The sequence below is a fragment of the Bradyrhizobium sp. 195 genome, from assembly GCF_023101665.1.
Classification (GTDB): domain Bacteria; phylum Pseudomonadota; class Alphaproteobacteria; order Rhizobiales; family Xanthobacteraceae; genus Bradyrhizobium.
The window spans coordinates 2,508,430-2,563,276 of sequence record NZ_CP082161.1 but is presented as its reverse complement, the minus strand read 5'-3'; the positions used below and the strand labels follow the sequence as shown (position 1 = coordinate 2,563,276).

Below are 54,847 nucleotides of genomic sequence, written 5' to 3'. Positions count from 1 at the left end.
CTCGGCCAGCAGCGCGCTCGCCGCCCGGAAAAAGCCGAGGATGACGATCCGGCGGGCCTCGCCATGGCCGCCCTCGTGCCCCTCCTCGGCATGGCCATTGCCATGGTCGAGGTCGCGCAGGCCGATCCGCTTCAAGGGGCCGATCGCCCAGCGGGTGATCTCGTCGCTGCGGCTCATCGCGAAGGTCGAGAGCACGGCGAGCACCACGAAGGCGAAGGAGGCCGCGTTCGCCGTCTGCGCCCCGATATGGTGATCGGCGACGCCGGTCTGGATCACCACCAGCGAGAACTCGGAAATCTGCGCGAGGTTCAGCGCCGGCAACAGGCTGGCGCGCAGGCCCTGCTTCATCAGATAGAGCGGCGTGAAGGTGGTGACGAGGCGGCTCACGACCGTGAAGGCCGCGATCATCAGCGCCAGCCCGATCACGGAGAGGCCGGGAATGGGAATGGTCATGCCGAGCGCGACGAAGAACAGGGTAATGAAGAAGTCGCGGAGCGTTGTGACCTTGGCGGTGACGTCGAGCGCGTAGGGAAAGGTCGAGAGCGAGACGCCGGCGATCAGGGCGCCCATCTCGCGCGACAGCGACAGCCGCTCGGCGGTCTCGGCGACGAGGAAACACCAGGCCAGCGCCCCGAGCAGAATCAGCTCGGGCCGCCGGGCGATCTGATGGAACAGCCGCGGCAGCACGTAGCGGCTGACCAGCAGCGCGGCGGTGACCAGCACCGCGACGCGGCCGATCGAGAGCAGGATGACGCTGGCCTGCAGATTGGCAAGGCTCGGCTGCACCGCCAGGAACAGGATGGCGAAGATGTCCTGAAGCACCAGCACGCCGAGCGTGATGCGCCCCGGCAGCGTGTCGAGCTCGCGCTTCTCGTAGAGCACCTTGACGATGATCACGGTGCTCGACAGCGCGCAGGCGACGCAGAGATAGACCGCATCGAAGTGACCCCCGCCGAGCGACAGGCCGATGCCGACGAAGAACAACACCCCGAGCAGGCAGCCGCCGAGCAGCTGGCCGCCCGCCGCGAACAGGATCACCTTTCCCGCCCGTACGATCTTCTTCAGGTCGATCTCCAGACCGATCATGAACAGCATGAAGATCAGGCCGAGCTCGGAGATGACGCTGATCGATTCCTGCGAGTGGACCCAGCCGGCGCCGAATGGACCTATGCAAAAGCCGGCGATAAGATAGGCCAGGATCAGCGGCTGCCGGGAGAAATGGGCGAGCAGGCCCAGCATCCAGGCAAACAGAATACAGAGAGTGATGTCGCGAATGAGCTCGTGCATGCCAAATTGGTCCGTTTTGCCGCACCCTAGAGACGGGTTGCAGCGCGGCAAGCGAGCAATTCGTCACATGCGAAAAGGGCTGTTCGCAGCAACGCTGCTATGCCCCCTCGCCTTAGCCGTGCCCGCCGCCGCACAATCCAAGGTCAATATCGAACAGAACTTTGCCGATTCCCTCACCCCAATGCCGAAGGAAGAACTCGCCGTCTCCGGCGGGTTCTACGTGCCCGCCTATTCGAGCGTCGCGATGAGCCAGGGCAAGCTGCGCGTCGACTTCTCGGTGACCTTGAGTGTTCACAACGCCTCCGAGACTCAGCCGCTGGTGATCAAACGCATCGCCTATTTCGACACCGCAGGCAAGCAGGTCGAGACCTACCTGAAGGGTCAGGTGGCCCTGAAGCCGCTGGCCACGATTTCGATCTTCATTCCGACCGACGACGTGCGCGGCGGCACCGGGGCCAATTTCCTGGTCGACTGGGCCGCCACCGGCGAGATCGCCGAGCCCGTGATCGAGGCCCTGATGGTTGGCGGCGTCGCCAATGCGCATTACGCTTTCATCAGCCAGGGCCGTCCGACCCGGACGGCCACAAAGAAGTAAGGCCGTCCGACCTGGACGGGCGGCAAGAAAGTAAGGCGGCCCGGTGCAAGGCCGGCCGCTCAACAAGAACAAAACGAGGAACGCTCCCATGACGTCCAGCTTCGATTTCGCGCCCCTGTTTCCCGCAGGGCTGCCGGCCCCTTCTGCGCGCTGGACGGGCCTTGCCAAATACAGCTTTGTCGGCGGCAACAACGATTCCGAGCAACTGCCGCTCGACGGCCTGATCGAGGCGACCAATTCGGCCCTGCAAAAGGAAGGCCGGTCGCTGGCGACCTACGGGCTGGCGCACGGTCCGCAGGGCCATTTGCCCCTGCGCGATTTCCTGGTGACGAAGCTGAAGCGCGATGCCGGCATCAACTGCACGGTCGATGATCTCATGATCGTCTCCGGCTCGCTGCAGGCACTCGACCTCGTCAACGCGACGCTGCTGACGCGCGGCGACACCGTGATCTTTGAGCAGGAGAGCTATCAGGGCTCGCTGACCCGCCTCGCCCGGCTCGGCGTCAACGTGGTCGGCATCCCGCTCGATGCGGACGGCATGCGCATGGACGTGCTGGCGGCAACGCTGGCCGACCTGAAGAGCCGTGGCATCCGTCCAAAATACATCTACACCATTCCGACGGTGCAAAACCCGACCGGCAGCATCATGCCGGAGAGCCGCCGCGCCGAACTGGTTCGGCTCGCGACCGAGTATGGCGTGCCTATCTTCGAGGACGATTGCTATGCCGACCTCGTCTGGTCAGGGCAGCGGCCGCCGGCGATCTACGCGATGAGCCCGACCGGCGGCGTGATCCATATCGGCTCGTTCTCCAAATCGATCGCGCCGGCGCTGCGGGTCGGCTTCATCGTGGCGCCCTGGGATGTGATGTCGCGGATGCTCGCGCTGAAGACGGATGCGGGCTCCGGTGCGCTGGAGCAGATGGTGCTCGCCGCCTATTGCAAGCCGCATTTCGCAAGCCACGTGCCGGCCCTGACCAAGGCGCTGCGCACCAAGCTCGACACGCTGATGGAAGCCCTCAACGAGCAGTTCGGGACCGCGGCGGAGTTCGAGGAGCCCAAGGGCGGCATCTTCCTCTGGGTGAAGCTGCCCGATCAGGTCGATACGCTGAAACTCTATCAGGCCGCGCTCGCCGCCGGCGTCTCGATCAATCCGGGGCCGGAATGGTCGACCAACAAGGGACATTCCCGTTCGCGGCTGCGGCTGTGCTTTGCGAGCCCCACGCATCAGCAGATCCGCGAGGGTGTCGCCGTGCTGGCCGAGGTCTGCCGCAAGGAATTCGGGGTGCCGGCCCGGAGTGCCAATGTGGAGAAGCGGGCCTGATACTCAGGCCGCCCGTGGCTGGCTGCCGTGGATCGCGGAGGCCAGCCGTAGCAATAGAACGATCGAGACATTGCCCTTGCCGGCCTCGATCTGGGCGATGTAGCGCTCGGAAATCCCGGAACGGCGGGCGAGCTCGCGGCGCGACAGGTCGCAGCGCATGCGCGAGGACCGCAGGCGATCGCCGAGCTCGGTCAGAAACGCGGTCTCGGAGTATGGCGGCACGGCACAGCTCCCCGGCAGCACTTCGCCCGCAAAATCCATGACTTGATTCAGCATTGCTCTATCCAGGTTCGCCTTCGGGAAGCGCCATCCTACCCCCGAAAAGACTGGCCTCATTGACGCGGATCAAATTCGCGAGCGATCGGCGGCTGCCATGGACGAAAGCGGGCGGGATGCTAAATTGCGGAATTCTTCGAGGCGGGGTTCTCCAGGACATGACGCGTTGTTTGAGCCGCTGGATCGCGGCTGCTCTGCTGTGGGCGGCGATCACCCCCACGGCGGGTGCCGAGACGCTGGCGGCGACGGTGGAGCAATGGGGCCTGCTCGGCTCATGGGCGGTCGACTGCGCGGCCCGGCCCGACCGTGACAAGGGTGCGCTGCTGGCCTACGAGATCCGGAAGGACGGCCGGGTGACGTACCGGCGCAATTTCGGCGAGGCCAAGGACGAGAACGAGGTGGTGTCGGCCACAGTCAACGCCGAGGGCCTGCTCAATGTGATGGTGTACTTCCCCTCGCTGCACCAGGCCCGTGAGTTCGGCTTGCTGCTGGCAAAGGACGGCAGCCTGCGTGCGATCTACAATCGCAGCGAGCGCGGCGAGTACACGATCAGGGACGGCAAATACGTTGCGACAGGCGCGCCGACACCCGTGCAGCAACGCTGCGATTAACCACCTGAACAGCTGTTCAGAATTCTCTTCTCGTTCCGCCGGAACGTTCGCATGCATGCGCGGTTTAATTGTGCATTCGATTGGAGGAGGACATCATGAAGAAGCTTGGTTATGTGGTTGCGGCTCTGGGTGCGCTCGTGATCGCGGCGCCGACGCTGGCAAGTGCGGAGACTGTGGTGATCAAGCGCGGCGGCTATCACCATCATCACGCCCCGTATGGCGCCCGCGCCGAATTCCGCGAGCATCGTGATCATGGCTGGCATCGTGGCTGGCGTCACCACAACGACAGGGTCGTGGTGATCAAGCGCAGCCATCGCCATCACTGGGACTAATGCGCAACGCAAAATGGAAATGGCCCCTCACGGGGCCATTTCCTTTGCGCAGCCTTGTAGGGTGGGCAAAGCGAAGCGTGCCCACCGCTTCGACAGTGATTTAGGAGAGGTGGTGGGCACGGCGCAAAGTGCGCCTTTGCCCACCCTACAATTGTTTCGTTAGCAGGATATGGACGAAGCTAGTCCCATGCCGGCGCGAAGCCGGGATTGACGCAGCGCTTGTCCTTGGGCAGCGCGGCGATCTTGTTGCGGTCGGCATCGTCGAGCGTGATCTTCAGCGCATCGAGATTGGCCTGCTGGCTCTCGCGGCGCGAGGCCTTCGGGATGGCGGCGACGCCGTCATGGTCGAGCAGCCATTTCAGCGCCACTTGCGCGGCGGTCACGTTGTGCCTGGCACCGATCTCGGCCAGCACCGGATCCGAGGCGGCGCGCCCTTGCGCGAGCGGGCAATAGGCGACGAGCGGGATCGACTTTGCCGCGAGATAGGCCAGCACCTTCGATTGATCGAGCATCGCGTGATATTCGATCTGGTTGCAGGCGATCGGCGCCCTGATGTCCTCCACCGCCATCTTGAGCAGCGCCGTGGTGAAATTGGCGACGCCGATGGCCCGCGTGCGCCCCTCCTCCCTGAGCTTCATCAAGGTCTCGAACACCGCACCCCAGTCCGCTGCCTTCGACGGCCAGTGCACGAGGTAGAGATCGACATGGTCGAGCCGAAGCTTGTTCAGGCTGGCATCGAAGGCACGCCGCATCGCATCGGGGGTGAGGTTCTCGTGCCAGACCTTTGTGGTGACGTGCAACTCGCCGCGCGGCAGACGGGACGCGGCGATGGCTGATCCGATCGGCTCCTCATTGGCATACATCTCGGCGGTGTCGATGTGGCGATAGCCGATCGCCAGCGCGCTCTCGACCGCTGCGCGGCAGGCATCGCCCTGCATGCGAAAGGTACCGAGGCCGAGCTTGGGCATGCTGATGCCCTGGGTCTTCAGATTGTCCATGAGCTAACTCCTGACGTATTGCATCCCGCCGGACGCGCCGCGAGGCCGCGGGGACAGACTCTTCGGTGATGGAAAAGAGGTGGCGGGGCGGTGAGTATAGCGATGGCGACCGGAGGCGGCCAATCAAGATCGGGTTAGGTCGGATCAGGTCGTCGCCGCGGACGAAGTGGGCTCCCTCTCCCGCTTGCGGGAGAGGGCTGGGGAGAGGGTGCATCCGCAACGGGACAATCCCCAAGAGGAGAAAGCCCTCACCCGGCGCTTCGCGCCGACCTCTCCCGCAAGCGGGAGAGGTTAAACGAGCCGCCCGCCCCTCACGAATGCTGCGCGACCACAGCGGGACGCAACTGTGGCTGCGGCGCGATGTCGACCGACCAGAGGCTGCGATTGTCCACGTCCTTCAAGGTGACGGTCATGACGCCGCTGCGGCCATCGATGTCGACGCGGCCAAAGAACTGCAATCCGAAACAGGGCGCCAAATTCTCGCCCTGCGCAGCACTACAGCCGTTCTGATACATCGCGACCGGACCAAAGGTGTCATCGAGCTCGCCCGGGCCCCAGCTGCCGGCGTGGAGCGGGCCGGAGACGAACTCCCAGAACGGCTCGAAATCCCTAAATTGCGCCTTGCCGGGATCGTAATAGTGCGCGGCGGTGTAGTGCATGTCCGCGGTGAGCCAGACGATGTTGCGGATTCCGGCGCGCTTGATGGAGCTGAGAAGACCGGCGATCTCGTGCTCGCGCCGGTCGGGCGCCCCATTGCCGAGCGCAACAGCATCGAGACTGATGAGGCCGATCGGCAAATCAGCGGCGATGATCTTCCACGTTGCCCGCGAGGCCGCGACCTCCCGCTTCAGCCAGGCGAGCTGCTCGGCACCGAGGATCCAGCCGCGGTGATCGCCGCCCTTGTTCCAGCTGTCATCGCGATAGCTGCGCATGTCGATCATGAAGACGTCGAGCAGCGGACCGTAGCCGATGCGGCGGTAGACCCGGCCCTGCTGCGCGCCGATATCGCGGATCGGCATGAAGTCAAAGAAGGCGCGGCGGGCGCGCGCGACCAGGCGCGGGGTGCCGTCGTCTTCGTAACCGGCATTATCGTAGCTTCCGGTCGGCGACCAGTCGTTGGTGACCTCGTGGTCGTCCCACTGCGCGAACATCGGCACCTCCGCATGGAAGGCGCGAAAGTGTTCGTCGAGATGGTTGTATTTGTAGTTGCCGCGGAACTGCGCCAGCGTGTGCGCGACTTCGGACTTCTCCTCGGTCACGAGGTTGCGCCAGGTCTCGCCGTTGGGCAGCTTCTGTTCGGAAGGAATCGTGCAGTCGGCGTAAATGTGATCGCCGGAATGGATGAAGAAATCCGGGTGGTTGTCGAGCATGGTGCGATAGCTGCGATAGCCGCCGCGCGAAATGTCGATGCCCCAGCCCTGCCCCGCGACATCGCCGGACCACACGAATGAGATCGACTGGCTGGCTGCCGGCGGGGTGCGGAAATGCCCGAGACGGCTCTCTCCGCGAAGGCCGGTGGCGATGTCATCGAAGCGGACGCGATAGAAGACGTCCTGCCCGGGCGGCAGGTCGTCGAGCTGCAGCTTTGCGGTGCAGTCCGCGTCCGGCAACGCATCGCACGAGGCCGACGCTATGACGCTCCTGAAGCTCTCGACAGTCGAGTACTCCACGTGCATCCGTGCGGCCCGGTCCGCGCGCGCCCAGATCACGGCAGAGCCATCCGACACATCGCCGGACTGAATCCCGCCGGCGATCTGTGGACGGTCGGCGGCCCGGCTGAGGTACGGTCTCGCGAGCGTGCCGAGCGAGGCAACCGCCAGGCTTGAAGTCGAACGGACCAGGAATTGCCGCCGGGTCCATGCGCGCGACGCGCGGAGCGTTGCCATTCAGGAAACCTTCGTCGAATCGCGACGGAAGGTGCCTGCGCTCCTTGACTCCCGGCTTACGGTTTCTTGACTCCGCGCCTACGGTTTTGCGACGCGCGGATGACGGCTCCAGCCTCGTCTAACGCTTCCAGTTGCAGATGCCGCCGGAGCGGCACGGCCAGGTCTGGATGCGGGTATCCATCGCCTGCGCATCCAGCGGGTTGCCGTGACGATGCGCAAGCTTCGCGCGGGCCGCCCCGCGCGGCTGGGCGGGCTTGGCGTGCGCGACCTTGGGCGCGGCCACACGCACGCGTTCAGCGGCAACTTTCTTCGGCACGTCGATCGGCTCGGCGCGGGCCTGCGCCTCGTTGCCGCCGCGCGCCTCCAAAGCCACCGGCGCGAACTGCGTTTCCGGGCCCAGCCGCTTCGGCGACAGCACGGCCTTGGAGAGATCGAGGCCGAGATATTCGTCGGGCTTGTAGTCGTCAGCGCGTGCGATGCCGCCGCCAGCGAGCACGAGGGCAAGGGCAACTGCAAAATGAACGCTCTTCAGGACCACGGACGCCTCCTGAAATTGATTTTGAAAGGGGTAATTTATCCCTATTTAGGAGGCGTCGCGCGCAATTCCAGCGGTCAAGTGCCGCCGTGGTTAAGAAGTTTGGCGGTGTCACGCGACTTTTCGCGTCGCCCCCGTCCCATCCAGGAACCCGATCAGACGGCTGCGGATGATCTATTCCGCGTCATCCATGATCCGATCGATGAGTTCCTTGCAGGAGGGGATGTCATTGCGACCATGCCGCAGCTCCAAGCGTCCATCTGGCCTTCCAAGAGCCCCACGGCCATTCGTGAACGCGATCGTCAAGAAAGCAGCGCGCGTCATCAACGCCGCGCTTCATCTCGTTCTCCCACGGAAGCACTCGTGTCAGTGCGTCTTCGTCTCGTGCCATTTCTCCAGATCGGGCTTCACCTTGTCCGATCCTTGTTCCTTCTCCGGATTGCCCTTCCAGGGCTTGTCCGTCTGTCTGTGCGATCCCCAGTCATTCTGATCCCGGGGATCGTCGGTCGGCCGTTCCTTGCTCATCGAACTCCCTTTCCATGCAACGTCTATGCGAAGGGAACACCGTAATAGGAGTTGATGCCACGGACGGCGGCTTCATCACCCCAGTTCCAATCGCTTCGCTCGCCGTATTTCGGCGCGCTTTGCAGATCCTTGGCTGTGATCGCGGTGACATAACCGCCCAGCTCCGTATCGTATTTCAGCGATTGCCACGGTAACGGGTAGTGATCGTTCCCGAGCCCAAGGAAGCCGCCGAACCCAAGCACGGCGTAGGACACCTTGCCGCTGATCTTGTCGATCATCACACGCTCGATCGATCCGATCCGGTTGCGGTCGGCACCATAGACGGATGTTCCTTCGACCTTGTCGCTGCCAATCAAACGGCCAATCTCGGCGCGGTCCAGCTCTGCTTGATTCAACATCTCAGTGCTCCACTCAGACAGTGCATGAATCAACCGGACAGGCGAGCGATCGTTCCGCTACTGTTCCGCACGCCGCTGTCAGCACTCGGGCAGGAACATCGCTGCGGGCGAGCGGTTCTCTGAGCTTCAAAACAGCTCTCGGAATCGAGGCCGCGCATGGTGTCCCAGACCGTCTCCGACTTCATCGTCCAGCGTCTGCATCAATGGGGCGTGCGTCATATCTTCGGCTATCCCGGCGACGGCATCAACGGCGTGTTCGGCGCGATGAACCGGGCCGACGGCAAGATCGGCTTCGTGCAGGCGCGGCACGAGGAGATGGCGGCATTCATGGCGACCGCTTACGCAAAATTCTCAGGCCAGCTCGGCGTCTGCATCGCGACCTCCGGGCCCGGCGCTTCGCATCTCGTCACCGGGCTCTACGACGCGCTGCTCGACCACCAGCCGGTGCTGGCGATCGTCGGCCAGCAGGCGCGGAACGCGCTCGGCGGGAGCTATCAGCAGGAGCTCGATCTCGTCTCGATGTTCAAGGATGTTGCCGGCGCCTATGTCATGCAGGCCTCCTCGCCTGCGCAAGTGCGACACCTGATCGATCGTGCGGTGCGGATCGCGCTGGCGCGGCGGACCCCGACCGTGATCATCCTGCCCAATGACTTGCAGGAAGAGCCTTACGAGGACCCACCCCGTGCACACGGCACGCTGCATTCCGGCATCGGCTACAGCGCACCCAGCATCATGCCGCGTGAGGCCGATCTCGATCGCGCTGCGGAGGTGCTCAATGCCGGCAAGAAGGTTGCGATGCTCGTCGGCGCCGGCGCGCTTGGCGCCACCGACGAGGTGATCGCCGTCGCTGATCGGCTGTCGGCCGGCTGCGCCAAGGCGCTGCTCGGGAAAGCCGCGCTGCCCGACGATCTGCCGTGGGTCACCGGCTCGATCGGCCTGCTCGGCACCGAGCCCAGCTACGACATGATGATGGAATGCGACACGCTGCTGATGGTCGGCTCCGCCTTCCCCTACGCCGAATTCCTCCCCAAGGAAGGCAGCGCACGCGGCGTGCAGATCGACATCGACGCCAGCATGATGTCGATCCGCTTTCCCATGGAGGTCGGCCTCGTGGGCGACGCCGCCGAGACCCTGCGCGCATTGCTGCCGCGTCTGAAATCAAAGGGCGACGGCGCCTGGCGCCAAAGCATCGAAGAGGACGTTGCGGCATGGTGGAAGACGCTGGATGACCGCGCGCATCAGCCCGCCGCGCCGGTCAATCCGCAACTCGTCGCCTGGGAATTGTCCCCGCGTCTGCCGGACCGCGCCATCGTCACCAGCGATTCCGGCTCTTGTGCCAACTGGTTCGCGCGCGACCTGAAGATGCGGCGCGGCATGACCGCCTCGCTCTCGGGCGGCCTCGCCTCGATGGGCGCCGCGGTGCCCTATGCCCTCGCCGCCAAATACGCTCATTCCGACCGCCCCGTGATCGCCCTCGTCGGTGACGGCGCCATGCAGATGAACAACATGGCCGAGCTGATTACCGCCGCCAAGTACTGGCGCTCCTGGCGCGATCCGCGCTTCATCGTCTGCGTCTTCAACAACGAGGATCTCAATCAGGTGACCTGGGAGCAGCGCATCATCAACGGTGATCCCAAATTCGAGGCCTCGCAGCGCATTCCCGACGTCTCCTATTCCCGCTTCGCCGAGCTCATCGGCCTGCGCGGCATTTTCGTCGATAGCCCACAGCTGCTCGGCTCGGCCTGGGAGCAGGCGCTGGCGAGCGAGCTGCCCGTCGTGCTGGAGGTGAAGACCGATCCCGAAGTGCCGCCGCTGCCGCCGCATATCACGCTTCAACAGGCAAAGAACTTCTCGCTCGCCCTGATGAAGGGCGATCCGAACGAAAGCGGGATGATCAAGGGAGCAGCGCGGCAGGTGCTCGAAACGATCCTGCCGGGAAAGGAATGAGGTGAACCATGAGCGATTTCCGCGATATCCAGCATGGCGTCAATGACCCCGTCGATGGCGTCGACGTGAAATACCACTTCAATGACAACAAGACGCCGCACGAGCGCGCGCAGCGCCATGCCGACGTGCGTGCCGAGGCCACGGCCGCCGCCACTGAGCCGTTTCTGCCCGAGCGGCTTCGACGCAAGCCGACCGATCCCATCAATCCGCGCACCGGACGGAATCCCGCGGATTAGTCGTTAGGAACCGCGGCCCCTGCGGCGTGTTGATCGGCGCAACATCGCGCGGCAAGAGGCTGCGCGCCCAATCGAAGGGACCAGACATGAAACGGACCGTCATCGCCCTTGCCTGCGTGCTTCTCGCAGGCCCCGCGCTCGCCCAGTCGCTGGGCGAGAAGACCGGCGTCAACTCGGTGCTCGGCGTCGCACCTGCTACCGCCGACTTCGTCAAGGAGGTCGCGATCAGCGACATGTTCGAGATCGAGTCGAGCAAGCTCGCCCAGCAGAAGGGCAACGCGCAGGAGAAGAGCTTCGCACAGCAGATGGTGACCGACCACACCAAGACCAGCACCGAGCTCAAGGGTCTCGTCGGTGACGGCAAGGTGCAAGCGACCCTGCCGACGGCGCTCGACAGCTCGCACCAGAGCAAGCTCGACAAGCTCAAGAACGCCGCGGGCAAGGATTTCAGCTCGGACTACAATTCCTACCAGGTCAGCGCCCACGAAGATGCGGTGTCGCTGTTCGAACGCTATGCCAAGGGCGGTGACAATTCCGCGCTGAAGGACTGGGCCGGCAAGACGCTGCCGGCACTCAAGCACCATCTCGACATGGCCAAGGAGCTCGGCAAGGCGCCGAGCGTCGGACAGTCCAAGTAACGGCTTCGGACGAGGAGGCCGCCGCTCGGCGTCCTCCTCGTCGCGGCATTTCTCTGCGTACGCCGAATCGCAAGCGATGGCGCCGCCTGGCCGTCCGGAGCAGCCTGTCGCACGCGCTCCGATCTGTCGGCAGCTTGTGGCAACGAGAGCTACGCGGTACGGCGCGACCCAGGAACCTTCATTGTCATACAGAATTTGCAAGACAGTCATCTAGGATATCTCGCCGGACCGATGGCACTCGTAAAAGTAAAACCCACCCGGATCGACCAGGCGCTCGCAAGCGAAATTGCGCACGACACCAATTCAGGCCTCGAGCAAGTCGCCCAGACTTTGACGTGGGCTGCAGACGAGCACGTGCTGCTTGCTCTCGCTGCGGCTGGATGGCTTTACGCCCAGCTTCGGCGACCCGATGCGCGTCCTGCCGCAAATCACGTGTTGGCGGTCTCCCTGGCGACTGCGGTGCTGCCGCACCTGCTGAAGTCGCTGTTTGACCAGACGAGGCCCGACCGACTGACAGTCCTTGGTCATGCACACGGTGTTCCCATCTCGGGACGATCCCACGATGCGTTTCCTTCCGGCCATGCTCTGCACATGGGCGCGCTGGCCTCAGCGGCCGGGCTGCTGAACCCCATCCCACGCCGGCTGGTGCGCTCGCTTGCCGTGGCTCTGTCGTTGACGCGCGTCGTCGTGCTTGCACACTGGGCCAGCGACGTCGTGGCGGGCTTCACCCTCGGCGTCGTCGTCGAGCGACTGTTCCGGCCGCTCACGCTCGGAAAGCTACGGCAGCGGCCTCCTGCCTCGCAGGTGCGGTCATGACGGAATATCTCGTGCGCTTCATCGCGGGCGGGGTCATCGTCTCCGCCTTCGCGATCCTGGGAGACATGCTCAAACCGAAGAGCTTTGCCGGGCTGCTCGGCGCGGCTCCGTCGGTCGCGCTGGCCACTCTCAGCATCGCCGTCGTCCAGCACGGCCCACAATATGTCGCCGCCGAAAGCTGGACGATGATCTATGGCGCCATCGCACTCGCCTGCTACAGCCTCGTCGTCTGCCATCTCCTGATGAGGTTTCATCTCGGCGCACTGCCAGCCACCATCGCCGCTTTTGCCGTATGGCTCGTCGTCGCCTTCGGTCTGCTCGTGGGCTTTGGAGGTGCCGCCTGATGCTGGTTAAGCTGTCTCCATCGGCGCTAAAACAGACACGGTGGTACGAGTACGGTGTCCGCTTCCTGCTTGGCGGGCTGGCAACGGTCATCGCGGGGATCGTGGGCGCGCGTTTCGGAGTCTCCGTCGGCGGGCTCTTCCTCGCGCTTCCCGCCATCTTCTGCGCCAGCGCAACGCTGATCGAAAGCCACGAGCGCCGCGCCAAGGAAAAAGCCGGCCTCAGCGGGCGGAGGCGCGGACAGCAGGCCGCAGCGCTCGATGCTGCGGGTGCGGGCCTGGGAAGCATCGGTCTTGCAGCATTCGCCTCAGTTTTTTACGTCGTGGTTGCGACAACCACGATTGGCGCGTTCGTGGCTGCCATTCTGGTATGGGCGACCGTGTCGGTATTGGCGTGGTGGCTGAGGCGAAAGTTTCGCATCACCTCGCGCGCGGTGCAGACCGAGCGCATCGGGCAATCAGCGAGGGGCCGCGGCATCGTCCCGTAGCATCAGGAAGCCATACATCTCGGCAGCGGTCTGCAGCTGATCGATGCGCGCGACAACAACGTCGCGCTGGCGCCCATTCGGCAGGCCCGACAGCTCGTGCTCAAGCCGCAGCTTCTGCGCCGCGAGACGTTGTTCGAACGTATGTGGCTCAGATCGTCTTCGCATCTTCCGTCCTCGGTGGCTGAAGGCCCGGGCTGTTGGCCCAGCGCTCGACTTGCTCGATGACCTTCTGGTGGCTTGGGCGCATCGGCTTAGGGGCTTCCGGCTCTTCGGAAAGCTTACGGGGCAACCTGACTTCGTCCGTCATGGTCTCTCTCCCTGTCCAGGAGGAAATGCGCGACCGCGAAAGTCGTTTCAATAATAACTTATTGATTTTATTGTATATTTTTACTCATTTGGAGGCCTTGTCGTCTCTTGTGGAACTCCCGCCAAGTTGGCTCGTTGAGTAATCTACTCAACCTACTCAATTTGCGTGATCGACCATGAAAGACCTACGTGCCGAGCGCCTTCAGGTCATGCTCTCGCCGGAAGAGTTGGCCGCTGTTGACGATTTCCGGTTCAAGCATCGCATGCCGACGCGGGCGGCGGCGGTCCGCGAGCTCCTCAAGTTCGGACTGGCTGCCGTAGGCGTCGACGCAGGCGCCGGTGTGAAGTCGAGCAGCTTCGGCGTGTTCGGCCGCGGAGTTGAGGGACATACCCAGAAAGATCCCGAGAACGGTACCGACGACTGAGCCGTAGTCGCCTTCCACAAGCGAACGGCCCCGGCACGGTGAGTGCCGGAGCCGTCCTTGGAAATTGCTTCCGGCGCACCGGGGGCATGACAACCGGAAGCAACCTGTCGACTCCGCGCACGAGGATTCGTTCCTCGCGCGAAAACTACCGTTCTGTCTAACCGCTCGGCGCGTCGCCGGAATCATCCGGCGTCATGCCGGAGCCCGGCGTCTTGCTCTTGTCGTTCAGTCTGGGGTCGCGCGTCGCCTCCCGCGAGGGCGAGCCTTTCGGATCAGTTCTCTCCGGATCCGTCTTGTGCACGGATTGCGCGCGCTGCTTGTCGCGGGGCTGCTCTTCCGCCCGCTTGTCCTTGACGATGCCGTGGTCGGAATGGGCCATGATGTCCCTTCGCCTCTTCTGATGGGTCGAATCGCTTACGCACTGCGGCGCCGAATGTTCCGACGTCGTCCTAACTGTGCGTTGCGTGGACGGCAGCCGATGCGTTTTCCAGATGCACCTGACGAACCGTCGTCACTGTCGCGAACGCGACCGAGACGCCGAAGGCGAGAATGAGTGAAAGAAGAGCCAGACGTGGGGCCATCGCAAAAACCTCCTGCTGGAATCGAAATCCAACGCGATTGACTGTTCCCTGATCATCCTGGATTGGTCGCTTGCACTCCGTGAGCGGTCTCACACGCGGATTCACGAAAAGGCGAGCGCTCAGGCGTCCTGCTTCTGTGGGAAACGAACGGCAACGGGCGCGATCTCGCCGTCGAGCCAATCCTGCTCATGAGCGAGCGCCGTCCAGGCGTCCGCCATGCGCGAATAGCGCTTGTGGGCGGGTTGTCCCTCGGCGCGCTCGGCGAGCTGGAGACAGTTGTCGGCGTTATCCCTGAAGATGTCAGACTGTTTCATGGAGAAGACGTGGGGACGGAACTCTGGCGTCGCAACCCGCTTGCCGGATCGTAATGTTGAGGGAACTTTACACGCGACCCGCAATTGACATGGATGCGAGTTCTCGCCGCGATCATCCTGGCATTCATCAGCACAGCGGCGCTTGCCGACAGCACCGGTGAACGAAAGCCCGGCGACCGCCCGCCGAGCGCAACCGACGTCATCAGCGGTCTCTACAATTTCAGTCGCTTCCAGCAGGGCCTTCTGGAGAATACTGATCTGAAGGGCAACGCCGAGGTCAAGAACCTCGCCGCCTTGCGTGCCGAGGAGGCAGCGAAGCGCGACAAGGCGCTGAAGCAGATACAGCAGGCGATCGGCGCGGAGCCGCGCGTCGACAAAACGTCGTCCGTCGGCGCCAGCCTGGTCGAGCCCGAAGCTTCGGACGGACCGACTTACGTCCGCAGCTTCTATGCCTCGCAAATTCCCGAGTATGAATCGGCCATCGACCTGCTCGAACGCTATCTGAGGGCGCCCGATAACGCGGCGCTCGCAGCGTTCGCGCGCGAGCAGCTCCCGATGCTGCGCGCACAGGTCAAGGACGCCGAGCGCACCATGGCAGACAAGTAGCCAGCTTTATTTGTCGTTCGGATGATGTTGCTGGCTCTGCGGCCGCACGGTGCGGTCGCTCTCCGGCATCTTGTCCCGGCCTGCATCGCCATTGTCATCCTTGCCGCCCGAAGATGAGGTGCCGCTTCCGCTCGGGTTCGACCGGGTCGCCGCCCCCGTGGTCGGGGTATCGGCCTGCGGGCTGGCGGAGTTCGCGGCGGGATCGCCGGTCACCGCCCCGCGCCCGCTGGGCGCACCGCCCTGCGCCAAGGCCGACCCGGCAAACAGCATGACGACGATCGCGGCAAGTCCTGCTTTCATGTCCATTCTCCCTCTTTGCCGGCTAACCACGAGGCTCGGCGCTCCGTTCCGAACGGATGCCGGTGACGGCCGAATGAGACGCCGGGGACCGCCCGACGCAATTCTTTCCGAATCACATGGAACCAATTCGGCGGATCGCCGTTATTTACTTCGGGCTGAGCAAAGCAGGTTCCGGTTTCACGCGCCGCGCCTTGGCGCTTGATTTCGAATTAGGCTGACGCTCTATTTCGACCAGATGCGTCACGCGTTGGATTCGGCCGGCGCCTGCGGGGGAATCAGTATGAGCGACCTCGATCCCGGAACTTCACGCTCCGGTCGTCGCGTCCCAAAGCCAAAAGCCAACGGTATGTCGGATCCGGACTCCCGGGCGGAATTGCTGCTCGCCTTGCAGGCGATGCGGAGCGGCGACTTCTCCGTGCGGATGAGCGGCGATTATCTCGGCATCGACGGCAAGATCGCCGACACTTTTAATGAAATCATCGCCGCCAACCAGCGCATGGCGCAGCAGCTCGAACTGGTCGGCCAGGTGGTGGGCCGCGAAGGCAAGACGCGCCAGCGCGTGAAATTCGGCCTCGCCTCCGGCTCCTGGGCCGACATGGAAGGCTCCGTCAACACGCTGATCGACGATTTGTTGTGGCCGACGCGCGAGGTGACGCGCGCCGTCGCGGCGGTCGCGCAAGGCGATCTGCTCGAGACCGTCAAGCTCGACGTCGACGGCCGGCCGCTGCGGGGCGAATTCCTGCAATCGGCCAACATCGTCAACACCATGATCAAGCAGCTCGGCGTCTTCACCTCCGAGGTGACGCGCGTGGCGCGCGAGGTCGGCACCGAAGGCAAGCTCGGCGGACAGGCCCAGGTGCCGGAGGTGACCGGCGTCTGGAAGGACCTCACCGAGAGCGTCAACTCGATGGCGAACAACCTGACCAACCAGGTTCGCAACATCGCCGAGGTGACGATCGCGGTCGCGAACGGCGACCTCTCCAAGAAGATCACCGTCGACGTCCGCGGCGAGATCCTTCAGCTCAAGGAAGCCATCAACACGATGGTGGACCAGCTCCGCTCCTTCGCCTCCGAAGTGACGCGCGTGGCCCGAGAGGTCGGCACCGACGGCAAGCTCGGCGGCCAGGCGATCGTGCCCGGCGTCGCCGGCACCTGGAAGGACCTCACCGATTCCGTCAACGCGATGTGCGGCAACCTGACCGCACAGGTGCGCAACATCGCGAACGTCACCACCGCCGTGGCGCGCGGCGACCTCTCGCGCAAGATCACCGTGGACGTGCGCGGCGAGATCCTGGAGCTGAAGGACACCATCAACACCATGGTGGACCAGCTCAACTCCTTCGCCTCGGAAGTGACGCGCGTGGCGCGCGAGGTCGGCACCGAAGGCAAGCTCGGCGGCCAGGCCCAGGTGCCTGGTGTGGCCGGCACCTGGAAGGACCTCACCGACAACGTCAACTTCATGGCCTCGAACCTGACCGCGCAGGTCCGCAACATCGCCGACGTCGCCACGGCCATCGCGAGCGGCGACCTCTCGAAGAAGATCACGGTGAACGTCTCGGGCGAAATCCTTCAGCTGAAGGAGACGCTCAACACCATGGTCGACCAGCTCAACGCCTTCGCCGGCGAAGTGACGCGCGTGGCGCGCGAGGTCGGCACCGAGGGGCGGCTCGGCGGCCAGGCCAACGTGCTCGGCGTCGCCGGCACCTGGAAGGACCTCACCGAGAGCGTCAACTCGATGGCGTCGAATCTGACCGCACAGGTCCGCAACATCGCTGAGGTGACGACGGCGGTCGCCGGCGGCGACCTGTCGAAGAAGATCACCGTGGACGTGCGCGGCGAGATCCTGGAGCTGAAGGACACCATCAACACCATGGTGGACCAGCTCAACGCCTTCGCCGGCGAGGTCACCCGCGTCGCCCGCGAGGTCGGCACCGAAGGCAAGCTCGGCGGCCAGGCGGTCGTGCGCGGCGTCGGCGGCACCTGGAAGGATCTCACCGACAGCGTCAACTCGATGGCCTCGAACCTCACCGGTCAGGTCCGCAACATCGCCGAAGTCGCGACCGCGGTGGCGAAGGGCGACTTGTCGAAGAAGATCACGGTGAACGTGTCGGGCGAAATCCTTCAGCTGAAGGAAACGCTCAACACGATGGTGGACCAGCTCAACGCCTTCGCCGGCGAGGTCACCCGCGTCGCCCGCGAGGTCGGCACCGACGGCAAGCTCGGTGGCCAGGCCGGCGTGCCGGGCGTCGCCGGCACCTGGAAGGACTTGACCGATTCCGTGAACTCGATGGCGGGCAATCTCACCGCCCAGGTCCGCAACATCGCCGAAGTGGCGACCGCCATCGCCGGCGGCGACCTCTCGCGCAAGATCACCGTGGACGTGCGCGGCGAGATCCTTCAGCTCAAGGACACCCTGAACACGATGGTCGACCAGCTCAACCGCTTCGCGGGCGAGGTGACGCGCGTGGCGCGCGAGGTCGGCACCGAAGGCCGCCTCGGCGGTCAGGCCAACGTGCCCGGCGTCGCCGGCACCTGGAAGGACCTCACCGACAGCGTGAACTCGATGGCGGGCAACCTCACGGCCCAAGTCCGCAACATCGCCGAAGTGACCACTGCCGTGGCGCGCGGCGACCTCTCCCGCAAGATCACCGTCGATGTGAAGGGCGAAATCCTCGAGCTCAAGAACACCATCAATACGATGGTGGACCAGCTCAACGGCTTTGCCGGCGAAGTGACGCGCGTGGCGCGCGAGGTCGGCACCGAAGGCAAGCTCGGCGGACAGGCGGAAGTGCCCGGCGTCGCTGGCACCTGGAAGGATCTCACCGACAACGTCAACTTCATGGCCTCGAACCTGACGGCCCAGGTCCGCAACATCGCCGAGGTCGCGACCGCGATCGCCGGCGGCGACCTGTCGAAGAAGATCACGGTGGACGTGCGCGGCGAGATCCTGCTGCTCAAGGACACCTTGAACACCATGGTCGAGCAGCTCCGCTCCTTCGCCGCCGAAGTGACGCGCGTCGCGCGCGAGGTCGGCACCGAAGGCCGCCTCGGCGGTCAAGCCGTCGTGCCCGGCGTCGGCGGCACGTGGAAGGACTTGACCGACAACGTCAACCTGCTGGCGGCGAACCTCACCACCCAGGTCCGCAACATCGCCGAGGTGACCACGGCCGTGGCCCGCGGCGACCTCTCCCGCAAGATCACCGTCGACGTGAAGGGCGAAATCCTCGAGCTCAAGAACACCATCAACACCATGGTGGACCAGCTCAACGCCTTCGCCGGCGAAGTGACGCGCGTCGCGCGCGAAGTCGGCACCGAGGGCAAGCTCGGCGGCCAGGCGCAGGTGCCCGGCGTCGCCGGCACCTGGAAGGACCTCACCGACACCGTCAACCTGATGGCTGCGAACCTGACCGAGCAGGTGCGCGGCATCGTCAAGGTGGTGACCGCGGTCGCCAACGGCGATCTCAAGCAGAACCTGACGATGAAATCGCGCGGCGAAGTCGCCGCTCTCGCCGACACCATCAACAACATGACCGAGACGCTCGCGACCTTCGCCGACCAGGTGACGTCGGTGGCGCGCGAGGTCGGCGTCGAGGGCCGCCTCGGCGGTCAGGCCAACGTGCCCGGCGCTGCCGGCACCTGGAAGGACCTCACCGGCAACGTCAACCTGCTCGCTGCCAACCTCACCTCGCAGGTGCGCGCGATCGCCGAGGTCGCGACCGCCGTGACCAAGGGCGACCTGACGCGATCGATCCAGGTCGACGCCCGCGGCGAGGTGGCCGAACTGAAAGACAACATCAACACGATGATCACGAATCTCCGTCTCACGACGGACGTGAACACCGAGCAGGACTGGCTGAAGACCAACCTCGCCAAATTCACCAACATGCTCCAGGGCCAGCGCGACCTCACCACCGTCGGCCGGCTGCTGCTCACCGAGCTGTCGCCACTGGTGAACGCCCATACCGGCGTGATCTACCAGATCGAGAGCGAGGACAATCCGCAGCTCCTGCTGCTGGCCTCCTATGCCAGCGACGGCATCTATCCGTATCAGCGCGTATTGCAGTTCGGCGACGGACTGATCGGCCAGTGCGCCCTCGACAGGCGGCCGCGCGTGGTCGCCGACATTCCATCCGACGTGGTGCCGATCAACTCGGCGCTGTTCCGCGTCGCGCCGAAGAACCTCGTCGTGCTGCCTGTGCTGTTCGAGGGCCAGGTCAAGGCCGTGATCGAGCTTGCCTCGCTCGTCTCCTTCACGACCTCGCAGATGACGTTCCTGGAGCAGCTCACCGACTCCATCGGCATCGTGCTCAATTCGATCGAAGCGACGATGCAGACCGAAGGCCTGCTCAAGCAGTCGCAGCAGCTCGCCGGCGAGCTTCAGACCCAGCAGCGCGAATTGCAGCAGACCAACGACCAGCTCGAGCAGAAGGCGCAGCAGCTCGCCGAGCGCAACGTCGAGGTCGAACGCAAGAACCAGGAGATCGAGCAGGCCCGCCGCGCCCTGGAGGAAAAGGCGACCGAGCTCGCGCTGACCTCGAAGTACAAGTCCGAATTCCTCGCCAATATGAGCCACGAGCTGCGCACGCCGCTGAACTCGATCCTGATCCTGGGACAGCAGCTCACCGACAATCCGGACGGCAACCTCTCGGCCAAGCAGGTCGAATTCGCCCGTACCATCCACGGCGCCGGCACCGACCTGCTCAATCTGATCAGCGACATTCTGGATCTGTCCAAGATCGAATCCGGCACGGTGACGGTCGACGCCGAGGAAATCCTGACCGCGAACCTGCTCGAGACCGTCGGGCGGCCGTTCCGGCACGAGGCGGACAACCGCAATCTGTCGTTCAAGATCGACGTCGATCCGAGCCTTCCGCGCAGCATCGTCACCGACTCCAAGCGCCTGCAACAGGTCCTGAAGAACCTGCTCTCCAACGCCTTCAAGTTCACGGCCGAAGGCGAGGTGCGCCTCAAGGTCGCCGGCGCCGTCGGCGGCTGGGGTACGGATCACCCGGTCCTGAACTCCGCGCCGGCCGTGATCGCCTTCGAAGTGTCCGACACCGGCATCGGCATTCCCGTGGAGAAGCAGAAGCTGATCTTCGAGGCGTTCCAGCAGGCCGATGCCGGCACCAGCCGGAAATATGGCGGCACCGGCCTTGGACTTGCGATCAGCCGCGAGCTGGCAAGCCTGCTCGGCGGCGAAATTCATCTGCGCAGCTCGCCGGGCAAGGGTTCGTCCTTCACGCTTTATCTGCCGCTCAAATATTCCGGCCCGACGCTCGCCCCCCGCGCGGCGCCCGCGCCACAGCCACACAACCAGCCGCCGGCGCTGCAGCCGGCCGCGCCGGAGCAGCAGCGCGTCATCGAGCAGCTTCCCGACGACCGGCTCAACCTCGAGCCCGGCGACAGCATCCTCCTGATCGTCGAGGACGACCCGCATTATGCGCGCGTGCTGGTCGATCTCGCTCGCGACAAGGGATTCAAGGTGCTGGTCGCCGCCCGCGGCGCGGAGGCGCTGGAGCTTGCCAAGCAATATCAGCCGCGAGCAGTCTCGCTCGACGTGTTCCTGCCTGACATGCTCGGCTGGACCGTGCTGAGCCAGCTCAAGCACAACCCGCTGACCCGTCACATCCCCGTACAGATCATCACGCTCGACGAGGACCGCCAGCATGCGCTGGCGCGTGGTGCGTTCTCCTTCGTCAACAAGCCGACGACGACCGAAGGCGTCTCGGCCGCGCTGACGCAGATCAAGGAATATGCACGTCCCAGGCGCAAGCGGCTCCTGATCGTCGAGGACAACGAGGCCGAGCAGCTCTCGATCCGCGAGCTGCTGCACCACGACGACATCGAGATCGTAACGACCGACACCGGCGCAGGCGCGCTCTCCACGCTGCGCGAAGAGCCATGCGACTGCGTGGTGCTCGACCTGCGGCTGCCCGACATGAGCGGCTTCGAGGTACTGGACCAGATCCGCAGCGACGAGGCGCTGTCGAACATTCCGGTCGTGGTGTTCACCGGCCGCGAACTCTCGGCGGAAGAGGATGCGGAACTGCACACCATGGCGCGCAGCATCGTGGTCAAGGGCGTGGAATCGCCCGAGCGCCTGCTCGACGAGACGGCGCTGTTCCTGCACCGTGTCATCACGGAACTTCCGATCGAGAAGCAACGCATGCTGGAGAAGCTGAACAGTTCCGACGAGGACCTGATCGGCAAGACCGCACTGCTCGTCGACGACGATGCCCGCAACATCTTCGCGCTGTCGAGCGTGCTGGAACGGCGCGGCATGAAAGTGCTGACGGCGACAACCGGCAACGAAGCGGTGACCCTGGTCGAATCCAACCCGGAGATCGCCATCGTGCTGATGGACATCATGATGCCGCAGATGGATGGCTATCAGACCATCGGCGTCATTCGCGAAAATCCGGCCTTCGCCCGCCTTCCGATCATCGCGCTGACCGCCAAGGCGATGAAGGGTGATCGGGAGAAATGCCTCGAAGCCGGCGCGTCCGACTACCTCGCCAAACCCGTCAACACCGATCAATTGCTGCTTGCGATCCGCATGTGGCTGCACCGCTGAGTTGGGCCCGCGAATGGACCACGAAAAGGTCAACATCCTGCTCGTCGACGACCAGCCGGCCAAGCTGCTCGCCTATGAGGTGATCCTGAAGGAGCTCGGCGAGAACCTCGTGATCGCCTCGTCCGGACGCGAGGCGCTGGAGCTGCTGCTCAAGACCGAGATCGCGGTGATCCTGGTCGACGTCTGCATGCCCGAGCTCGACGGCTTCGAGCTCGCCGCAATGATCCGCGAGCATCCCCGCTTCCAGAAGACCGCGATGATCTTCATCTCCGCCATCCAGGTCAGCGACATCGACCGGTTGCGCGGCTACGAGATGGGCGCGGTCGACTACGTGCCGGTACCGGTCGTGCCGGAGGTGCTGCGCGCCAAGATCAAGGTGTTTGCCGAGCTCTACCGCAAGACCCGCGAGCTCGAACGTCTGAACCAGGAGCTCGAGGATCGCGTCCGCGCGCGCACCGCGGAATTGGAGAACTCAACCGCGAGGCTGCGCGAGAGCGAGCAGCGGCGCAGCATGGCGATCGCCGCCGGCAAGATGGGTTCCTGGGATTGGGACTGGATCAGCGGCGACTGGATGTGGGACGATGGGCAGTATCGCATCTTTGGCGTCAGCCCCGAGAGCTTCGAGGTCAACCCGGCCAACGTTCAGGCGCTGTTACATCCCGACGACGTCGATCAGTTGCGCAAGGCGATCGCCGAATTCAACAAGGGCGCGCGCGCCTACGAGACCGAGTTCCGCATTATCAGGCCCGACGGCGAAGTGCGCTGGTGCGTCGGCACGGCGGCAGCAACCGTGGACGATAGCAGTCGCGTCGTGCGCGTGAGCGGCGTCACCGTGGACATCACCGAACGCAAACGTGCCGAGGAACGGCAGAATCTGCTGGCGCGGGAAGTCGATCATCGCGCCAAGAATGCGTTGGCGCTGGCGCAGTCGATCGTGCGCCTCACCCGTGCCGACGAGGTCAAGGACTATGTCAACGCCGTCGAGGGACGGATCAATGCGCTGGCGCGCGTGCACACCATCCTGTCGCTGTCGAGCTGGCAGGGCGCCGAGCTCTCCAGGCTGATCGACGAGGAGCTTGCGCCCTATTCGCTCGGTGGCCAGATCATATTGGCGGGTCCGGAGGTCCAGTTGGTGCCGGCGACGGCCCAGACGCTGGCGCTCGCGCTGCACGAGCTCTTCACCAACTCAGCCAAGTATGGCGCCCTCTCGACCAGATCGGGACGGCTCACGATCGGCTGGCAGGTCGAGGATCAAGTGCTTACGCTGAGCTGGGAGGAATCCGGCGGTCCGCTCGTCATGACTCCGAAATCTCGCGGCTTCGGCACCCGAAGCCTGCTCGCGAGCGTCGAGTCCCAGCTCGGTGGACAGGCGCTGTTCGATTGGCGAGCCGAGGGCCTTTTGTGCCGTCTGGAGGTGCCGTTGACACGCAAGACGGCGGCGACAACCGCATCCAGCAAATTCGACGAGGCCAGCTCCGCCGAATTGCAGCGCGCATCCGGTTAGAGCGTTTTGCAGCGAAGTGAAGACTGTTTCGCGTCGAGAAAACGCGTCAAGACGAGAATCGAGAGCTTCCGTTTCGATTCAATCTGGATGACAAAGGCTCTAGCCGGACGCCGCGCTCGTCATACGCTGCGCCATCCGCGGTTCGCGCGCGACCCGGCCTTCGAGCCAGGCCTCCGTTCGGGCGAGATCGCGTAGCGCCCTGGCATAGCGGCGAGCCGCGCTTCGCTCCGCGCCCCGCGGCAGCTTGCGCGCTTTGCGCAGAATGTCCGCGGCGGCGTTGCGATAGGCCAGTGAGCGGTAAAGAAAGACTACCTTACCCATATCGAATGTCCCGTTTTGATGGCGCTCATCCTCGCAAGGCCGGCATGAACGTCGGATGAAGCCGGTGATGACAATTCCTTCATTTATTTGGAACCGGCGACTATGGCCCGCGTTTGCATGCCAAATCGGGATGCAGTCCCATGCGCGCAAAAAAGTCGTCGGACCTGGTCTCTCCTGCCGGCCTCATCAAGCTGATGACGCATGCGATGATGGGCGCGGCCCTCGGCCTCACCTTCAGTCTCGCGCTGATCCTGTGCAATCCCGCCGTCGCCAACCTGCTCAATCACGGTGGAAGCCAGGCCGCGATCGTTTTTGCCTTTACATTGGTGACGACGTTCGCGATCGGCGCGACCCTCACCGGCGTGGTGTTCATCCTCGCAGAGGACAAGCAATCTTGAAGCGTGCGTCAAGCGGGGCAGATGCTTTGTTGGGAACTCCTGCGATAAATGGCGGTTGGCTGCCTGCGTCAATTTAACTCAGGGAGTTCCTCACATGACAACGACCAAGCTCGCTCTCACCGTGATGTTGGCAACCGGTCTCGCCGCTGCACCGCTCGCCGCGCAGGCCAAATCGCACAAGGCGAAACACGGATCCTCGATGTCGTCATCGCAGACCACCGGCGCCAACACCAAGTCATCGAAGGGCGCGGATCCTTCCGGCCAGGGTGGCTCCGGTCCCGGATCGGACCAGGGCGGCACCATGACGAACAAGAGCAGCAAGGGCATGAGCAACACCAAGTAAGCTCGGGCGCCCATCTCAGACAAAAGCCCCGCGGCGGCGCGGGGCTTTTTTCGTCTCGATGATCGATCGGCAAATCGCGCGCCGTATCGGCGAGCGCCCGCGTCAGCTCATTGCGGCCGGCGCGCTTGGAGGTTGAGCCCGGGGCTCACAGAATTCGCCTTCACGAGATGCTCGAGCTGCGCGCGCTTGCGTCCGATCAGAAGTTGGGCCGCAGCATCATCGAGACCCGCGCGCTGCAATTGCCGGATGGCAGAGCCCAATTCGAGAATCTCGGCGCGCAACCTCAAGATCCGGTAAGTGTCCGGGTCTTCCTCCATGGCGCCCCCTCAAAGATTTCAGCGCCGCGTGTTCGTGCGCGCGGGATTGCCGACTGTCTTTAGCGAACGACGGCGCATCCGGTCGCGAACGTCAGGCAGCACGTCACTGCCTCCGGCAGCCTTCCATTCGCCGACCAGCAGATTGATCCTCCGGCGCAAATCCATTTGCGCCAGGGCCTGCTGGCTGCAATCGCGATCACCGTTGATGCGATCGCGCACGGCGGCCTCGACGTCGGCCATTTCCAGCCTCAAGATGCTGATTTTAGGCCGAATTTCATTAATTCTGTTGTCCATGGCTTGTTAGAACAAAATAAGAACATATAGTCAAGTCAGGATTTCAGGACGGAGAAGCCAGATGCAGGTTCAAGGTAAATACGACGCCAGGGTCTTCCTCACCGAGCAGATGACCCGGGCGCAGGGGCTAAGGCTGAAACGGCTAAGCGATGAGGCTTGTCAGCCCGCACAATTTGCGCGCGATCTGTCCTTCACCGAGGCCGCACGTCGCATCCAGGTGCTGGAAGCGGAGATCGACCTGGCGAATTCCTTCTAGGCTGCGTCGCGCATCTGGAACGTCAGATGCTCGCTTTCGGAACCATGCCTGGGTCGAATGGTTCTCCTCGGCCAAGGGAGAACATGCATGGCACGCAAGGCAAAGAAACGTCGCTACTCACGCAGCTCCGGCAGCGATGTCGAAAGCGAGATGCGACGCTACAAGAAGGGCACGGCAAAGAGCGGTCGCAAGGGCCGTGGCGGACGCGTGAAGAGTCGCAAGCAGGCGATCGCGATCGGACTGTCGAAGGCGCGCAAGAAGGGCAAGAAGGTCCCGAAGAAGGCATCGAAGAAGAAAGCGTCCAAGAAGAGGACGACGAAGAAGACCACCAAGAAGACAACCAAGAAATCGTCGAAGCGCAAATCCAGCAAGCGTTGACGCCGACCTGTCTCAGATCATGCTGCCCGGCATGAAGCAGCGGATCGAGACCCCAAAGGCTGTCTTCACCGGCCACACCATGGTGCGGCCGGCGCGGTTCGGCTCGGTGATGACGGCTTCATCAGGCACTTCGATCCACTCCCCGTCGAGACGCACGCGATAATGCCCGTTGTGCGACTCCCAATCGGGATCGGCGACGGCAAAACCATCTGCGTCCGAGCAGCACGGGCCGAGGTGGCTGCGCAGGCTGTCGAACCATGGCTTGAGGGGTGAGTCCGCGTAGCGGCCGTCATCACGACCGAGCGCGTTTCCGCCCCAAAGCACGAACGGCGCCGCGAGCAGCGCCCCCCTCAGCGAGAGCTTCAATCGATCCATGTCGGCACCGATCAAATGCGAACCACCGGCCAGTTCCACAAAACGGCGGCAAGTTCGAAGTTCCACGCTTGCAACCCGTGTTGGCGGCGTCGTTGCCGCGGCAGACCCGAGCTACTCCGACTGTGATGAGCGAACACGGCTTTTTCGGACGAACCCGGTCATCATCCCTGCCGTTAACGAGAATGTTATCGATGACCCCCTCCCGGGACTCTGAAGGCAAACGGACAAGGCGGCCCGAGGGCCGCCTTGTTTGAGTTTTGGCTGATCGATATTCGCCTCAGGCGAGCGGCACCGCCACGAACCTCGTCGCCTCCGCGCTTCTGACCTGCAACAGCACGCTGCGCTTGCCGGACGATTTGGCCTGCGCCAGCTCGGAGCGGACGTCGCCGACATTGGCGACCGCCTTGCCGCCGACATTGAGGATGACGTCGCCGGTCTGGATGCCGCGCTGCGCCGCCGGCCCTTGCGGATCGACTTCGGTGACGACAACGCCCTTCTGGCCAGCGCCCTGGACGTCACCGGCCGGAGCCAGGCCGAGCCCGAGACGCGGTGTGCCGTCGTTCGGCTGCCCCTTGCCCTCGTCAGCGCTGCCATTTCCTTTGGCCTGCCGCTCGTTCGGCAGCTCGCCGAGTGCGAGCGTCAGCGTCTTGGTGGCGCCCTTGTGGAAGACGTCGAGCTTCACCGAGCTGCCCGGCGCCAGGGTGGCGATGGTACGGGCGAGGTCGCGGGAGTCCTTGATCGCGGTGCCGTTGACGGCGGTGATGACGTCACTCGCCTCGATGCCGGCCTTGGCCGCCGGGCTGCCGTCCTGCGGGCTGTCGACGATGGCGCCGCGCGCCTCCTTCAGCCCGAGGCTGTCGGCGATCTCGGCGGTGACCGGCTGCACCTGCACGCCGAGCCAGCCGCGGGTGACCGCGCCCTTGTCCTTCAGCTGCGCGACGACGAGTTTTGCGGTCGAGGCCGGGATGTCGAAGCCGATGCCGACCGAGCCGCCGGAGGGCGAGAAGATCGCAGTGTTCACGCCGATCACGTTGCCGCTCATGTCGAAGGCCGGGCCGCCGGAATTGCCCTTGTTGATGGGTGCATCGATCTGGATGAAGTCGTCATAGGGACCATTGCCGATGTCGCGGCCGCTGGCCGAGACGATGCCGGCAGTCACGGTGCCGCCGAGGCCGAAGGGATTGCCGACCGCGACCACCCAGTCGCCGACGCGGGGCTTCTGGTCGGCGAATGTGACAAACGGGAAGTCCTTCTTGCCATCGACCTTGATCAGCGCGAGATCCGTCTTCGGATCGGTGCCGACGACCTTCGCGGTGTAGCTCGTGCCGTCATCCATCGTCACCTGCACCGAGGTGGCGTGGTCGACAACGTGGTTGTTGGTCACGGCATAGCCGTCGGCGGAGATGAAGAAGCCGGAGCCTTCGCCCGTGACCATCTGATGGCGCTGGCGCGGCATGCCGTTCATGCCGCCCGGGCCACGGAAGCCGAACTGTCGTGAGAACTGATCGAACGGCGTCTCCTCGTCCGAATCCATCCGGTTCTGTTGCAGCATGGCGCTCTTGTCGTTGGCCTGGTCGATCTTGACCCGCACCGAGATGACGGCGGGCTTGACCTTGCTGACGAGGTCACCGAAGCCCGGCGGCGTCGTGGCGGATTCCGCGGCCTGGGCCGGGGCAATGAAGGAGTTCAGAGCGAACGGCGAAGAGCCGGGAGAAGCCGCCAGCACGGCCACGCCGAGCGCGGCCACGGTGCCGAGCAGCGCGAGCCGGCGCGGCCTCAAGATCTTGCGGGACGTCGAGGTGTCGGAATTGACGCGGTCGTTCATGTCGAAATGTCCATGTTGGAAGTGTCGCCTTGCATCCAACATGGACATCGTCACCTTACGGCGTCCCGTCCGTCCGATTAAATCTTGGCAAAGAATGTGCGAGCGTGCGGCCGCGGCAAGTCGTCCTTGCGCATTTGATGCAGCTCAACGCGGGTACTTCCGGCAGTGAAAGACTGCAGCCACCGGATGATGTTCATCGGAGGCGGCCCATGTACAAAGACATTCTCGTCCACATCCCCACCGAACGTCCCATGCGCTCCGCGATCGAAGGCTCGATTTCGCTCGCGGCACAGTTCAACGCTCATCTCGACGCGGTCGCGGTCGGCTATGTCGCAACCAGCGCGGCTTACGTGATGGAAGGCGGCGCCGCGGTGGCCGCCGTGTTCGAGCTGGAACGCGAGCGCGCGCTGGAGCGGGCCGAGGCCGCGCTCGCCGTGTTCGGAATCGAAGCGGCGAACGCCGGCATCTCCTCCGCCTGCCGCCCGCTCGGCGGGATCCCGGTGGATGCAGCCGGCTCGCTCGGCGAGATGGCGCGGCTGCACGACCTCAGCGTCGTGGTCCAGCCCGATCCGGTGCAAGGCTCCTTCGACAACGACGTGCCGCGCGAGATCCTGTTCCAGGCGGGCGGCCCGGTGCTGTTGCTGCCCTACACCTTCCAGGGAGTTTTCAAGGCGGGGCGGATCGGCATCTGCTGGGACGGCAGCCGCCTCGCCGCCCGCGCCGTGCACGACGCAGCACCGTTCCTGGCGCGCGCCGATGAGGTCGTGATCATCACCATCAGCGAGGCCAACGCGGCCCCCGACGAAGCTTCAGCGGGCGGTTTGGCAAGACATCTCGGCCGGCGCGGACTGTCGACCCGCACGATCGGCCTGTCGGCGACGCGCGCCAACATCCAGCCCACCATCCTGTCGCTGGCGGCAGACGAGGGCCTCGATCTCCTGGTGATGGGCGGTTACGGCCATTCGCGATTGCAGGAGCGCGTTCTCGGCGGCGTCACCCGAGCCATGCTGGAAGCCATGACGGTCCCGACGCTGATGTCGCATTGAGCCGGGCCGGCCCCGTCACGCCGCGACCGGGGTCTCCCATGTCGCGGGCGCTGCGGCGCCCTCGTCGTGTGGCACGTTGCACGCGTCGAAATGCGCCTTGAGTTCGACCTCGGCGAGATATTCGAAATGTTCGGCTTGGCCGAGGAGTTCCCAGTTCTGAAGCGGCCGGTAGGCCGCCTGCTGACGACAGAGGGACGCCAGCGCCCGGTAGCGACGTACGTTCTCCATGAGACCCTCCCTCGCACTCACAAGATTTATTGCCCCTATTTGCGTCAGGCCGATGGCGGTTATGCAAAAGATTTGCTGCGCCCGTCGCGCGCCTGCTCTCGGCTCCGCTGTCAGGAAATATATGTCCGAGCCAAGGTTCCAAACGGGTGTCGACTGACGCGCGGAATCCCGCCACCGGATCCAGGGGCTAGGCGTAGAGCCGGCGCTCTACGGTCACGCCGACCAGGTCGAGATAGCGATCGATCGGGTCGGGCCGGCCGACCAGATAGCCCTGCATCTCCTCGCAGGCCTCGCGCACCAGGAAGGCACGCTGCGCTTCCGTCTCCACCCCTTCGGCGATGACCGGGATATTCAGGGCGTGCGCGAGGCTCAGGACCGCGCGGACAATCGCGGCCGATTGCGGCGTCGCCTCGAGATTGGAGATGAAACCGCGATCGATCTTGATCTTGTCGAACGGAAACGACTGCAGATAGGACAGCGAGGAATACCCGGTGCCGAAATCGTCCATTGCGATGCGGACGCCGCGCGCCTTCAGCCGCCGCAGCAGATCGAGCGCGCGGGTGAAATCGCCGATCAGCACCCCTCGGTGATCTCGACCTCGAGCCGCGTCGGGGCAAGCCCCGTCTCCAGCAGGATCTGGTGGATCGAACGTTCGAGATCGCCGGCCTGGAACTGGACCGGCGACAGATTGACGGCGACCTGCAGCGGCCGCGGCCAGGATGCCGCCTCGCGGCACGCTTCCCGCAAGACCCATTCGCCGATCTGGACGATCAGCCCGTTCTCCTCGGCAAGCGGAATGAACTGATCCGGCGACACGAAGCCCCGCGTCGGGTGGTTCCAGCGCAGCAGGGCCTCGAAGCCGATCACCTCGCCATCCACCCGCGCCTGCGGCTGGAAATAGACCAGGAACTGGTTCTGCTCCAGTGCCTGTCGCAGATCGTGCTGCAACAGCCTGCGATCGCGCAGCTCCCGGTCCATCTCGGACTCGAACAAGCTGACCCGCCCCCTGCCCTCGCGTTTGGCACGATAGAGTGCTGCATCGGCGTTGGCGAGCAGCGTGGCGGCATTCACGCCGTCGTCCGGATAAAACGCGATGCCGATGCTGAGGCCGACATGGGGAAGATAGTCGTCGACCTCGAGCTCCTTGCCGATCGTCTCGACCAGGCGCTCGGCGAGCGCCAGAACCTCCTCACGCCTGATGTCGTCGGGCATCAGGATCATGAACTCGTCGCCGCCGATACGAGCGACGAAGGCGCCGTCGGCTTCCGCGGCAAGCCGGTCCGCCGCCGTCCGCATCAGCATGTCGCCGACGGGATGGCCGAATACGTCGTTGACCTCCTTGAAGCGGTCGAGATCGAGGCTGAGCACGGCAAAACTGGTCGCCGCCTCCTGCGCCCGATCCAACCGCTCGCCGAGCGCGGCGTTGAAGGCGCTACGGTTCGGCAAGTCGGTCAGCACGTCATGATGCGCGAGGTGACTGATGCGTTCCTGGGTGTTGACGCGCTCGGTGACGTCCTCGATCACGCCGACCAGATATTGCGGATCGCCGGCATCGTCGGTGATCAGCATCTTTCGCGAGTTGACGACCCGGTCGTGCCCCTTGACGCCGATTTCGAGCAGATGCTCCTCGAGGAACATCGGCATCCCGCTGGCAACGACCCTGCGGTCTTGCTCGTTGACCATGCGGGCAACATCTGCGGGGAATATCTCGTCGGGAGTCCTGCCCAGCATCTGCTCGCGCTGCAGGCCATAATAGTTCTCGCCGGCGCGGTTGAGCAGGATGTAACGGGAATCCTTCGCGCACTTCGCGAACACGGCGATCGGGATGTTCTCGACGATGGTGTCCAGGAACTCACGGGTCCGCAGCAGGTCTTCCTCGACCTCGTCGTGAGTCTGCGCACGTGCGTCGATCATCCGCCGGCGCTCGCGATCACTCGCCTCATACGCTGCGCTGACGAGCTCGCCCAGCTTGGCGAGGTCGACCTGTCCGGCCGCGTCGGTGGCGCAACGAAGCTGCTCGGCGAACAAGCGATGCATACTCATGCCATCGCTCCACGCCGCATGCAGGCCTCATGCCCGCAGATCTCGATCCGCATCCCCGCGCTCTCTAGCGTTTCTCAATCGAAGATTGCGGCGCATAGCGTTGCCCGGGAGTTAATCGAGCCTTCGTCTCCGGCGCATTGGTTACCCCGGCCTGAAGAGGCGAGCACTCCTGCGCGATATTCTCCGTGGAACCCCGGAGACAAGTGACACGTGCTGGCACAACCGGAAAGGCGCCGCCTTCGTGTCCCTTGGTCTAGCGGATGCGCGCGCCTTCACCGAGGCGCATCGGATGCGCGGCATTGTCCTGCAGCTTCGGAACCCGGCCGGCCTCGGCGGCGACGCGAATGGCTGCGATATTGGCCGCATATTCGGCGGCGCTCTTGCCGCGAAACACCGCGGAACCCGCCACAAGCGTATCGGCGCCCGCGGCCGCCACCGCAGCGGCATTATCACGCGTGATGCCGCCGTCGACCTCGAGCCGGATCGGCCGGTCGCCGATCATGGTTTTGATCCGTTCGATTTTCTCAAGCTGGGATTCGAGGAAGGACTGGCCGCCAAATCCTGGATTGACTGTCATCACCAGCACGAGATCGACGCGATCGAGCACATAGGCGATCGCGCTCTCGGGAGTGGCCGGACACAGGCTGACGCCGGCCTTCTTGCCGAGCGCACGGATCGCCTGGAGTGAGCGGTCGAGATGCGGGCCGGCTTCGGCATGCACCGTGATGACGTCGGCGCCTGCCTTCGCGAACGCTTCGAGATAGGGATCGACAGGCGCGATCATCAGATGAACGTCGAACACCTTCTTCGTCAGCGGACGGATCGCCTTGATGACGTCGGCGCCATAACTGATGTTGGGGACGAAATGCCCGTCCATGATGTCGCAATGGATCCAGTCGGCGCCGGCCGTGTCGATTGCCGCGATCTCCTCGCCGAGGCGCGCGAAATCCGCGGCCAGAATCGAGGGAGCGATGATGATCTCTCTGGTCATGGCTTTGCACTCCCCGCATCGGCGCCGCCGCTGAAGACGCGGCTCGCCAGGACGTCCATGGGATCGATGGTTTCGAGGTCGGCGACATCGAGCATGCGGTCGAGATCGGACACCAGGCGATCGGCCTGCCGCAGCCGGATGCGGTCGACGGCGTTGCGGATCGAGCGCGCATTGGAGAAGAACGGCTGCGTCCGGCGCAGTGCGATGTATTTCTCGAACGCCTCGCGCGCCGTGGCCGAGAAGCGATAGCCGCGCTCCTTCAGCATCAGCTCGGCGATGACGAGCAGCTCGGCTTCGGCATAGTCCGGAAATTCGATATGATGGGCGATGCGTGAACGGAAGCCGGGGTTGGAGGCGAAGAAGCTCGTCATCCGTTCGCCATAGCCGGCGAGGATCACGACGAGGTCTTCGCGCTGGTTCTCCATCACCTGGAGCAGGATCTCGATCGCTTCCTGGCCGTAGTCGCGCTCGTTGTCGGGGCGATGGAGGTAATAGGCCTCATCGATGAACAACACGCCGCCCATCGCCTTCTTCAAGATCTCCTTCGTCTTCGGCGCGGTGTGGCCGATGTATTGACCGACGAGATCGTCGCGCGTGACCGAGATCACCTGCCCGCGCCGCACGAAGCCGAGACCGTGCAGGATCTTGGCCATGCGCAGCGCCACCGTGGTCTTGCCGGTGCCGGGATTGCCGGTGAACGACATGTGCAGCGTCGGCGGCGCGGAGGCCAGGCCCGCGCGCTGCCGGATGCGTTCGATCAGCAGCAGCGAGGCGATCTGGCGCACGCGGTTCTTGACCGGCTTCAGGCCGATCAGCTCCTGCTCGAGCTGCTGCAGCGTGTCGGTGATCCCGGCAGCTTCGGCTTCCTTGCGGAGATCGAAACTGGTCTCGCTGAGCTCAGTCGTGGTTGCGTGGGGAACGTCCAGCATAGCTACCCTCGAAGAAAAGAGCTTCGCCGCCGGGAGCGGCGAAGCAGTGGTCCGCCAAGGAAAACGGAGCAGGGAGAGCTCCGCGCGGAAGCGGATGGCTTTAAGTTGACGCGTGCGTGGCCGGCCTTCGCACGGTGGTGTACCGGATCGCGCGGCCGCCGACTTCCTGCCGCACCAGCTCGAATTCCGCTTCTTGCGGCGGCCGGTTGACGAGGAAGGAGATCCGCACCGACTCCCAGCCATGGCTGGAGTCGAAGCCACTGATGCGGATGTAGCGGTCGCCATACACCCTGCGGCACTCCGCGAGCTCCATCATCACGCCGGCGGCGTCCTGAAGGTCGAACATCGGCAGGCCCCACATCTCCCAATAGGTATTGCGGGGATGGGGATCGTCGGTGAACTCGATGTTCACCGCCCAGCCGTTTCCAAGGCAATATTGCACCTGCTTGGCGATCTGGTCGTCGGTGAGATCCGGCAGGAACGAAAAGCAACCCTGAGTGAGTTTCATGCTGCGTCTCCTCAAACGGTTTCGAGCGCGGTCGGCACGAAGTCCGGCGTGTCGGTGGATTGATAGTTGAAGGTCACGTCCTTCCAGACCTCCAGCGCCGCCTTCAGCGGCGTGCAGGTCTCGGCCGCCCTGGCCAGGATCTCCGGACCCTCGTGGACGTAATCGCGGCCCTCGTTGCGGGCGAGGATCATCGCTTCCAGTGCCACGCGGTTGGCGATCGCGCCTGCCGCAATCCCCATGGGGTGGCCGATGGTGCCGCCGCCGAACTGCAGCACGACGTCTTCGCCCAGGAGGTCCAGCAGCTGATGCATCTGGCCGGCATGGATGCCGCCGGAGGCAACCGGCATCATCTTGTTGAGGCTCGCCCAGGACTGGTCGAAGAACAGGCCGTGCTCGAGCCTAGTCGGATTGAAGTCCTCGCGGCAGACGTCGTAGTAGCCGCGCGTGGTGTTGGGATCGCCTTCCAGTTTGCCGACCACCGTGCCGGCATGGATATGGTCGACGCCGGCAAGGCGCATCCACTTGGCGATGACGCGGAACGACACGCCATGGCTCTTCTGCCGCGTATAGGTCGAGTGACCGGCGCGATGCAGATGCAGGATCATGTCATTGCGCCGCGCCCATTTCGCCATCGACTGGATCGCAGTGTAGCCGATCACGAGGTCGATCATGACAATGCAGGACCCGAGCTCCTTGGCGAACTCCGCGCGCTCGTACATGTCTTCCATCGTGCCCGCGGTGACGTTCAGGTACGTGCCCTTCACCTCACCGGAGGCCGCCTGCGCGCGGTTCACGGCTTCCATGCAGTACAGGAAGCGATCGCGCCAGTGCATGAAGGGCTGCGAGTTGATGTTCTCGTCGTCCTTGGTGAAATCGAGCCCGCCCTTCAGCGCCTCGTAGACCACGCGGCCATAGTTGCGGCCCGAAAGCCCGAGCTTCGGCTTCACCGTGGCACCCAGCAACGGCCGGCCGAACTTGTCCAGCCGCTCGCGCTCGACCACGATGCCGGTCGCCGGCCCCTGGAACGTCTTCACATAGGCGACGGGGAAGCGCATGTCTTCGAGCCGCAGCGCCTTCAGTGGCTTGAAGCCGAACACGTTGCCGATGATCGAGGCCGAGAGGTTTGCGATCGAGCCCGGCTCGAACAAATCGAGGTCATAGGCAATGTAGGCGAAGTACGAGCCCGGCGTACCCGGCACCGGATCGACGCGGTAGCACTTTGCGCGATATTTCTCCGCCGCGGTCAGGCGATCGGTCCACACCACGGTCCAGGTCGCGGTCGAGGATTCGCCGGCGACTGCGGCCGACGCCTCGATCGGATCGACGCCTTCCTGCGGCGTGACGCGAAACAGCGCGATCACGTCGGTGTCCTTTGGCGTGTAGTCGGGCTCCCAATAGCCCATGCGCTTGTATTCCATCACACCGGAGCGATAGCGCTCTTTGCCGCGGACCGTGCCTGCATGTGCGTTCATGTCTCTCTCCTGCTGTTTTCTCTGCTCTTTCTGATCGATTAGGCCGCAACGGGCTCGCGGGCGACGTGTGGATCCAATTCGCCCGCGCGATAGCGCCGTGCCATTTCGCTCAAGGGAATGACCTTGATCTTGCTGGCGTGGCCCGCCGTGCCGAACTGCTCGAAACGCTCGCGGCAAAGCTCGCGCATCGCGTCCATCGCGGGCTTCAGGAACTTCCGTGGATCGAATTCGGAGCGCGTTTGCGCTGCGACCTTCCGAAACACCGCGGTCATCGCGAGGCGACAATCGGTGTCGATGTTGACCTTGCGCACGCCGCTCTTGATGCCGCGAATGATCTCCTCGACCGGCACGCCCCAGGTCTGAGGCATCTCGCCGCCGAACTGGTTGAACATGTCTTGCAGCGGCTGCGGCACCGAGGAGGAGCCATGCATCACCAGATGCGTGTTCGGCAGGCGGCGATGGATCTCCTCGACCACCCGCATTGCCAGGATGTCACCATCAGGCTTGCGGCTGAACTTGTAGGCGCCGTGCGAGGTGCCCATCGCGATGGCAAGCGCATCAACCTTGGTGGCACGGACGAAGTCGACCGCCTGGTTGGGATCGGTCAAGAGCTGGTCGTGGCTGACCTTGCCCTCGACGCCGTGGCCATCCTCCTGTTCGCCGCCGCCATGCTCGAGCGAGCCGAGCACCCCGAGCTCGCCCTCGACGGACGCGCCGACCCAATGCGCGAGATCGACGACGCGCCGGGTGATTGCGACGTTGTAGTCGTAATCGGCCGCCGTCTTGGCATCGGCCTTGAGCGAGCCGTCCATCATGACGGACGTGAAGCCGTGGGCGATGGCGGACGCGCAGGTCGCTTCGTCATTGCCATGGTCCTGGTGCATACAAAGCGGTATATCCGGATAGGTCCGCTCCAGCGCGTCGATCATGTGCGAGAGCATGATATCGCCGGCGTAGCTGCGCGCGCCGCGCGAAGCCTGCATGATGACGGGCGCGTCGACCTCGGCCGCCGCCTGCATGATCGCGATGCCCTGCTCCATGTTGTTGATGTTGAACGCCGGCACCGCGTAGCCATGGCTGGCGGCGTGATCGAGCAATTGGCGAAGCGTGATACGGGCCACGAGAAGTCCTCCTTATTGTCTCTTGCGTGCGATTGCCCGGCGGGCGGCTTCCGCAATGCTCTGCGGCGTGATGCCGAATTCGCGGTAGAGCACGGGCGCCGGCGCCGAGGCGCCGAAGCCGCGCATGCCGACGAACTCGCCCTCAGTGCCGATCCAGCGCGACCAATCACCCTGCACAGCCGCCTCGACACCGACGCGCGGCGCGGTGCCGAGCACGGTGGTGCGGTAGTCGTCCGGCTGCTCCTCGAACAGGGCGAAGCAGGGCGCCGACACCACGGCCGTACGGATGTGCTCGGTTGCGAGCAGGCGCGCGGCTTCCAGGGCAATCGAGACTTCCGAGCCGGTTGCGATGAGCGTCACATCACGGCCGCCGTCCGGCGAGACGACGAGATAGGCGCCATGTGCAACACGGTTTCTGCCGCGCGCATCGCTGCGGAAGGTCGGCAGCGCCTGACGCGACAGGCACAGCACGGACGGACGATCTTCGGAATTGAGCGCGCAGTCCCAGGCTTCCAGCGTCTCCACCGCGTCGGCGGGACGGAACACCAGAAGGTTCGGAATGACGCGCAGCGACGCGAGATGCTCGACCGGCTGGTGCGTCGGGCCGTCCTCGCCGAGGCCGATGGAGTCGTGCGTCATCACATGGATGACGCGCAGCCGCATCAGAGCCGCAAGACGGATCGCCGGCCGGCTGTAATCGGAGAATGCCAGGAAAGTGCCGCCATAGGGAATGAAGTGACCATGCAACGCGAGGCCGTTCATCGCGGCGGCCATGCCGTGCTCGCGAATGCCGTAATGGATGTAGTCGCCCGCGAACGCGCCGGGCTTGACGGGGGCCTGCGCCTTGGCATGCGTCAGATTAGAATGCGTCAGATCCGCCGAACCGCCGACAAGGCCCGCAATCGTCCCGGCGATGCCGTCGAGCACCTGCTGCGAAGCCTGTCTTGTCGCGAGCTTCGGACGCTCGGATGCGAAGCGTTCGCGCAACTTCGCCGCGGCCAGCGCATAGGCCCCCGGCAGGGTAACCGCCTTGCCTTCGACGAACATGTCGCGCTGCTCGGGCGTCGCGCCTTCGTAGCGATCGAGCCAGGCGAGCCGATCCACCTGCCCGCGCTGTCCGATCATTCGCCATGCCTTCAGGATCGGCATCGGCACCACGAAGGGCTGATAATCCCAACCGAGCGTACGGCGCGCCGCCGCAGTCTGCTCGGTGCCGAGCGGCGCGCCATGCGCTTTCTCGGTGCCCTGTCTATCAGGCGCGCCGTAGCCGATGATGGTGCGGCAGGCGATCAGCGACGGTTTTGCGGTCTTCCGTTCTTCTGCGATCGCCTGCGCAATCGCTTCGGGATCGTGTCCGTCGATGCTGCGCACAGACCAGCCGGAGGCAGCGAAACGCGCGAGTTGGTCGTCGGACGTCGCCAGCGAGGTCGGCCCGTCGATGGAGATGCCATTGTCGTCGAACAGCACGATCAGACGGCCGAGCTGCAGATGGCCCGCGAGCGAAATCGCTTCCTGGCTCAGACCCTCCATCAGGCAGCCGTCGCCGGCGATCACATAGGTGAAGTGGTCGACGAGGCCCTCGCCATGTCGCGCATTGGCCATCCGCTCCGCAAGCGCCATGCCGACGGCCGTGGCAATCCCCTGCCCGAGCGGACCGGTTGTGGTTTCGACGCCCGGTGTGTGGCCGTATTCCGGATGCCCCGGCGTCTTCGAGCCCCATTGCCGGAAGGCCTTGATGTCGTCGAGGCTGACGTCGCCGCCGGTCAGATGCAGCAACGCATAGAGCAGCATCGAGCCATGGCCCGCCGACAGCACGAAGCGATCGCGGTCCGGCCAGTTCGGATGCGCCGAGTCGAATTTTAGGAAGCGCGAGAACAGCACGGTCGCGACATCGGCCATGCCCATGGGCAGCCCCGGGTGGCCCGACTGCGACGTCTCGATGGCATCGACCGCGAGGAAGCGGACGGCGTTGGCGAGATCGCTATGCGCGACCTCATAGAGGTCGGCTTCGGCATGTACCGAGATGTTCATCAGATCCTCCAATCGTTGGTCTTGCGGATCACTTCATGCTCCGCTTGCGCTCGATGAGCTGCATGATCAGCGGCGTCAGGATCAGCTGCATCGCGAGATCGAGTTTCGCGCCGGGGCAGACGATCGAGTTCGCGCGCGACATCCAGCTTTGCGGCAGCATCGAGAGCAGATAGGGGAAGTCGATGCCGCGCGGATTCTTGAAGCGGATCACCACCATCGATTCGTCCGGCGTCGGGATCCAGCGGGCGATGAACGGATTGGAGGTGTCCACCGTCGGCACGCGCTGGAAGTTGATGTCGGTCTCGGTGAATTGCGGGCAGATGTAGTGGATGTAATCCGGCATCCGCCGCAGGATGGTGTCGGTGACCGCCTCGGTCGAATAGCCGCGCGCGCTGCGATCGCGGTGCAGCTTCTGGATCCATTCGAGATTGATGACCGGAACGACGCCGATCTTCAGGTCGGCATAGCGCGCGACATTGACCTTGTCGGTGACGACGGCGCCGTGCAGGCCCTCGTAGAACAACAGGTCCGAATTCTCCGGCAACTGCTTCCAGTCGGTGAAGGTGCCGGGCGCCGCACCATGCAGCGCCGACTCTTCGGCGTCGTGCACGTAATGCCGCGTCGTCGCCGTGCCGGTCTCGCCATAGTCGCGGAAGGCGCGCTCCAGCTCCTCGAACAGATTGGTCTCGGGGCTGAAATGGCTGAAATGCTTGTTGCCGCGATCGGCCTCCTTCGCCATCTGCGCACGCATCTCTGCGCGGTCGTAGCGATGGAAGGCATCACCCTCAATGTAGGCGGCGTTGACTTTCTCGCGGAAAAATATCTGCTCGAACGTCTTCTTGACCGAGGTGGTGCCGGCGCCGGAGGAGCCGGTGATGGAGATGATGGGGTGCTTCCTGGACATGGGACGCCTCGCTCACAGCCGGAAGAAGCCACGCCGCGCAAACAGCGGCGCGGAGACGCTGGCGACCAGCAGCGGATCGCAATGCAGCTCCTCGACGCGGCGCACCTCGTTGCTCGAGCCCATGATCAGCGGCACGCGCTGATGCAGGCTCTGCGCCGAAAGGTCGAGGATGCGCTCGCGCCCCGTGGTAGCGGAGCCGCCGGCCTGCTCGATGATCATGGCCATCGGATGCGCCTCGTAGGTCAGCCGCAGGCGGCCGTCGCCGTAGCCGGGACGCGCGTCCGAGGGATAGAGGAAGACGCCGCCGCGGGTGAGGATGCGATAGGCCTCGGCGACCAGGGAGCCGATCCAGCGCATGTTGAAATTGTGGTTGGCGGGCCCCTCGACGCCGGCGAGGCATTCGTCGACGAAGGCGCGCACCGGCTGTTCCCAGTGCCGGCGGTTCGACGCGTTGATCGCGAACTCTTCGCAGGCCTCGGCGATCTGCGCGCCGGCGCGCGCGAGGCGGAAGCAGCCCGCCTTGCGGTCGAGCGTGAAGATGTCGACGCCCTCGCCGAGCGTCAGCACCAGGGACGTCTGCGGACCGTAGGTGACGAAGCCCGCCGCAAGCTGCGCCGAGCCGCGCTGATGGAAGGCGAGCGCGAGGTCGTCCGGGGCGGGCAGGATCGAGAAGATCGTGCCGACGGTCATGTTGATGTCGATGTTGGAGGAGCCGTCGAGCGGATCGATCGCGATACAGATCTTGGCCTCGCGATCGCCGATCTGGGCCTCGCGCATCTCTTCCGAGGCGAGCGCTGCGACCGGCACCTTGCTGAGGCAGCGGCGCAGGATCGCATCGGCCTGGACGTCGAGGTCGCGCTGGACGTCGCCGTCGCTGTTTCGGCCGGTCGTCAGGCCGGAGGCGTCGGCGAGATCTCCGGTGGCGATGAGGTCGGCGATCTCGATGGCTGCCGTCGCGATGGCATCGACCGCGGCGGCCACTGCCAGTGCGTGAGGAACGGTCTCTGAATACCGTTGAAGGTGGTCGTCCAGCCTGAGTTGCCCGGTCATCTGCGTCCATCCCCTTTGCCGGCGCCGCAGCCATTCCCTCCCCTCTGGAGGTCGGTACGGTCAGTCTCGGCATCAGGAGATTGACAGGGGCAGCTTAATAAGGAAAATTTCTATTCATAATGAGCGTCAAAGAATTTTCTTATAATGGCCCCGGCCATGCGGCGACCCAGCTCCGGCATCTGACCATCCGGCAGCTGCGCTCGCTTGCGGCGCTCTCGGCCAAGGGCAGCGTGACGGCGGCGTCCGGCCATCTCGGGCTGACCCAGCCGGCCGTGACCCAGCAGCTCCGCCAGTTGCAGGATCTCGCGGGCCTGCCGCTGGTGCAGCGGACCGGCGACGGCATGCTGCTGACGGAGGCGGGCAAGGAGGTCCTGACGCTGGCCGAGCGGGTCGAGGCCGCCATCATGGACTGCCAGGGCGCGCTCGACCTGCTCGCGGGGCGGACCGGCGGCGCGGTGCATCTCGGCGCGGTCTCGACCGCCAAATATTTCGTGCCGCACGCGATCGCGGCGTTTTCCAAGCGGTACCCCAAGATCGAGATCAAGCTGACCATCGGCAATCGCGAGGAGATCCGCGAGGCCATGCACGGCTACGACCTCGATTTCGCGGTGATGGGTCGGCCACCGGCCGACGTCACCGTCGACGTCCGCCAGCTCGGGCGCAATCCGCACATCATCGTCGCCCGCAAGGGGCACTGGCTGGAGAAGGATTCCGGCCTCAACCTGACCGATCTCGTGCACGAGACCTTCCTCACCCGCGAGCCCGGCTCGGGCACGCGGACGCTGATGGAGGGCATGTTCCAGAGATCCGATCTCGAGCCGATCATCGGCATGGAGATGAGCAGCAACGAGACCATCAAGCAGGCCGTCATCGCCGGGCTCGGCATCGCCTTCATCTCGGCCCACACGGTGGCGCATGAGCTCACCGAAGGCCGGCTCATCGTGCTCGACGTCGCCGGCCTGCCGATCGTGCGGCAATGGTACGTGATCCGCCGCAGCGACAAGGTGCTGCTGCCGCCGGCGCAGGCGATGTTCGATTTTCTCGGCTCGGAGGGGTCGAACTATCTGCCCGACGTGCCCGAGCTCGGCGGACGATGATCCGCCCGCGTTCAGCCCATCAGCTTCATGGCGATGGTCGCCGCCAGGATCAGGATGATCTGGAGCAGACGCTCGGTCGTGAAGATGCGGTTGAACGTGGTCATCGCTTGCCCCGGCCGGCGTGAAGGAAATTTCGGTCGGCACGTTGCTAGCACAGGCGGGCAGCGAGACAACTCCGTAATTGCCACGGGTGCGACCTGCCGCTCTGCGAGGGGACCGCAAGGTCATTCCCTCCCCGAGAGACGATCGATCCACCACGCAAGGCCACGTGCGGCGCCCTCCTCGAATCCCACGACCGGTAGGCCTGCGGTCACCTCACGGAGGCGGCGGACGTCAGCAGCAAGGATCGGCTCGGCGTCGACGCCCGTGGCAGCGACCGCGCCGAACCTGACCAGATCGCGCGCTTCGAGGAGACCTGCGACATGCTCGACCACGCTGCGCAGGCTGCGCACTTCGCCGCTGGCGAGATTGACGACACCGGAAAGCTCGCTGTCGAGCACGGCGGCAATCATCTGCGCGAGGTCATCGACATAGACAAAATCGCGCAGCTGCCCGCCAAGCGAGCAGTCGAATTCTCGTCCCGCGCGCAGGCTCCGGATCAGCGAGGGGATGAGGCGCGCCTCGGGCTCGTGCGGGCCGAACGGGACAAACACGCGGCCCCAGCTAGCGCCTGCCGCGATATAGGCTTCGGCCGTAGCGAGCTTGGCTTGCCCGTACAATGTGGTGGGACGGCATGGGCTGGTGCGTTCCTCACACGGGCCGCTCTGCGGTCCGTATTCGAAGCAGCTTCCGATGCCGAGGATACGGCGGGTGCCGTCGGCCCTCGCGCGCGCGAGCAGGTCGATGCTGGCCTCCGCCCAGAGCCGGTTGACGGGATCCTCGCGATAGCGGCCCGGCCGGGCTTCCCAGGCGAGATGAACCAGGTGCGTCGGACGCGCCGCAGAGAGCGCGAACCTGCGGCCGGCCTCGGTGAGCAAATCAGCCGCGTGCCACGACACGCCGGCCACCGCCGCTTGAGCCGAGCGCGCGATGCCATGGACCTCGAAGCCCCGACCGACCAGGACAGGCAACAGCGCACGGCCGAGGAATCCTGACGCGCCCGTGACCAGGACCCGTTTCATGCGAGATAAGGCAGCGCGCGGTCGCGCGCGGACAGGATCGGATCAGGCAGCGGCCAGGCGATCGCCAGCGACGGATCGTCCCAGCGAATTCCGGAGGCGCCTTGCGCGTCGTAGGGCACATCGATGCAATACATCAGCTCGGTCGCCTCGACGAGCGTCTGGAAGCCGTGCGCGCATCCGGCGGGGATGAACACGGAATTGTGCCGGTCGGCGGCAAGCTCAACCGAACACCATTGTCCATAGCTCGGCAGCGACCGGCGCAAATCGACGATCACGTCGAAGGCGCGGCCGGCAACGCACCGCACCAGCTTGGCCTCCGGCCGGCCGGCCTGGTGGTGCAGGCCCCGCAGGGTGCCGGCGCGTTCGTTGCGGGACAGGCTGTGTTGCGCGAAATGCGTCGGCAGGCCCTGCGCCGCGAATGCCTCGGTGTCGAACAGCCGGGCGAAGAATCCGCGCGCGTCGATCTCCGGTTCTATGCCGATTTCGACCACGCCTGGCAGAGCCAATGGAGTGAACTTCATCTCAGGCCCCCGTACCGCAATGCTGCGCACGCCGCCGTTGCGAACATCCGTTCACCGAAACGCCTTTTGGGTTGCATCACGCGCAACGTTGGCGGAATTTCCGTGGCTTGTGAGAATTCACTAACAGCCGCGGCACGACGGCACAACGGGACGATCCATTCATGGACAGGCATCGATGCCGCTTTTGCGCGCGGGAGCTCGACGAGACCTTCGTCGATCTCGGCCTGTCGCCTCTGGCGAATTCCTTCGTGCCGCCGGAGCAGGCTGACGCGACCGAGCCGGCCTATCCGTTGCACGCCCGCGTCTGTCGCGCCTGCGGGCTGGTGCAGCTTCCGCAATTCGAGCCTGCGGCCAACATCTTCGATCAGTATCTCTACTATTCGTCCTATTCCGAGAGCTGGCTGCGTCATGCGGAGCGCTATGCCGCAGACATGATCGCCTGCGCCAAGCTCGGTGCAGCGTCCGAGGTGATCGAGATCGCCAGCAATGACGGATATCTGCTGCAGTATTTTCGGCGCGCCGGCATCTGCGCGCTCGGGATCGAGCCGGCCAGCGGCCCGGCAGCGGCCGCCATCGCCAAGGGCATCCCGACCCGAACCTGCTATTTCGGCCGCGATGCCGCGACCGTGCTGCGCGACGAAGGCCACAGGCCCGAGTTGATCGTTGCCAACAACGTGCTGCCGCACGTTCCTGATATCAACGATTTCGTCGCGGGGCTGCGCGTTCTCCTGCCCGACACCGGCCGCGCGACGCTGGAGCTTCCGCATCTGCTGCACCTGATCGAAGGCATCCAGTTCGACACGATCTATCACGAGCATCTGTCGTACTTCTCGCTCGCGACCCTCGAGACGGTTTTTCGCGCGCATGCCTTACGCGTTTTCGACGTGGATGAATTGCCGACCCATGGCGGCTCGCTGCGTCTGCACGTCTGCACCGAAGCTGCGCCTCACGGCCCCTCCCCCGCGCTCGAGAGATTGCGTCAGCGTGAGGCCGTCGCAGGGCTCGACCGGCCCGCGACCTACAGTGATTTTCAGGCGAAGGTGTCGGCCAAGCGCGAGGCGATCCGCGACTTTCTCATCGCAGCGCGGCGCGCGGGCAAGTCGGTGCTGGCCTATGGCGCGCCCGCGAAGGGCAACACGCTGCTCAATTATTGCGGCATCACGCGCGAGCTGATTGCCTTCACCGCGGACCGCAATCCGCACAAGCAGGGCCGGCTGCTTCCGGGAACGCATCTGCCGATCCGCGATCCCGCCGCCCTGATCGCGGGCAGACCTGATTACGTCTTCATCCTGCCCTGGAATCTGGCGGACGAGATCATCGCCCAGTTGGCGGAGATTCGGGCCTGGGGCGGACAATTCGTGGTGCCCGCGCCCGATCTCACGATCATATCGTGAGCAATGGTTAACGATCAGGCGGCGAGCGGACCCGCGTAATCCGCGCGCAACGCGAAATAGGTTTCCAGCTCCGACAGCGCCCGCGCTTCCCAATCCTGCGCCTGCTCCAGCAGCGACCAGCTCTGGCCCGGGCGGAATGCAGCCGTCTGGCGATAGAGCGATGCGATGCCGCGGTAGCGGCGCACGTTCTCCAGGATGGCGTGACCGTTGATTTGGCCGTTCATGTGCGAAAACTCCCTCGTCATTCCCGCGGGAGAAATTGCGGCCAAATCTTTTTCGAAAAGTTAGCGGCGCACGGCAAGCTCGCGGATGGTTGCCGGACTGTTGCGCGCACGCAACGCGCAGCGTCACACCGGGACGATTTCGAGAGCGATTTATTGCGGATTCGTTGCCGCGCTCTCGCCCGGGGGCTTCAGCCCGCCGCGGCTGATCATCCGCATCGTCTCGCGGCAGAGATCGGCCAGGCCGATCAGCAGCACGGCGAGCAGGCAGAACAGGTTGATGGAATCGGTATTTGCGCTGGACAGGGCGTTGAACTCGAAGGAGGGCGGAATGAACGCCCACCACACCAGTGGGATGGTGAACAACGCGGCAAGCCCTGCCGCCGGCGTGCCCGCGACGATGCCGAGCACGAACAGGCCGGGCAGGAACGCTGCAAAATAGAGCTTTGCGCCGAGCGCGACGCAGATGCCCTGAAGCACAGCCGACACGGCGACAACGACGCATCCGAGCAGAAACGCCTGCCACGACCATGGCCGTACCCGCGGTACGCCAAACAGCCCCGCACGCCTCATCAGCCTCCCCCTGCCGCCCGTTAACCGGGCCCGCTTGAGACGAAAGTACTACACCCGCAAGCAAACCGCGAGATGGAAATCGCATCCCCGGGCGATTGGTAAACGAACTGCATCGCACAATTGCGGAAGACATGGACGCTAGCTGGGATGCGAGTGTCCCGGACAAGCTGCGACGCGTTGGGCGTTGTGGCGCAGAGCCCAGGAGCCCCACCGTACCGGACGATGCTTCGCATCGCCGGAGGGACGCTGCGCTGCGTCCGGGGCACGAGAGCGAGGTAACACGCACGCCGCCTCCACATCGTCATTGCGAGGAAGCCCTTGCGACGAAGCAATCGAGAGTCCTTCCTCGGAGATAGTCTGGATTGCTTCGTCGCTTCGCTCCTCGCAATGACGGCGTAAGAGGCAACGCCGTCATCTTCCAAGTATCGCTGTCATTCCCCGCGAAGGCGGGGAATCCAGTACGCCGCGGCTTATCGATTCCATTACCGCCGTCTCGGCGTACTGGATCGCCCGGTCAAGCCGGGCGATGACACCGCGTGTGTGGTGACAGACATGACTATTCGTCCTCGCGGCTGAATTCGCCCGAGCTTTGCTTCATCTCTCCGCCTCTAAATCCAAGAGGGCGCAGGGAAGGCCGGGTGCTCAGCTCGCACCCGCGGTCCGCTGCGCGAAACGCGCACGCAGGAAGAACCGCACAGCAGCATACAGGTGGTGCCGATCACTCGACCTTCCCTGCGCGATGGTCGGACGGCTTATGCCGTGCTCTCCCGGGAGCCGAACTTTCCCTCTGGCCTCCCTCGCCCCGCGAATTAGATGATGCAGTCTGCCCGGTTGGGCTCGCTCGCATCTTCGCGACAAGCTTGACCGTAGCAACGACGGCCAGGACCACACGGTTTTGCCGTACGCACGGCCCGCCATGTCGCCGCAGTTTTCCCAGCCCTGTCGACGGAGCTGCGAACTTACAGGCGAGACGAACCTGACAGCGTCGCTCGTCCGCACGCGGCCACGGGCTCACAGGGACTACCCGCCCTGCCCGCACCTCTCATGCCGACGCTGCCGCGTCCACCGCAAGCCCGGCTCGCGACAGTGACGACACATCGTCGCCCCTCTTGGATGAGCCGGGATGAGCGACACATACGCCGAAACCGAATTTCGGTAAAGTGGAATATTTTTGCGCGGGTGCATTGACAGAGGGCGACACAGGGCGACGCCCGTCCCGTCATCCTGAGGTGCGAGACATGGGACGCAACGCGTCCCATGGGGAGCCTCGAAGGATGAACGGCCCCGATGCAGCCGGGCCGTCGCCCTTCGAGGCTCGCCGAAGAGGCGAGCGCCTCAGGGTGACGGTGATGGAGCCGTAGCCGGATGAGAGCCTCACTCCCTCTTTACCGCCGCCCCATCCGCCATCGTCGTCACCCCCTTCCGCTCCACGATCAGCCCATAGGTCTGGGGCTGGCGGTGGACATCGAAATTGAAGGTGGTGCGCTTGTAGGAATTGCAGAGGTCGAGGTCGCAGCGCGCCAGCGCGATCTCGTCGCCCTTGGTCGCGCATCGCGCGATGATCTCGCCGGAGGGTCCGATGATGCAGCTGCCGCCGATGTGATCGACGCCCTCCTCGAGACCGGCCTTGGCGACCCCGACCACGAAGGTGCCGTTCTGATAGGCGCCGGCCTGCATCACCAGATGGTTGTGGAATAGCGAGAGATCGTCATGCTCGGGCGCGGGCGGATTGTGCACCGGCGTGTTGTAGCCGATCATCACCATCTCGACGCCCTGCAGGCCCATCACCCGATAGGTCTCGCTCCAGCGGCGGTCATTGCAGATCGCCATGCCCATCACGCCGCCGAAGGCGCTGGCGACATCGAAGCCGCTGCCGGGCTCGAAATAGCGCTTTTCCAGATGCTGAAATTTGCGCCACGGCTCGTGCTCGGCATGGCCGGGCAGATGGACCTTGCGATACTTCAAGGTGATCGTGCCGCTCTGGTCGACGAGAATGGACGTGTTGTAGCGCCTGACAATTCCGGCCTCGACCGTCAGCTCGGCATAGCCGAGGCAAAAGCCGATCCCGAGCTCGCGCGCCAGATCGAACAGCGCTTGCGTCTCGGCGGCCGGCATCTCGCGCTCGAAGAAGCTGTCGATCTCGGCCTGATCCTCAAAATACCAGCGCGGAAAAAACGTCGTCAGCGCGAGCTCGGGATAGACGATCAGATCGCAGCCGCAACCGTTCGCCTCGCGCATCAAGGCCATCAGCCGGGCCACTACCTCGGTCCTGGTCGCGGTCCTCGCGATCGGGCCAAGCTGGCCGGCTGCGACAGTCACAAATCTCGCCACGCGTCATTCCTTCATGTGTGCGTCGGGCATGAGCCTATCGAGTGGCGCACCGCGCGCACAGGCCGGCTCGCCCATCGTCGTGGTGGGACACAATCAAATTCCGTGCCGGCGGGTATCATCGTGCGGGTTCGCCCGTCGCTCGCGCAAAATCGGGAACTTCGTTGCGGATTTGCAACGGTTCCCCACCGTCTGAAGCCGGACAAAACAAACTCCCATTCCGGCCACGAACCGCTCTCACAAGGCCGTGAGACGATCAGGGGGACGACGATGCGCGCACAACGCGTTTGGAAAGTAAATGGGGCCGCCAGCATCGGGCAGCTCCAATCGAGACTGGACGATCTGAACAAGCGTCTCGGTCAGCTCGAAGGCCAGCATCCGGATAGCTGGACGCTCGAAGAGCTGAGAGCGAGCGCGCTCAGCCTGTCGCGCGAGATCGACGACATCCGCTGCGCCGAGGCGACGGCGGCCCTGAGCGAGCTGCTGCGGAAGTAGCCGGCGAGCGCCGATCTGCGAGCGCGCCGTGCGTAGGATGGGTCAAGCGAAGCGAAACCCATCGCACCTATCGAGGGGACGTAGGTGATGGGTTCGCAAGGGCTCTACCCATCCTACGAACGCGACGATTGGTGTGGTGCGAGGAACCAAGCTCCACGACCGCCATTTCCATGAGAGCATGGAGCACGATCATGACCAGACACCTGACGCGAACCGATCTCGCGCGCGGCGTGGCCGGCGCGGTGTCCACGCTGGTCCTGTGCGCGACGGCGGCCTTCGCCCTCGCGCGCCATTTCGCGCTGTGAGGGATTTGGCATGACGTCCGACCCCGAGGAGCAAGTGCGGCTGCAAGGTTTTGGCGAGATGACGTTGCGCACCGCCGTCGCGACGATGATGCAGCTCGCGCCGGGCGAGCGAGCGGACGCCGCCATCTTCCGCGTCCGCGACGACGTGCGCCTGGCGCAAAGCGAGATCGCCGAGCTCGCGTCACACTGGGGCATCGAACCCGCGCCCAATGTGCGATCGCCGGGACTGGTCCCGGATCAGCACTGGCCGGATGTCGTCCGCGGCATGGTGCGCGAGGCACCGTTGCCGTCGCTGATGGTGGCGTTTCTGGTGGGGATGCTGGTGGCGCGACGATGAGTGTAGGATGGGTAGAGCGAAGCGAAACCCATCCTTTCCTTCCCGTCGAGCACTACGATGGATTTCGCTTCGCTCTACTCATCCTACGAGCTACGAGCGGTGCCCGCTAACCGTCGGCTAAGTGGGATCCTCTGGGGCGCATGGCCCCCGATTCAGAACAGGAAGGACGAACGAGAAACGGGCACCTCCCGAAAGGTCCATGTTTTCGGCGCGGATGTACCCGCCATGCGCTTCGACTATCGAGCGGCAAATCGGAAGTCCCATGCCCATGCCTTCTTGCTTCGTCGTAAAGAAGCTGTCGAACAAGTGGGCAAAGTGGTCGGGATGGATGCCGGGGCCGCTATCTTCAATGGTGCAGGCAATCTTATCGTCCGCGACGATCGTTTGAATCGTAATTTTACGTCGAGAACAATCTCGCTGCGCCAACGCTTGCGCTGCGTTGATCGTTAAGTTGACGATCACCTGTTGAAGTTGCGTTCGGTCCGCAAGGACAATGGCGGGGTCAGCAGACGCGTTATGGACTACGGTTACGGAGCGCGTCTGTAGTTCGTATCGAATAAAAAGAAGTGCCTCCCGGATAATTTCGTCGAGAGATACCAAATTGCGCTCAGGCGGGCGATGCGCGGCCATGGAGCGGATTCGTGCGATAATATTGGCGGCGCGATGTGCATCCTCCACGATCCATCTGATCGATTCTCGCGCTCTGCCGATTTCGGGCTGAGCCGTTTCAAGCCAGCGCAAACCGGCGTCTGCATTTGCGGCAATGGCCGCAAGCGGCTGGTTCACTTCGTGAGTGATGGAGGCCGTGAGTTCGCCCAACATCGAAACGCGAGCCGCATGCGCGAAATCGCTCTGTACACGCTGCAACATCTCCTGCGCGCGATTGCGCTCCGTAATATCGATAACGGCGACCATGCTTGTCCATCCGCTAAGGTGAGGCGGATAGGCGATCGTGAAGAGCGCATCGAAGATACCGCCATCGATCCGGCGCAGCTTGCATTCAGTCCAGTAATGAGGCTCCCGCGCGATGCCGCTCAGCATCGCCTCGGTGAACGCGTTAGTGCTTTCGTCAGGCCAAAAAGGTTTGAGATTACCCAGCAACTCCTCCTTATTACCTCTACCGAAAAGGAGTACCGTGTGATCGTTGACGTCCACCACACGCGCTGCCGTCATCATTTCGGAGACGACCTGAGGGTTCTCAAGGAAGTACTTGCGGAAATCTGAGACACCAGATTTGCGCAGCGCTCGCACCCTCTGATTTGCCTCCGAGAAATCCAGCTCCCAAAACGAAACCGCCATGGCTTGGAAGAGGTTCCGATAGCGAGATTCACTAAGGCGCAACTCCTGTTCTAAGCTCGTGGTTTTGGCTTCGCACCCAGTCTCCACGAGGTGGATGGGAGTCCCCGCCAGATCGCATTGCACCGACAGCCAAACGTGCACCAACATTTGATTGCCGCGTGCCGATTTCCGCTTGACCTCTCCTTGCCAACGGCCGGTCGCGAGGCAACTCGCTTCGACATCGGCAGCCGATATAGGATACACGCTACGCAGAAGGGCGTCTGTCACCTGGCCGATGGCGGCATCACGAGAGTGACCGTACAAGGTCTCTGAAGCTTTATTCCAAACCCTTATGCAGCCATTAAAGTCGCGGACGAAGACGGCCTGCTCGACATGATCAAGTATATCGAAGGACTCAGATGTCATTTTAACACCGTGAGTTCGCTTTTGCGCTGGCCCGGCTAGGGCCCGCCAGTTAATCCATCAGCGCACTCGCTCAACGATTTCCTGGCGGACTTCCGCGCCCACCGCGCCGGCGCTGAATCCATCGCCGCCGTCCGAGCTCCGCCGGTGATGCTTACGTAGATCGCTGAATCGACCGAGTCCAGAATATCCTGATGGAGAGGCTCGGCGGAACCCCAATGGCACCCCGCCTCACCACCCTGACTCATCGGAGTATCAACCTGATCGGTTGTTAGAACGAGAGAGGTGATCGCCATCGGCAAGCTTCTCCCTGAATCGAACTATGCCGGTTAGACCTCAAGAAGATCGGGCTCTATCTCGGACAATCCCGAGACCACCTTGATCTACTGCCCGTGGGAACCGGAATACCTGGAGAACTGCCGCGAGGCGGCCGAGGCGTCCGTGCGCGAGATCAACAACATACCCGCAAGTGGGACCTGCTGCGCCCCTATTGCGTCAAGCCGAGCCACATCGACAACTATGGACCTGCGTTCAAATTGCGTGCAAAACGCACCCGGAAACGGATCCGGTGGTCTTGATAAGCCATTGAAATGGCTGGTCGGAGTGGCAGGATTCGAACCTGCGACCCCTGCGTCCCGAACGCAGTGCTCTACCGGGCTGAGCCACACTCCGACAAGAAGGCGGCTTATAGCGTCGGGTTTGACGCACCGCAAGCGGCCGAGATGAGGAATTTTGTCCCTGTGAAAACGGGCCTTGAAACGTTGATTTTACCGGCCGGCGCGGCTGGCGCGGCGGCTGCCGCCAGGGCCTTGGCCGCCGGCGGGCTTGTCGCGTTTCCGACCGAGACGGTTTACGGGCTCGGGGCGGACGCTGCCAATGCCACCGCGATCGCCCATCTCTACGCCGCCAAGGGGCGGCCGGCGTTCAATCCGCTGATCGCGCATGTCGCTGATATCGCGGCCGCGCGGCGAATCGGGCGGTTCGACGCGCGCGCGTTGAAGCTCGCGGAAGCGTTCTGGCCGGGGCCGCTGACGCTGGTGGTGCCGAAAACCGACGGCTGCCCGGTGGCGGATCTCGCCACCGCCGGCCTCGACACGGTCGCGATCCGCATTCCCGCCCACCCGGTCGCGCAGGCGATCCTGCGCGCCTTTGGCGGAGCCGTGGTGGCGCCGTCGGCCAACATCTCCGGCCACGTCTCGCCGACGCTGGCCGCCCATGTCGAGAGCGACTTATCGGGGCGGATCGACCTGATCATCGACGGCGGGCCTGTTACAGTCGGCGTCGAATCGACGATCGTGGGCTGCTTCGAGGCGCCGATGCTGCTGCGGCCCGGCGGGTTGTCGCGCGAACGGATCGAGGCGGTGCTGGGCGCCCCGCTGGCGCGACCGCCGATGGAAGCCGAAAACGACGACAGCCAGCCGCTGGCGCCGGGCATGCTGGCCTCGCATTACGCGCCGCGCGCCCATGTGCGGCTCGACGCGCGCGAGGTGGCGCCGGGCGAAGCTCTGCTCGCGTTCGGTCCCGCGCGGCTGCCCGGCATCGATGCTGCCGCTGCTGTCATGAATTTGTCGCCCACAGCTGATCTCGATGAAGCAGCCGCCAATCTGTTCGGCTATCTTCGCGAGCTCGATGCGAAGGGCCCGCGGGCGATTGCGGTGATGACGGTGCCCGAGGAAGGCCTCGGCGAAGCGATCAACGACCGGCTGCGCCGGGCCGCGGTTGCGCGATAAGAAGCTTGAGAAGAGACAACGAGAATGAACGTCAACAAATCCGCCACCCCGCCGCTTGCGCCTGAGCTGATCGAACAATTCCGCAAGATCGTCGGCGAGCGCCACGCCATCACCGATGCGACCGACATCGAGCCTTACCTCACCGAGGAGCGCAATTTATTCCACGGCCGCTCGCCGCTGGTGCTGCGTCCGGGCTCGACGGCGGAGGTCTCGGAGATCTGCAAGCTCGCTTCCGCGCACAACGTCGCGCTGGTGCCGCAGGGCGGCAATACCGGGCTCGTCGGCGGGCAGACGCCGCACAATGGCGAAGTCGTGGTGTCGCTGCGGCGGCTGGACAAGATCCGCGAGGTCGACACCGCCTCCAACACCATGACCTGCGAAGCCGGCGTGGTGCTGCAGATCGCGCAAGCGAAGGCCGCCGAGGTGGACCGGCTGTTTCCGCTGTCGCTGGGTGCCGAAGGCAGCTGCACCATCGGCGGCAATCTCTCGACCAATGCCGGCGGCACCGCCGCGCTCGCCTATGGCGTCGCGCGCGAGATGGCGCTGGGGCTCGAGGTGGTGCTGGCCGACGGGCGCGTGCTCAATGCTCTCTCGAAGCTGAAGAAGGACAACACCGGCTACAATCTGCACAACCTCTTCATCGGCGCCGAAGGCACGCTCGGCATCATCACGGCGGCAACGCTCAAACTGTTTCCGAAGCCGCGGGCGGTCGAGACCGCCTTCGTCGGGCTGAAATCGCCGGCAGCTGCCCTGAAGCTGCTCACGATCGCGCAAGGCGAAGCCGCCAATGCGCTGACGAGTTTTGAGCTGCTGTCGGAGATGGCGGTGGAGTTCTCGGTGCGCCACGGCATCGACGTGCGCGATCCGCTCCAGGCAAAGCATCCCTGGTACGTGCTGATGGAGTTGTCCTCCCCCGGCGAGGATGCCCGCACGCCGCTGGAGACGATCCTCGCCCGTGCCATGGAGGAGGAGATCGTCGACGACGCCGTGATCGCGGCGAGCCTCGCCCAGCGCGCCGGCTTCTGGAAGCTGCGCGACGAGATGTCTTCGGCACAGAAGCCGGAGGGCGGCTCGATCAAGCACGACATCTCCGTGCCGGTCGCTGCCGTGCCTGAATTCATCGCCGAGGCCGATGCCGCGGTGGTGAAGCTGATCCCCGGCGCGCGGCCGGTGCCGTTCGGTCATCTCGGCGACGGCAATCTGCACTACAATGTCAGCCAGCCGATCGGCGCCGACACCGCGGATTTTCTGGCGCGCTGGCACGAGATGAACGCGGTCGTGTTCGCGATCGTGCTGCGCATGGGCGGCTCGATCTCGGCCGAACACGGCATCGGCGTGCTCAAGCGCGACGAGCTGCCCGACGTCAAGGACAAGACCGCGATCGAGCTGATGCGATCCATCAAGGCGATGCTCGATCCGCATGGAATCATGAATCCGGGGAAAGTACTGTGAATATTCTTACGATCGACGCAATCACCGATGCCGATGTCGAGCCGGTGGTGACGCTGTGGCAGCGCTGCGGCCTGACGCGTCCCTGGAATGATCCGCATTCCGACATCGCGCTGGCGCGGCGGCGCGACAATTCGACGATCCTGCTCGGCCGCGACAATGGCGCGATCGCGGCAACGGTCATGGTCGGCTATGACGGTCATCGCGGCTGGATCTATTACGTCGCGGTCGATCCCGACCGCCAGAAGCGCGGCCATGGCCGCGCCATCATGGCGGCGGCCGAGGACTGGTTGCGCGCGGCCGGGATCGCAAAGCTGCAGCTGCTGGTCCGCCGCGAGAACGCGCCGGCCAATGCGTTCTACCAGTCGCTGGGCTTCGAGGAATCGACCTCGGTGATGTTCCAGAAATGGCTCGACGGCCGCGAGACCACGCCAAGCAACTGAGATCGAGCCATGACCATTTCCGACCGCGTCCGCATCAAGGACGTCCGCGTGCTCTCGGACGGCTGGACCACCCTGAAAAACACCACGTTCGACTATCGCCGCGCCAGCGGCGAGTGGCAGACGCAGCACCGCGAGACCTATGAGCGCGACAACGCCGCAGCCGTGCTGCCGTATAATCGCGCCGGGCGCAGCGTGATCCTGGTGCGCCAGTTCCGCCTGCCGGCCTTCATCCGCGGCTACGACGACCTGCTGATCGAGGCCGCCGCCGGCGTGCTCGACAACGCCGAGCCCGAGGAGCGCATCCGCGCCGAGGCGGAGGAGGAGACCGGCTATCGCCTGCACCACGTCCACAAGGTGTTCGAGGCCTTCATGAGCCCCGGCGCCATCACCGAGAAGCTGCATTTCTTCGTCGCCGAGTACGAGCCTTCGATGCGGGTCAGCGACGGCGGCGGCCTGGAGCAC

At 64.4% G+C, this 54,847-nt stretch carries 61 protein-coding genes and 1 tRNA gene (2 of these 62 running past the window's edge); 27 read left to right on the top strand and 35 right to left on the bottom strand.

Annotated features, from left to right (window positions below; all coding sequences use genetic code 11):
• Positions 1-1,287, bottom strand: partial view of a cation:proton antiporter gene (locus IVB26_RS11920; protein WP_247971830.1) — the 5' portion only. Its footprint begins 444 nt before the window's first position; 1,287 of the gene's 1,731 nt are visible here — the first part of the coding sequence; the start codon lies at positions 1,285-1,287; its stop codon lies beyond the left edge, outside the window.
• Between the two features lie 67 nt (positions 1,288-1,354).
• Here IVB26_RS11920 and IVB26_RS11915 point away from each other — a divergent pair, with 67 nt between their 5' ends.
• Positions 1,355-1,882: a DUF3124 domain-containing protein gene (locus IVB26_RS11915; protein WP_247971829.1), complete on the top strand. Its 528-nt coding sequence runs from the start codon at positions 1,355-1,357 to the stop codon at positions 1,880-1,882.
• An 88-nt stretch (positions 1,883-1,970) separates the two neighbouring features.
• Entirely contained in the window at positions 1,971-3,203 is a 1,233-nt protein-coding gene (locus IVB26_RS11910; protein ID WP_247971828.1) for an aminotransferase-like domain-containing protein, read from the top strand.
• 3 nt (positions 3,204-3,206) lie between these two features.
• On the opposite strand, the gene IVB26_RS11905 is transcribed toward IVB26_RS11910, so the two are convergent.
• Positions 3,207-3,479, bottom strand: a complete 273-nt coding sequence (locus tag IVB26_RS11905) for a helix-turn-helix domain-containing protein (protein ID WP_247325933.1) — start codon at positions 3,477-3,479, stop codon at positions 3,207-3,209.
• Between the two features lie 158 nt (positions 3,480-3,637).
• Here IVB26_RS11905 and IVB26_RS11900 point away from each other — a divergent pair, with 158 nt between their 5' ends.
• The gene (locus IVB26_RS11900) at positions 3,638-4,090 is read left to right on the top strand and encodes a hypothetical protein (protein WP_247971827.1); all 453 of its coding nucleotides are present in this window, start codon (positions 3,638-3,640) and stop codon (positions 4,088-4,090) included.
• 95 nt (positions 4,091-4,185) lie between these two features.
• Positions 4,186-4,422: a hypothetical protein gene (locus IVB26_RS11895; RefSeq protein WP_247971826.1), complete on the top strand. Its 237-nt coding sequence runs from the start codon at positions 4,186-4,188 to the stop codon at positions 4,420-4,422.
• Positions 4,423-4,601: 179 nt separating this feature from the next.
• Here IVB26_RS11895 and IVB26_RS11890 read toward each other — a convergent pair whose 3' ends face one another.
• From IVB26_RS11890 to IVB26_RS11870, 5 genes are all read right to left on the bottom strand, one after another.
• A complete protein-coding gene (locus IVB26_RS11890) occupies positions 4,602-5,420 on the bottom strand; it encodes an aldo/keto reductase (RefSeq protein ID WP_247971825.1) in 819 nt (272 codons plus the stop codon).
• A gap of 311 nt (positions 5,421-5,731) precedes the next feature.
• The gene (locus IVB26_RS11885; protein ID WP_247971824.1) at positions 5,732-7,306 is read right to left on the bottom strand and encodes an alkaline phosphatase D family protein; all 1,575 of its coding nucleotides are present in this window, start codon (positions 7,304-7,306) and stop codon (positions 5,732-5,734) included.
• Positions 7,307-7,424: 118 nt separating this feature from the next.
• Positions 7,425-7,844 carry a hypothetical protein gene (locus IVB26_RS11880; protein ID WP_247971823.1) on the bottom strand — a complete coding sequence of 140 codons (420 nt, stop codon included), beginning with the start codon at positions 7,842-7,844 and terminating at the stop codon, positions 7,425-7,427.
• A gap of 363 nt (positions 7,845-8,207) precedes the next feature.
• Positions 8,208-8,366, bottom strand: a complete 159-nt coding sequence (locus IVB26_RS11875; protein WP_246928333.1) for a hypothetical protein — start codon at positions 8,364-8,366, stop codon at positions 8,208-8,210.
• A gap of 23 nt (positions 8,367-8,389) precedes the next feature.
• Positions 8,390-8,764 (bottom strand): PRC-barrel domain-containing protein, encoded by a 375-nt coding sequence (locus tag IVB26_RS11870; RefSeq protein ID WP_247971822.1) that lies wholly within the window; start codon positions 8,762-8,764, stop codon positions 8,390-8,392.
• 159 nt (positions 8,765-8,923) lie between these two features.
• Between IVB26_RS11870 and IVB26_RS11865 the strand changes: the two genes are divergently transcribed.
• From IVB26_RS11865 to IVB26_RS11840, 6 genes are all read left to right on the top strand, one after another.
• The gene (locus IVB26_RS11865; protein ID WP_247973138.1) at positions 8,924-10,711 is read left to right on the top strand and encodes a thiamine pyrophosphate-requiring protein; all 1,788 of its coding nucleotides are present in this window, start codon (positions 8,924-8,926) and stop codon (positions 10,709-10,711) included.
• Between the two features lie 8 nt (positions 10,712-10,719).
• Positions 10,720-10,947: a hypothetical protein gene (locus IVB26_RS11860; RefSeq protein WP_247971821.1), complete on the top strand. Its 228-nt coding sequence runs from the start codon at positions 10,720-10,722 to the stop codon at positions 10,945-10,947.
• 86 nt (positions 10,948-11,033) lie between these two features.
• A complete protein-coding gene (locus IVB26_RS11855; RefSeq protein WP_247971820.1) occupies positions 11,034-11,585 on the top strand; it encodes a DUF4142 domain-containing protein in 552 nt (183 codons plus the stop codon).
• A gap of 231 nt (positions 11,586-11,816) precedes the next feature.
• Entirely contained in the window at positions 11,817-12,401 is a 585-nt protein-coding gene (locus IVB26_RS11850) for a phosphatase PAP2 family protein (RefSeq protein ID WP_247971819.1), read from the top strand.
• Positions 12,398-12,745 (top strand): DUF3147 family protein, encoded by a 348-nt coding sequence (locus IVB26_RS11845; protein WP_247971818.1) that lies wholly within the window; start codon positions 12,398-12,400, stop codon positions 12,743-12,745. The genes IVB26_RS11850 and IVB26_RS11845 overlap by 4 nt, the downstream gene beginning before the upstream one ends.
• Positions 12,745-13,230: a hypothetical protein gene (locus IVB26_RS11840; protein ID WP_247971817.1), complete on the top strand. Its 486-nt coding sequence runs from the start codon at positions 12,745-12,747 to the stop codon at positions 13,228-13,230. Before IVB26_RS11845 ends, IVB26_RS11840 begins: the two co-directional genes overlap by 1 nt.
• Here IVB26_RS11840 and IVB26_RS11835 read toward each other — a convergent pair.
• Together IVB26_RS11835 and IVB26_RS11830 are read right to left on the bottom strand one after the other, a co-directional pair.
• On the bottom strand, positions 13,201-13,395 hold the full coding sequence (locus tag IVB26_RS11835) for a hypothetical protein (RefSeq protein ID WP_246928343.1): 195 nt from the start codon (positions 13,393-13,395) through the stop codon (positions 13,201-13,203). The two genes, IVB26_RS11840 and IVB26_RS11835, sit on opposite strands and share 30 nt — an antisense overlap.
• Positions 13,379-13,537 carry a hypothetical protein gene (locus IVB26_RS11830; RefSeq protein WP_247971816.1) on the bottom strand — a complete coding sequence of 53 codons (159 nt, stop codon included), beginning with the start codon at positions 13,535-13,537 and terminating at the stop codon, positions 13,379-13,381. Before IVB26_RS11830 ends, IVB26_RS11835 begins: the two co-directional genes overlap by 17 nt.
• A 175-nt stretch (positions 13,538-13,712) precedes the next feature.
• On the opposite strand from IVB26_RS11830, the gene IVB26_RS11825 reads away from it, so the two are divergent.
• Complete coding sequence (locus tag IVB26_RS11825; protein WP_247971815.1) at positions 13,713-13,961, top strand: hypothetical protein; 249 nt, start codon at positions 13,713-13,715, stop codon at positions 13,959-13,961.
• Between the two features lie 157 nt (positions 13,962-14,118).
• Here IVB26_RS11825 and IVB26_RS11820 read toward each other — a convergent pair whose 3' ends face one another.
• Positions 14,119-14,340, bottom strand: a complete 222-nt coding sequence (locus tag IVB26_RS11820; RefSeq protein ID WP_247971814.1) for a hypothetical protein — start codon at positions 14,338-14,340, stop codon at positions 14,119-14,121.
• A gap of 321 nt (positions 14,341-14,661) precedes the next feature.
• A complete protein-coding gene (locus IVB26_RS11815) occupies positions 14,662-14,856 on the bottom strand; it encodes a hypothetical protein (RefSeq protein WP_247325978.1) in 195 nt (64 codons plus the stop codon).
• Positions 14,857-14,949: 93 nt separating this feature from the next.
• Between IVB26_RS11815 and IVB26_RS11810 the strand changes: the two genes are divergently transcribed.
• A complete protein-coding gene (locus tag IVB26_RS11810) occupies positions 14,950-15,462 on the top strand; it encodes a DUF4142 domain-containing protein (protein ID WP_247971813.1) in 513 nt (170 codons plus the stop codon).
• A 6-nt stretch (positions 15,463-15,468) separates the two neighbouring features.
• Here IVB26_RS11810 and IVB26_RS11805 read toward each other — a convergent pair whose 3' ends face one another.
• On the bottom strand, positions 15,469-15,762 hold the full coding sequence (locus IVB26_RS11805) for a hypothetical protein (protein ID WP_247971812.1): 294 nt from the start codon (positions 15,760-15,762) through the stop codon (positions 15,469-15,471).
• 280 nt (positions 15,763-16,042) lie between these two features.
• Here IVB26_RS11805 and IVB26_RS11800 point away from each other — a divergent pair, with 280 nt between their 5' ends.
• Complete coding sequence (locus IVB26_RS11800) at positions 16,043-22,336, top strand: HAMP domain-containing protein (RefSeq protein WP_247971811.1); 6,294 nt, start codon at positions 16,043-16,045, stop codon at positions 22,334-22,336.
• Between the two features lie 13 nt (positions 22,337-22,349).
• On the top strand, positions 22,350-23,840 hold the full coding sequence (locus IVB26_RS11795) for an HWE histidine kinase domain-containing protein (RefSeq protein WP_247971810.1): 1,491 nt from the start codon (positions 22,350-22,352) through the stop codon (positions 23,838-23,840).
• A 99-nt stretch (positions 23,841-23,939) separates the two neighbouring features.
• Here the strand turns inward: IVB26_RS11795 and IVB26_RS11790 are convergent, their stop codons facing one another.
• Entirely contained in the window at positions 23,940-24,161 is a 222-nt protein-coding gene (locus IVB26_RS11790; protein ID WP_247325984.1) for a hypothetical protein, read from the bottom strand.
• Between the two features lie 140 nt (positions 24,162-24,301).
• Between IVB26_RS11790 and IVB26_RS11785 the strand changes: the two genes are divergently transcribed.
• Both IVB26_RS11785 and IVB26_RS11780 read left to right on the top strand, forming a co-directional pair.
• On the top strand, positions 24,302-24,559 hold the full coding sequence (locus IVB26_RS11785; protein ID WP_247971809.1) for a hypothetical protein: 258 nt from the start codon (positions 24,302-24,304) through the stop codon (positions 24,557-24,559).
• A 94-nt stretch (positions 24,560-24,653) separates the two neighbouring features.
• Entirely contained in the window at positions 24,654-24,902 is a 249-nt protein-coding gene (locus tag IVB26_RS11780; RefSeq protein WP_247971808.1) for a hypothetical protein, read from the top strand.
• Positions 24,903-25,009: 107 nt separating this feature from the next.
• On the opposite strand, the gene IVB26_RS11775 is transcribed toward IVB26_RS11780, so the two are convergent.
• Both IVB26_RS11775 and IVB26_RS11770 read right to left on the bottom strand, forming a co-directional pair.
• Entirely contained in the window at positions 25,010-25,219 is a 210-nt protein-coding gene (locus tag IVB26_RS11775; RefSeq protein ID WP_247971807.1) for a hypothetical protein, read from the bottom strand.
• An 18-nt stretch (positions 25,220-25,237) separates the two neighbouring features.
• Positions 25,238-25,459, bottom strand: coding sequence for a hypothetical protein (locus IVB26_RS11770; protein WP_247971806.1), 222 nt, complete (start codon positions 25,457-25,459; stop codon positions 25,238-25,240).
• A gap of 115 nt (positions 25,460-25,574) precedes the next feature.
• Here IVB26_RS11770 and IVB26_RS11765 point away from each other — a divergent pair, with 115 nt between their 5' ends.
• A complete protein-coding gene (locus IVB26_RS11765) occupies positions 25,575-25,769 on the top strand; it encodes a DUF3072 domain-containing protein (protein ID WP_247971805.1) in 195 nt (64 codons plus the stop codon).
• An 87-nt stretch (positions 25,770-25,856) separates the two neighbouring features.
• Entirely contained in the window at positions 25,857-26,147 is a 291-nt protein-coding gene (locus IVB26_RS11760; RefSeq protein ID WP_247971804.1) for a DUF6496 domain-containing protein, read from the top strand.
• 12 nt (positions 26,148-26,159) lie between these two features.
• Here IVB26_RS11760 and IVB26_RS11755 read toward each other — a convergent pair whose 3' ends face one another.
• On the bottom strand, positions 26,160-26,522 hold the full coding sequence (locus tag IVB26_RS11755) for a hypothetical protein (protein WP_247971803.1): 363 nt from the start codon (positions 26,520-26,522) through the stop codon (positions 26,160-26,162).
• A gap of 277 nt (positions 26,523-26,799) precedes the next feature.
• Positions 26,800-28,347: a Do family serine endopeptidase gene (locus IVB26_RS11750; protein WP_247971802.1), complete on the bottom strand. Its 1,548-nt coding sequence runs from the start codon at positions 28,345-28,347 to the stop codon at positions 26,800-26,802.
• Between the two features lie 209 nt (positions 28,348-28,556).
• On the opposite strand from IVB26_RS11750, the gene IVB26_RS11745 reads away from it, so the two are divergent.
• Positions 28,557-29,393, top strand: coding sequence for a universal stress protein (locus IVB26_RS11745; RefSeq protein WP_247971801.1), 837 nt, complete (start codon positions 28,557-28,559; stop codon positions 29,391-29,393).
• Positions 29,394-29,408: 15 nt separating this feature from the next.
• Here IVB26_RS11745 and IVB26_RS11740 read toward each other — a convergent pair whose 3' ends face one another.
• From IVB26_RS11740 to IVB26_RS11695, 11 genes are all read right to left on the bottom strand, one after another.
• Complete coding sequence (locus tag IVB26_RS11740; protein WP_247971800.1) at positions 29,409-29,621, bottom strand: hypothetical protein; 213 nt, start codon at positions 29,619-29,621, stop codon at positions 29,409-29,411.
• A 187-nt stretch (positions 29,622-29,808) separates the two neighbouring features.
• Positions 29,809-30,201 (bottom strand): EAL domain-containing protein, encoded by a 393-nt coding sequence (locus IVB26_RS42945; RefSeq protein ID WP_253075755.1) that lies wholly within the window; start codon positions 30,199-30,201, stop codon positions 29,809-29,811.
• Positions 30,195-31,664, bottom strand: a complete 1,470-nt coding sequence (locus tag IVB26_RS11735; RefSeq protein WP_253075754.1) for a putative bifunctional diguanylate cyclase/phosphodiesterase — start codon at positions 31,662-31,664, stop codon at positions 30,195-30,197. The genes IVB26_RS42945 and IVB26_RS11735 overlap by 7 nt, the downstream gene beginning before the upstream one ends.
• Positions 31,665-31,917: 253 nt before the next feature.
• Positions 31,918-32,655 (bottom strand): ribulose-phosphate 3-epimerase, encoded by a 738-nt coding sequence (gene rpe, locus IVB26_RS11730; protein ID WP_247971799.1) that lies wholly within the window; start codon positions 32,653-32,655, stop codon positions 31,918-31,920.
• Positions 32,652-33,584: a CbbX protein gene (gene cbbX, locus IVB26_RS11725; protein ID WP_247971798.1), complete on the bottom strand. Its 933-nt coding sequence runs from the start codon at positions 33,582-33,584 to the stop codon at positions 32,652-32,654. The genes rpe and cbbX overlap by 4 nt, the downstream gene beginning before the upstream one ends.
• Positions 33,585-33,684: 100 nt before the next feature.
• Positions 33,685-34,092, bottom strand: a complete 408-nt coding sequence (locus IVB26_RS11720) for a ribulose bisphosphate carboxylase small subunit (protein ID WP_247971797.1) — start codon at positions 34,090-34,092, stop codon at positions 33,685-33,687.
• A gap of 11 nt (positions 34,093-34,103) precedes the next feature.
• Positions 34,104-35,564, bottom strand: a complete 1,461-nt coding sequence (locus IVB26_RS11715) for a form I ribulose bisphosphate carboxylase large subunit (RefSeq protein WP_247971796.1) — start codon at positions 35,562-35,564, stop codon at positions 34,104-34,106.
• Positions 35,565-35,602: 38 nt separating this feature from the next.
• Positions 35,603-36,685, bottom strand: coding sequence for a class II fructose-bisphosphate aldolase (gene fba, locus IVB26_RS11710; RefSeq protein ID WP_247971795.1), 1,083 nt, complete (start codon positions 36,683-36,685; stop codon positions 35,603-35,605).
• Between the two features lie 12 nt (positions 36,686-36,697).
• Positions 36,698-38,716, bottom strand: coding sequence for a transketolase (gene tkt / locus IVB26_RS11705; RefSeq protein ID WP_247971794.1), 2,019 nt, complete (start codon positions 38,714-38,716; stop codon positions 36,698-36,700).
• Between the two features lie 28 nt (positions 38,717-38,744).
• The gene (locus IVB26_RS11700; RefSeq protein ID WP_247971793.1) at positions 38,745-39,620 is read right to left on the bottom strand and encodes a phosphoribulokinase; all 876 of its coding nucleotides are present in this window, start codon (positions 39,618-39,620) and stop codon (positions 38,745-38,747) included.
• A 12-nt stretch (positions 39,621-39,632) separates the two neighbouring features.
• A complete protein-coding gene (locus IVB26_RS11695) occupies positions 39,633-40,670 on the bottom strand; it encodes a class 1 fructose-bisphosphatase (protein WP_247971792.1) in 1,038 nt (345 codons plus the stop codon).
• Positions 40,671-40,789: 119 nt separating this feature from the next.
• On the opposite strand from IVB26_RS11695, the gene IVB26_RS11690 reads away from it, so the two are divergent.
• Positions 40,790-41,767, top strand: coding sequence for a LysR family transcriptional regulator (locus IVB26_RS11690; RefSeq protein ID WP_247971791.1), 978 nt, complete (start codon positions 40,790-40,792; stop codon positions 41,765-41,767).
• Positions 41,768-41,991: 224 nt separating this feature from the next.
• Here the strand turns inward: IVB26_RS11690 and IVB26_RS11685 are convergent, their stop codons facing one another.
• Positions 41,992-42,888: an NAD-dependent epimerase/dehydratase family protein gene (locus tag IVB26_RS11685; RefSeq protein WP_247971790.1), complete on the bottom strand. Its 897-nt coding sequence runs from the start codon at positions 42,886-42,888 to the stop codon at positions 41,992-41,994.
• Complete coding sequence (rfbC, locus tag IVB26_RS11680; RefSeq protein WP_247971789.1) at positions 42,885-43,409, bottom strand: dTDP-4-dehydrorhamnose 3,5-epimerase; 525 nt, start codon at positions 43,407-43,409, stop codon at positions 42,885-42,887. Before rfbC ends, IVB26_RS11685 begins: the two co-directional genes overlap by 4 nt.
• A gap of 161 nt (positions 43,410-43,570) precedes the next feature.
• Between rfbC and IVB26_RS11675 the strand changes: the two genes are divergently transcribed.
• The gene (locus IVB26_RS11675) at positions 43,571-44,803 is read left to right on the top strand and encodes a class I SAM-dependent methyltransferase (protein WP_247971788.1); all 1,233 of its coding nucleotides are present in this window, start codon (positions 43,571-43,573) and stop codon (positions 44,801-44,803) included.
• 14 nt (positions 44,804-44,817) lie between these two features.
• Here IVB26_RS11675 and IVB26_RS11670 read toward each other — a convergent pair whose 3' ends face one another.
• The 3 genes from IVB26_RS11670 to IVB26_RS11660 all read right to left on the bottom strand — a co-directional run bounded on the left by IVB26_RS11670 (position 44,818) and on the right by IVB26_RS11660 (position 47,928).
• Complete coding sequence (locus IVB26_RS11670; RefSeq protein WP_247971787.1) at positions 44,818-45,027, bottom strand: hypothetical protein; 210 nt, start codon at positions 45,025-45,027, stop codon at positions 44,818-44,820.
• A gap of 150 nt (positions 45,028-45,177) precedes the next feature.
• Positions 45,178-45,597: a DUF4118 domain-containing protein gene (locus IVB26_RS11665; RefSeq protein ID WP_247971786.1), complete on the bottom strand. Its 420-nt coding sequence runs from the start codon at positions 45,595-45,597 to the stop codon at positions 45,178-45,180.
• A gap of 1,374 nt (positions 45,598-46,971) precedes the next feature.
• Complete coding sequence (locus tag IVB26_RS11660; protein ID WP_247971785.1) at positions 46,972-47,928, bottom strand: N-carbamoyl-D-amino-acid hydrolase; 957 nt, start codon at positions 47,926-47,928, stop codon at positions 46,972-46,974.
• A 102-nt stretch (positions 47,929-48,030) separates the two neighbouring features.
• On the opposite strand from IVB26_RS11660, the gene IVB26_RS11655 reads away from it, so the two are divergent.
• A complete protein-coding gene (locus IVB26_RS11655) occupies positions 48,031-48,420 on the top strand; it encodes a hypothetical protein (RefSeq protein ID WP_247971784.1) in 390 nt (129 codons plus the stop codon).
• Positions 48,421-48,735: 315 nt separating this feature from the next.
• The gene (locus IVB26_RS11650) at positions 48,736-49,062 is read left to right on the top strand and encodes a hypothetical protein (RefSeq protein WP_247971783.1); all 327 of its coding nucleotides are present in this window, start codon (positions 48,736-48,738) and stop codon (positions 49,060-49,062) included.
• A gap of 117 nt (positions 49,063-49,179) precedes the next feature.
• Here the strand turns inward: IVB26_RS11650 and IVB26_RS11645 are convergent, their stop codons facing one another.
• Positions 49,180-50,766, bottom strand: a complete 1,587-nt coding sequence (locus IVB26_RS11645; protein WP_247971782.1) for a sensor histidine kinase — start codon at positions 50,764-50,766, stop codon at positions 49,180-49,182.
• A 592-nt stretch (positions 50,767-51,358) separates the two neighbouring features.
• A tRNA-Pro gene (locus tag IVB26_RS11640) sits at positions 51,359-51,435 on the bottom strand.
• Between the two features lie 68 nt (positions 51,436-51,503).
• On the opposite strand from IVB26_RS11640, the gene IVB26_RS11635 reads away from it, so the two are divergent.
• The 4 genes in view from IVB26_RS11635 to IVB26_RS11620 are tightly spaced (at most 24 nt apart) and all read left to right on the top strand, a layout consistent with a single transcriptional unit that may run on beyond the window.
• Entirely contained in the window at positions 51,504-52,493 is a 990-nt protein-coding gene (locus IVB26_RS11635) for an L-threonylcarbamoyladenylate synthase (protein ID WP_247971781.1), read from the top strand.
• Between the two features lie 24 nt (positions 52,494-52,517).
• Positions 52,518-53,945 carry an FAD-binding oxidoreductase gene (locus IVB26_RS11630; protein WP_247971780.1) on the top strand — a complete coding sequence of 476 codons (1,428 nt, stop codon included), beginning with the start codon at positions 52,518-52,520 and terminating at the stop codon, positions 53,943-53,945.
• Entirely contained in the window at positions 53,942-54,385 is a 444-nt protein-coding gene (locus tag IVB26_RS11625) for a GNAT family acetyltransferase (protein ID WP_247971779.1), read from the top strand. Before IVB26_RS11630 ends, IVB26_RS11625 begins: the two co-directional genes overlap by 4 nt.
• A 9-nt stretch (positions 54,386-54,394) precedes the next feature.
• On the top strand, positions 54,395-54,847 hold the 5' portion of the coding sequence (locus IVB26_RS11620; RefSeq protein ID WP_247971778.1) for an NUDIX domain-containing protein. The gene runs 129 nt beyond the window's last position; only the first 453 of its 582 coding nucleotides appear in the window; it begins with the start codon at positions 54,395-54,397; its stop codon lies beyond the right edge, outside the window.

Coding starts and splice junctions, on each gene's coding strand:
- IVB26_RS11795 (WP_247971810.1), top strand. CDS start 22,350: ATGGACCACGAAAAGGTCAACATCCTGCTCGTCGACGACCAGCCGGCC.
- IVB26_RS11760 (WP_247971804.1), top strand. CDS start 25,857: ATGGCACGCAAGGCAAAGAAACGTCGCTACTCACGCAGCTCCGGCAGC.
- IVB26_RS11870 (WP_247971822.1), bottom strand. CDS start 8,764: ATGTTGAATCAAGCAGAGCTGGACCGCGCCGAGATTGGCCGTTTGATT.
- IVB26_RS11740 (WP_247971800.1), bottom strand. CDS start 29,621: ATGGAGAACGTACGTCGCTACCGGGCGCTGGCGTCCCTCTGTCGTCAG.
- IVB26_RS11675 (WP_247971788.1), top strand. CDS start 43,571: ATGGACAGGCATCGATGCCGCTTTTGCGCGCGGGAGCTCGACGAGACC.
- IVB26_RS11780 (WP_247971808.1), top strand. CDS start 24,654: ATGACAACGACCAAGCTCGCTCTCACCGTGATGTTGGCAACCGGTCTC.
- IVB26_RS11905 (WP_247325933.1), bottom strand. CDS start 3,479: ATGCTGAATCAAGTCATGGATTTTGCGGGCGAAGTGCTGCCGGGGAGC.
- IVB26_RS11695 (WP_247971792.1), bottom strand. CDS start 40,670: ATGACCGGGCAACTCAGGCTGGACGACCACCTTCAACGGTATTCAGAG.
- IVB26_RS11715 (WP_247971796.1), bottom strand. CDS start 35,564: ATGAACGCACATGCAGGCACGGTCCGCGGCAAAGAGCGCTATCGCTCC.
- IVB26_RS11665 (WP_247971786.1), bottom strand. CDS start 45,597: ATGAGGCGTGCGGGGCTGTTTGGCGTACCGCGGGTACGGCCATGGTCG.
- IVB26_RS11650 (WP_247971783.1), top strand. CDS start 48,736: ATGACGTCCGACCCCGAGGAGCAAGTGCGGCTGCAAGGTTTTGGCGAG.
- rfbC (WP_247971789.1), bottom strand. CDS start 43,409: ATGAAGTTCACTCCATTGGCTCTGCCAGGCGTGGTCGAAATCGGCATA.
- IVB26_RS11785 (WP_247971809.1), top strand. CDS start 24,302: ATGCGCGCAAAAAAGTCGTCGGACCTGGTCTCTCCTGCCGGCCTCATC.
- IVB26_RS11800 (WP_247971811.1), top strand. CDS start 16,043: ATGAGCGACCTCGATCCCGGAACTTCACGCTCCGGTCGTCGCGTCCCA.
- IVB26_RS11770 (WP_247971806.1), bottom strand. CDS start 25,459: ATGGCCGACGTCGAGGCCGCCGTGCGCGATCGCATCAACGGTGATCGC.
- IVB26_RS11860 (WP_247971821.1), top strand. CDS start 10,720: ATGAGCGATTTCCGCGATATCCAGCATGGCGTCAATGACCCCGTCGAT.
- IVB26_RS11750 (WP_247971802.1), bottom strand. CDS start 28,347: ATGAACGACCGCGTCAATTCCGACACCTCGACGTCCCGCAAGATCTTG.
- IVB26_RS11670 (WP_247971787.1), bottom strand. CDS start 45,027: ATGAACGGCCAAATCAACGGTCACGCCATCCTGGAGAACGTGCGCCGC.
- rpe (WP_247971799.1), bottom strand. CDS start 32,655: ATGACCAGAGAGATCATCATCGCTCCCTCGATTCTGGCCGCGGATTTC.
- tkt (WP_247971794.1), bottom strand. CDS start 38,716: ATGAACATCTCGGTACATGCCGAAGCCGACCTCTATGAGGTCGCGCAT.
- IVB26_RS11755 (WP_247971803.1), bottom strand. CDS start 26,522: ATGGATCGATTGAAGCTCTCGCTGAGGGGGGCGCTGCTCGCGGCGCCG.
- IVB26_RS11885 (WP_247971824.1), bottom strand. CDS start 7,306: ATGGCAACGCTCCGCGCGTCGCGCGCATGGACCCGGCGGCAATTCCTG.
- cbbX (WP_247971798.1), bottom strand. CDS start 33,584: ATGCTGGACGTTCCCCACGCAACCACGACTGAGCTCAGCGAGACCAGT.
- IVB26_RS11630 (WP_247971780.1), top strand. CDS start 52,518: ATGAACGTCAACAAATCCGCCACCCCGCCGCTTGCGCCTGAGCTGATC.
- IVB26_RS11915 (WP_247971829.1), top strand. CDS start 1,355: ATGCGAAAAGGGCTGTTCGCAGCAACGCTGCTATGCCCCCTCGCCTTA.
- IVB26_RS11835 (WP_246928343.1), bottom strand. CDS start 13,395: ATGCGAAGACGATCTGAGCCACATACGTTCGAACAACGTCTCGCGGCG.
- IVB26_RS11825 (WP_247971815.1), top strand. CDS start 13,713: ATGAAAGACCTACGTGCCGAGCGCCTTCAGGTCATGCTCTCGCCGGAA.
- IVB26_RS11735 (WP_253075754.1), bottom strand. CDS start 31,664: ATGAGTATGCATCGCTTGTTCGCCGAGCAGCTTCGTTGCGCCACCGAC.
- IVB26_RS11830 (WP_247971816.1), bottom strand. CDS start 13,537: ATGACGGACGAAGTCAGGTTGCCCCGTAAGCTTTCCGAAGAGCCGGAA.
- IVB26_RS11745 (WP_247971801.1), top strand. CDS start 28,557: ATGTACAAAGACATTCTCGTCCACATCCCCACCGAACGTCCCATGCGC.
- IVB26_RS11820 (WP_247971814.1), bottom strand. CDS start 14,340: ATGGCCCATTCCGACCACGGCATCGTCAAGGACAAGCGGGCGGAAGAG.
- IVB26_RS11875 (WP_246928333.1), bottom strand. CDS start 8,366: ATGAGCAAGGAACGGCCGACCGACGATCCCCGGGATCAGAATGACTGG.
- IVB26_RS11815 (WP_247325978.1), bottom strand. CDS start 14,856: ATGAAACAGTCTGACATCTTCAGGGATAACGCCGACAACTGTCTCCAG.
- IVB26_RS11840 (WP_247971817.1), top strand. CDS start 12,745: ATGCTGGTTAAGCTGTCTCCATCGGCGCTAAAACAGACACGGTGGTAC.
- IVB26_RS11775 (WP_247971807.1), bottom strand. CDS start 25,219: ATGGAGGAAGACCCGGACACTTACCGGATCTTGAGGTTGCGCGCCGAG.
- IVB26_RS11855 (WP_247971820.1), top strand. CDS start 11,034: ATGAAACGGACCGTCATCGCCCTTGCCTGCGTGCTTCTCGCAGGCCCC.
- IVB26_RS11810 (WP_247971813.1), top strand. CDS start 14,950: ATGCGAGTTCTCGCCGCGATCATCCTGGCATTCATCAGCACAGCGGCG.
- IVB26_RS11790 (WP_247325984.1), bottom strand. CDS start 24,161: ATGGGTAAGGTAGTCTTTCTTTACCGCTCACTGGCCTATCGCAACGCC.
- IVB26_RS11700 (WP_247971793.1), bottom strand. CDS start 39,620: ATGTCCAGGAAGCACCCCATCATCTCCATCACCGGCTCCTCCGGCGCC.
- IVB26_RS11900 (WP_247971827.1), top strand. CDS start 3,638: ATGACGCGTTGTTTGAGCCGCTGGATCGCGGCTGCTCTGCTGTGGGCG.
- IVB26_RS11890 (WP_247971825.1), bottom strand. CDS start 5,420: ATGGACAATCTGAAGACCCAGGGCATCAGCATGCCCAAGCTCGGCCTC.
- IVB26_RS11690 (WP_247971791.1), top strand. CDS start 40,790: ATGAGCGTCAAAGAATTTTCTTATAATGGCCCCGGCCATGCGGCGACC.
- IVB26_RS11910 (WP_247971828.1), top strand. CDS start 1,971: ATGACGTCCAGCTTCGATTTCGCGCCCCTGTTTCCCGCAGGGCTGCCG.
- IVB26_RS11850 (WP_247971819.1), top strand. CDS start 11,817: ATGGCACTCGTAAAAGTAAAACCCACCCGGATCGACCAGGCGCTCGCA.
- IVB26_RS11845 (WP_247971818.1), top strand. CDS start 12,398: ATGACGGAATATCTCGTGCGCTTCATCGCGGGCGGGGTCATCGTCTCC.
- IVB26_RS11720 (WP_247971797.1), bottom strand. CDS start 34,092: ATGAAACTCACTCAGGGTTGCTTTTCGTTCCTGCCGGATCTCACCGAC.
- IVB26_RS11765 (WP_247971805.1), top strand. CDS start 25,575: ATGCAGGTTCAAGGTAAATACGACGCCAGGGTCTTCCTCACCGAGCAG.
- IVB26_RS11895 (WP_247971826.1), top strand. CDS start 4,186: ATGAAGAAGCTTGGTTATGTGGTTGCGGCTCTGGGTGCGCTCGTGATC.
- IVB26_RS11685 (WP_247971790.1), bottom strand. CDS start 42,888: ATGAAACGGGTCCTGGTCACGGGCGCGTCAGGATTCCTCGGCCGTGCG.
- IVB26_RS11805 (WP_247971812.1), bottom strand. CDS start 15,762: ATGAAAGCAGGACTTGCCGCGATCGTCGTCATGCTGTTTGCCGGGTCG.
- IVB26_RS11645 (WP_247971782.1), bottom strand. CDS start 50,766: ATGACATCTGAGTCCTTCGATATACTTGATCATGTCGAGCAGGCCGTC.